The 57,671-nt window shown below is 33.5% G+C and carries 52 protein-coding genes and 6 pseudogenes (2 of these 58 running past the window's edge); 51 read left to right on the top strand and 7 right to left on the bottom strand.

What is annotated here, in order from left to right; all coding sequences use genetic code 11:
• From ACZZZT_RS10490 to ACZZZT_RS10440, 11 genes and pseudogenes are all read left to right on the top strand, one after another.
• A protein-coding gene (locus ACZZZT_RS10490; RefSeq protein WP_463460319.1) for a SusC/RagA family TonB-linked outer membrane protein crosses the window boundary here: on the top strand, window positions 1-1,760 show its 3' portion. It extends 1,366 nt beyond the left edge of the window; the window shows 1,760 of its 3,126 coding nt (coding positions 1,367-3,126); the start codon falls outside the window, past its left edge; it ends in the stop codon at window positions 1,758-1,760.
• A 15-nt stretch (window positions 1,761-1,775) separates the two neighbouring features.
• Entirely contained in the window at window positions 1,776-3,254 is a 1,479-nt protein-coding gene (locus tag ACZZZT_RS10485) for a RagB/SusD family nutrient uptake outer membrane protein (RefSeq protein ID WP_463460318.1), read from the top strand.
• A 24-nt stretch (window positions 3,255-3,278) separates the two neighbouring features.
• Window positions 3,279-4,570: pseudogene (locus ACZZZT_RS10480) on the top strand (arylsulfatase).
• Between the two features lie 56 nt (window positions 4,571-4,626).
• Window positions 4,627-4,845, top strand: a complete 219-nt coding sequence (locus tag ACZZZT_RS10475; protein WP_463460317.1) for a hypothetical protein — start codon at window positions 4,627-4,629, stop codon at window positions 4,843-4,845.
• Window positions 4,846-4,923: 78 nt separating this feature from the next.
• Window positions 4,924-6,858, top strand: a complete 1,935-nt coding sequence (locus ACZZZT_RS10470; protein ID WP_463460316.1) for an arylsulfatase — start codon at window positions 4,924-4,926, stop codon at window positions 6,856-6,858.
• A gap of 405 nt (window positions 6,859-7,263) precedes the next feature.
• Window positions 7,264-8,337 (top strand): sterol desaturase family protein, encoded by a 1,074-nt coding sequence (locus tag ACZZZT_RS10465; RefSeq protein ID WP_042563029.1) that lies wholly within the window; start codon window positions 7,264-7,266, stop codon window positions 8,335-8,337.
• A gap of 11 nt (window positions 8,338-8,348) precedes the next feature.
• Window positions 8,349-9,140 carry a rhodanese-like domain-containing protein gene (locus tag ACZZZT_RS10460; RefSeq protein WP_463460315.1) on the top strand — a complete coding sequence of 264 codons (792 nt, stop codon included), beginning with the start codon at window positions 8,349-8,351 and terminating at the stop codon, window positions 9,138-9,140.
• A 345-nt stretch (window positions 9,141-9,485) separates the two neighbouring features.
• Window positions 9,486-10,463 carry a sulfatase-like hydrolase/transferase gene (locus ACZZZT_RS10455; protein ID WP_463462410.1) on the top strand — a complete coding sequence of 326 codons (978 nt, stop codon included), beginning with the start codon at window positions 9,486-9,488 and terminating at the stop codon, window positions 10,461-10,463.
• Window positions 10,464-10,492: 29 nt separating this feature from the next.
• On the top strand, window positions 10,493-11,125 hold the full coding sequence (locus ACZZZT_RS10450; protein WP_463460314.1) for a sulfatase-like hydrolase/transferase: 633 nt from the start codon (window positions 10,493-10,495) through the stop codon (window positions 11,123-11,125).
• A 112-nt stretch (window positions 11,126-11,237) separates the two neighbouring features.
• Window positions 11,238-12,500, top strand: a complete 1,263-nt coding sequence (locus tag ACZZZT_RS10445; protein ID WP_463460313.1) for a YeiH family protein — start codon at window positions 11,238-11,240, stop codon at window positions 12,498-12,500.
• A gap of 81 nt (window positions 12,501-12,581) precedes the next feature.
• Window positions 12,582-14,222, top strand: a complete 1,641-nt coding sequence (locus ACZZZT_RS10440) for an arylsulfatase (RefSeq protein ID WP_463460312.1) — start codon at window positions 12,582-12,584, stop codon at window positions 14,220-14,222.
• Between the two features lie 275 nt (window positions 14,223-14,497).
• Here the strand turns inward: ACZZZT_RS10440 and rocD are convergent, their stop codons facing one another.
• Window positions 14,498-15,751, bottom strand: coding sequence for an ornithine--oxo-acid transaminase (gene rocD, locus ACZZZT_RS10435; RefSeq protein WP_463460311.1), 1,254 nt, complete (start codon window positions 15,749-15,751; stop codon window positions 14,498-14,500).
• A 202-nt stretch (window positions 15,752-15,953) separates the two neighbouring features.
• Between rocD and ACZZZT_RS10430 the strand changes: the two genes are divergently transcribed.
• From ACZZZT_RS10430 to ACZZZT_RS10415, 4 genes and pseudogenes are all read left to right on the top strand, one after another.
• Window positions 15,954-16,406 carry an Lrp/AsnC family transcriptional regulator gene (locus tag ACZZZT_RS10430; RefSeq protein WP_463460310.1) on the top strand — a complete coding sequence of 151 codons (453 nt, stop codon included), beginning with the start codon at window positions 15,954-15,956 and terminating at the stop codon, window positions 16,404-16,406.
• A 111-nt stretch (window positions 16,407-16,517) separates the two neighbouring features.
• Window positions 16,518-17,290 (top strand): annotated as a pseudogene (locus tag ACZZZT_RS10425) (dienelactone hydrolase family protein).
• Between the two features lie 222 nt (window positions 17,291-17,512).
• On the top strand, window positions 17,513-18,478 hold the full coding sequence (locus tag ACZZZT_RS10420; RefSeq protein WP_463460309.1) for a DUF3667 domain-containing protein: 966 nt from the start codon (window positions 17,513-17,515) through the stop codon (window positions 18,476-18,478).
• Between the two features lie 8 nt (window positions 18,479-18,486).
• The gene (locus tag ACZZZT_RS10415; RefSeq protein WP_042563037.1) at window positions 18,487-19,503 is read left to right on the top strand and encodes a M28 family peptidase; all 1,017 of its coding nucleotides are present in this window, start codon (window positions 18,487-18,489) and stop codon (window positions 19,501-19,503) included.
• 508 nt (window positions 19,504-20,011) lie between these two features.
• Here ACZZZT_RS10415 and rho read toward each other — a convergent pair.
• Window positions 20,012-21,844, bottom strand: a complete 1,833-nt coding sequence (rho, locus tag ACZZZT_RS10410) for a transcription termination factor Rho (protein WP_463460308.1) — start codon at window positions 21,842-21,844, stop codon at window positions 20,012-20,014.
• Between the two features lie 182 nt (window positions 21,845-22,026).
• Between rho and ACZZZT_RS10405 the strand changes: the two genes are divergently transcribed.
• The 3 genes from ACZZZT_RS10405 (at window position 22,027) to ACZZZT_RS10395 (ending at window position 24,227) form a co-directional block, all read left to right on the top strand.
• Window positions 22,027-22,443, top strand: coding sequence for a DUF4293 domain-containing protein (locus tag ACZZZT_RS10405; RefSeq protein WP_042563039.1), 417 nt, complete (start codon window positions 22,027-22,029; stop codon window positions 22,441-22,443).
• Between the two features lie 165 nt (window positions 22,444-22,608).
• On the top strand, window positions 22,609-23,271 hold the full coding sequence (locus ACZZZT_RS10400; RefSeq protein ID WP_302096957.1) for a response regulator: 663 nt from the start codon (window positions 22,609-22,611) through the stop codon (window positions 23,269-23,271).
• Window positions 23,272-23,291: 20 nt separating this feature from the next.
• Window positions 23,292-24,227, top strand: a complete 936-nt coding sequence (locus tag ACZZZT_RS10395; protein WP_463460307.1) for a sensor histidine kinase — start codon at window positions 23,292-23,294, stop codon at window positions 24,225-24,227.
• Window positions 24,228-24,243: 16 nt separating this feature from the next.
• Here the strand turns inward: ACZZZT_RS10395 and ACZZZT_RS10390 are convergent.
• Window positions 24,244-24,737 (bottom strand): annotated as a pseudogene (locus ACZZZT_RS10390) (metallophosphoesterase family protein).
• A 268-nt stretch (window positions 24,738-25,005) separates the two neighbouring features.
• Window positions 25,006-26,919 carry an SPFH domain-containing protein gene (locus ACZZZT_RS10385; protein ID WP_463460306.1) on the bottom strand — a complete coding sequence of 638 codons (1,914 nt, stop codon included), beginning with the start codon at window positions 26,917-26,919 and terminating at the stop codon, window positions 25,006-25,008.
• 409 nt (window positions 26,920-27,328) lie between these two features.
• Between ACZZZT_RS10385 and truA the strand changes: the two genes are divergently transcribed.
• From truA to ACZZZT_RS10220, 33 genes and pseudogenes are all read left to right on the top strand, one after another.
• The gene (truA, locus tag ACZZZT_RS10380) at window positions 27,329-28,063 is read left to right on the top strand and encodes a tRNA pseudouridine(38-40) synthase TruA (RefSeq protein ID WP_463460305.1); all 735 of its coding nucleotides are present in this window, start codon (window positions 27,329-27,331) and stop codon (window positions 28,061-28,063) included.
• An 88-nt stretch (window positions 28,064-28,151) separates the two neighbouring features.
• Entirely contained in the window at window positions 28,152-29,906 is a 1,755-nt protein-coding gene (locus tag ACZZZT_RS10375) for an ABC transporter ATP-binding protein (protein ID WP_073395214.1), read from the top strand.
• A 143-nt stretch (window positions 29,907-30,049) separates the two neighbouring features.
• Window positions 30,050-30,247: an NUMOD4 domain-containing protein gene (locus ACZZZT_RS10370; protein ID WP_463460304.1), complete on the top strand. Its 198-nt coding sequence runs from the start codon at window positions 30,050-30,052 to the stop codon at window positions 30,245-30,247.
• Complete coding sequence (locus tag ACZZZT_RS10365) at window positions 30,204-30,635, top strand: HNH endonuclease (protein WP_463460303.1); 432 nt, start codon at window positions 30,204-30,206, stop codon at window positions 30,633-30,635. The genes ACZZZT_RS10370 and ACZZZT_RS10365 overlap by 44 nt, the downstream gene beginning before the upstream one ends.
• Window positions 30,636-30,832: 197 nt before the next feature.
• Window positions 30,833-31,342, top strand: coding sequence for a hypothetical protein (locus tag ACZZZT_RS10360; RefSeq protein ID WP_463460302.1), 510 nt, complete (start codon window positions 30,833-30,835; stop codon window positions 31,340-31,342).
• Between the two features lie 29 nt (window positions 31,343-31,371).
• Window positions 31,372-37,089: a T9SS type A sorting domain-containing protein gene (locus ACZZZT_RS10355; protein ID WP_463460301.1), complete on the top strand. Its 5,718-nt coding sequence runs from the start codon at window positions 31,372-31,374 to the stop codon at window positions 37,087-37,089.
• A 310-nt stretch (window positions 37,090-37,399) separates the two neighbouring features.
• Window positions 37,400-38,787, top strand: a pseudogene (gene lpdA, locus ACZZZT_RS10350) (dihydrolipoyl dehydrogenase).
• A gap of 155 nt (window positions 38,788-38,942) precedes the next feature.
• Complete coding sequence (locus ACZZZT_RS10345; protein WP_463460300.1) at window positions 38,943-39,692, top strand: YegJ family protein; 750 nt, start codon at window positions 38,943-38,945, stop codon at window positions 39,690-39,692.
• Window positions 39,693-40,267: 575 nt separating this feature from the next.
• Window positions 40,268-40,657 (top strand): DUF1801 domain-containing protein, encoded by a 390-nt coding sequence (locus tag ACZZZT_RS10340; RefSeq protein WP_463460299.1) that lies wholly within the window; start codon window positions 40,268-40,270, stop codon window positions 40,655-40,657.
• Window positions 40,658-40,748: 91 nt separating this feature from the next.
• Window positions 40,749-41,657, top strand: a complete 909-nt coding sequence (locus ACZZZT_RS10335) for an arginase family protein (RefSeq protein ID WP_463460298.1) — start codon at window positions 40,749-40,751, stop codon at window positions 41,655-41,657.
• Between the two features lie 122 nt (window positions 41,658-41,779).
• A complete protein-coding gene (locus ACZZZT_RS10330) occupies window positions 41,780-42,289 on the top strand; it encodes a TPM domain-containing protein (protein WP_463460297.1) in 510 nt (169 codons plus the stop codon).
• A 209-nt stretch (window positions 42,290-42,498) separates the two neighbouring features.
• A complete protein-coding gene (locus ACZZZT_RS10325; RefSeq protein WP_463460296.1) occupies window positions 42,499-43,143 on the top strand; it encodes a suppressor of fused domain protein in 645 nt (214 codons plus the stop codon).
• 231 nt (window positions 43,144-43,374) lie between these two features.
• Window positions 43,375-44,049 (top strand): carbonic anhydrase, encoded by a 675-nt coding sequence (locus ACZZZT_RS10320; RefSeq protein WP_463460295.1) that lies wholly within the window; start codon window positions 43,375-43,377, stop codon window positions 44,047-44,049.
• A 171-nt stretch (window positions 44,050-44,220) separates the two neighbouring features.
• A complete protein-coding gene (locus ACZZZT_RS10315; RefSeq protein WP_042563051.1) occupies window positions 44,221-44,541 on the top strand; it encodes an ArsR/SmtB family transcription factor in 321 nt (106 codons plus the stop codon).
• A pseudogene (locus ACZZZT_RS10310) lies at window positions 44,538-45,037 on the top strand (SRPBCC family protein). The gene ACZZZT_RS10315 and the pseudogene ACZZZT_RS10310 overlap by 4 nt, the downstream one beginning before the upstream one ends.
• A gap of 101 nt (window positions 45,038-45,138) precedes the next feature.
• Window positions 45,139-45,678, top strand: coding sequence for a GNAT family N-acetyltransferase (locus ACZZZT_RS10305; RefSeq protein ID WP_463460294.1), 540 nt, complete (start codon window positions 45,139-45,141; stop codon window positions 45,676-45,678).
• Window positions 45,679-45,687: 9 nt separating this feature from the next.
• A complete protein-coding gene (locus tag ACZZZT_RS10300; protein WP_463460293.1) occupies window positions 45,688-46,284 on the top strand; it encodes an NAD(P)H-dependent oxidoreductase in 597 nt (198 codons plus the stop codon).
• A gap of 111 nt (window positions 46,285-46,395) precedes the next feature.
• Window positions 46,396-46,734 carry a nuclear transport factor 2 family protein gene (locus ACZZZT_RS10295; protein ID WP_463460292.1) on the top strand — a complete coding sequence of 113 codons (339 nt, stop codon included), beginning with the start codon at window positions 46,396-46,398 and terminating at the stop codon, window positions 46,732-46,734.
• 332 nt (window positions 46,735-47,066) lie between these two features.
• Window positions 47,067-47,555 carry an SRPBCC family protein gene (locus tag ACZZZT_RS10290; protein ID WP_463460291.1) on the top strand — a complete coding sequence of 163 codons (489 nt, stop codon included), beginning with the start codon at window positions 47,067-47,069 and terminating at the stop codon, window positions 47,553-47,555.
• 264 nt (window positions 47,556-47,819) lie between these two features.
• Window positions 47,820-48,002, top strand: coding sequence for a hypothetical protein (locus ACZZZT_RS10285; RefSeq protein ID WP_463460290.1), 183 nt, complete (start codon window positions 47,820-47,822; stop codon window positions 48,000-48,002).
• Window positions 47,930-48,499: an aspartate/glutamate racemase family protein gene (locus ACZZZT_RS10280; protein ID WP_463460289.1), complete on the top strand. Its 570-nt coding sequence runs from the start codon at window positions 47,930-47,932 to the stop codon at window positions 48,497-48,499. The genes ACZZZT_RS10285 and ACZZZT_RS10280 overlap by 73 nt, the downstream gene beginning before the upstream one ends.
• Before the next feature lie 83 nt (window positions 48,500-48,582).
• Window positions 48,583-48,951 (top strand): nuclear transport factor 2 family protein, encoded by a 369-nt coding sequence (locus ACZZZT_RS10275; protein ID WP_042563058.1) that lies wholly within the window; start codon window positions 48,583-48,585, stop codon window positions 48,949-48,951.
• Between the two features lie 248 nt (window positions 48,952-49,199).
• The gene (locus ACZZZT_RS10270) at window positions 49,200-50,075 is read left to right on the top strand and encodes a serine hydrolase domain-containing protein (protein ID WP_463460288.1); all 876 of its coding nucleotides are present in this window, start codon (window positions 49,200-49,202) and stop codon (window positions 50,073-50,075) included.
• Window positions 50,076-50,081: 6 nt separating this feature from the next.
• Window positions 50,082-50,456, top strand: coding sequence for a DUF1801 domain-containing protein (locus ACZZZT_RS10265; protein WP_463460287.1), 375 nt, complete (start codon window positions 50,082-50,084; stop codon window positions 50,454-50,456).
• Between the two features lie 342 nt (window positions 50,457-50,798).
• Entirely contained in the window at window positions 50,799-51,479 is a 681-nt protein-coding gene (locus tag ACZZZT_RS10260) for an MBL fold metallo-hydrolase (RefSeq protein WP_463460286.1), read from the top strand.
• Window positions 51,425-51,604, top strand: coding sequence for a hypothetical protein (locus ACZZZT_RS10255; protein ID WP_463460285.1), 180 nt, complete (start codon window positions 51,425-51,427; stop codon window positions 51,602-51,604). Before ACZZZT_RS10260 ends, ACZZZT_RS10255 begins: the two co-directional genes overlap by 55 nt.
• A 287-nt stretch (window positions 51,605-51,891) precedes the next feature.
• Window positions 51,892-52,509, top strand: a complete 618-nt coding sequence (locus ACZZZT_RS10250) for a lactonase family protein (protein WP_463460284.1) — start codon at window positions 51,892-51,894, stop codon at window positions 52,507-52,509.
• Between the two features lie 59 nt (window positions 52,510-52,568).
• Window positions 52,569-53,015: pseudogene (locus ACZZZT_RS10245) on the top strand (lactonase family protein); the annotation flags it as partial.
• A 233-nt stretch (window positions 53,016-53,248) separates the two neighbouring features.
• Window positions 53,249-53,767, top strand: coding sequence for a GNAT family N-acetyltransferase (locus ACZZZT_RS10240; RefSeq protein WP_463460283.1), 519 nt, complete (start codon window positions 53,249-53,251; stop codon window positions 53,765-53,767).
• 4 nt (window positions 53,768-53,771) lie between these two features.
• Window positions 53,772-54,353 (top strand): LOG family protein, encoded by a 582-nt coding sequence (locus tag ACZZZT_RS10235; protein ID WP_463460282.1) that lies wholly within the window; start codon window positions 53,772-53,774, stop codon window positions 54,351-54,353.
• 125 nt (window positions 54,354-54,478) lie between these two features.
• Window positions 54,479-54,946 (top strand): SRPBCC family protein, encoded by a 468-nt coding sequence (locus ACZZZT_RS10230; RefSeq protein ID WP_042563066.1) that lies wholly within the window; start codon window positions 54,479-54,481, stop codon window positions 54,944-54,946.
• A gap of 87 nt (window positions 54,947-55,033) precedes the next feature.
• Window positions 55,034-55,402 carry an iron chaperone gene (locus ACZZZT_RS10225; protein WP_463460281.1) on the top strand — a complete coding sequence of 123 codons (369 nt, stop codon included), beginning with the start codon at window positions 55,034-55,036 and terminating at the stop codon, window positions 55,400-55,402.
• A gap of 6 nt (window positions 55,403-55,408) precedes the next feature.
• Window positions 55,409-56,089, top strand: coding sequence for a 2'-5' RNA ligase family protein (locus ACZZZT_RS10220; RefSeq protein WP_463460280.1), 681 nt, complete (start codon window positions 55,409-55,411; stop codon window positions 56,087-56,089).
• A gap of 80 nt (window positions 56,090-56,169) precedes the next feature.
• On the opposite strand, the gene ACZZZT_RS10215 is transcribed toward ACZZZT_RS10220, so the two are convergent.
• The 3 genes in view from ACZZZT_RS10215 to ACZZZT_RS10205 are tightly spaced (at most 19 nt apart) and all read right to left on the bottom strand, a layout consistent with a single transcriptional unit that may run on beyond the window.
• Window positions 56,170-56,532, bottom strand: a complete 363-nt coding sequence (locus ACZZZT_RS10215; RefSeq protein WP_463460279.1) for a VOC family protein — start codon at window positions 56,530-56,532, stop codon at window positions 56,170-56,172.
• A gap of 18 nt (window positions 56,533-56,550) precedes the next feature.
• Complete coding sequence (locus ACZZZT_RS10210; protein ID WP_463460278.1) at window positions 56,551-57,294, bottom strand: DUF2625 domain-containing protein; 744 nt, start codon at window positions 57,292-57,294, stop codon at window positions 56,551-56,553.
• A gap of 19 nt (window positions 57,295-57,313) precedes the next feature.
• On the bottom strand, window positions 57,314-57,671 hold the 3' portion of the coding sequence (locus tag ACZZZT_RS10205; protein ID WP_302096992.1) for a cation:proton antiporter. Its footprint extends 1,790 nt past the window's final position; the window shows 358 of its 2,148 coding nt (coding positions 1,791-2,148); its start codon lies beyond the right edge, outside the window — the gene reads right to left on this strand; its stop codon occupies window positions 57,314-57,316.

The raw sequence follows: 57,671 nt of genomic DNA, 5'->3' as shown, positions 1-57,671 counted from the left end.
CTAAAATCAACAGAATTTTGACCAGTTTATTTGGTGAATATAAAATAACCAAAAAACTAACGGCTAAAGTTGCAGTGAGTGGCGACGTTATCAACACTAAACAAAACTACTATGCTCCTGCAAATACCACAAACGGTGCCGGAACTAAAGGACTGGCTTCTGTTGGAGACAGATTAGTAAGTTCTGTTTTGAATGAAAACACGCTGAACTACAATACTACTTTTGGTGAAAACCATAAATTCTCGGCTTTAGGCGGTTATACACTTCAATATACACAAGGAGAAACAGTTACAGCGGGAGCAAATACTTTTGTAAATGATGCGAATACGTACAATTCTTTGCAGGATGGTGTTCCTGTAAAACCTTACAGTGATGCATTCGAAAGTGTATTAAAATCATGGTTAACGAGAGTAAATTATTCATATAAAGGAAAATACAACTTCACATTATCTGCGCGTGCAGATGGATCTTCCAGATTTGGTGCAGAATCACTTTGGGGTTATTTTCCTTCTGCAGGATTTTCATGGAATATTACAGATGAAGAATTTGCTAATAATATTAAAGGCGTAACCGAAGCCAAACTTAGAATTACTGCGGGAACAACAGGAAATCAGGAAATTGGAAATTACCTTTCTCTGGCTTCAATGGGTTCTGTTAATTACTCTTTTGGAGGTACATTATATACAGGATTGGCTCCTACCCGATTGGCAAACCCGGATTTGAAATGGGAAAAAACCAATCAATATAATGTTGGTTTAGACTTATCATTATTAGACAGAAAAGTAAATTTTGTTTTTGATGTGTATTACAAAAAAACAAACGATTTGCTTATCAATGTTCCGGTTCCGTTGACTTCAGGATACGCGACTGTTCTTCAAAATATTGGCGGCGTTGAAAACAAAGGGATTGAAATTGGTTTGACAACAGAAAACGTGAGAACAAAAAACTTCTCCTGGAATTCAAACATTGTTTTTTCTGCAAACAAAAACAAAGTAGTTTCTATAGGAAACGGTGTTGATCAGTTTTTTCCGGTAGTACCAAACGGATCTTTATTGCAGCAACAGCCTGTAACAGTAAAAGTTGGCTTGCCTTTAGGAACTTTCTGGGGATACAGAACAAACGGGATTTTCCAGACTCAGGAAGAAGTAAATACGCAGCCTAAAATAAACAGTCTTGCGAATACAAGAGTGGGAGACAGAAAATATGTTGATACTAACGGCGATGGCGTAATTACGGCACTTGACAAAGGAAATCTTGGCAGTTCACAGCCAAAATTTGTTGGAAGTTTCAGCAACACTATTTCATACAATGATTTTGATTTGAATTTTTCTTTCCAGGGATCTTATGGTGCTAAAATATTCAATGCATTGAATCAACAATTAGAAATTTCAACTTTGGGAACCAACGCTGCGGCAACTCTTGAAGACAGATGGACACCAACAAACCCGAGTAATGAAATTCCGAGAGCATCAAGTTCTCCGGTTGGAATAGTTTCAGAACGTTATGTGGAAGATGCTTCATTCCTGAGATTGAAACTGATCACTTTAGGATATACTTTACCTAAAAGCGTTTCTTCAAAATTAGGGGCAAAAAGTGTCAAGTTTTATGTGTCTGCAGAAAACCTGATTACATGGACAAAATACACAGGTTATGATCCTGAAGTAAGTTCATACGAACAAAATAATTTATATCCGGGAATCGATTTTGGTTCTTATCCAAATTCAAGAACTTTCATTTCAGGACTGAACGTAACTTTTTAAGTAAAAAAATATACAATGAAAAAGATATTCATAACAACAATATTAAGTGTCACGCTGCTTGTATCGTGCGCTGATCTGGAGGTAACTCCAACCTCTTTTGTAACCGAAGACAATTACTTTAAAACACAAGACGATGCTGTGGCAAGTGTAACAGCCGTATATGCCTCTTTAAGTCTTGATCCGGGAGAGCAGAGTTTATTTGGAAGAAATTTATACTTCCTTACCGATATGGCAACAGATTATGCATCGGCAGGAGTTTCTGCTACAAACCCACAGGTAAGAGCATTGAGCAGTTTAACGCATGATGCCACTTCAGACCGTGTTCAGGTAGCGTGGAGACAAATTTATGCAGGAATCAACAGAGCCAATGTTGCTATTGATAATATTCCGAAAGTTTCTGGTTCTGAGGTTGTAAAAACAAGACTAATCAATGAAGCGAAGTTCATCAGAGGTTTATTGTACTTTCAGGCAGTTCGTCTTTGGGGTGGTGTTCCAATTGTTTTGCACGAACCAACTTCTATTCAGTTAGAAAGTTTAAAATCAAGAAGAGCGACGGTTGATGAAGTGTACAATCAGATTATTTTAGATTTAAAAGATGCTGAAAGCCTGCCTGCAACTTATACCGCTGCAGATGCCGGACGTGCCACATCAGGAGCTGCAAAAGCTATTTTGACAAAAGTATATCTTACCAGAAAAGATTGGCCAAACGCAATTGCAAAAGCCAATGAAGTAATTAATGGCGGATACGGATATGCGCTTTTTGAAGATTTTCAGGACATTTTTACCAAAACAAAAAAGAACGGAAAAGAACATATTTTTTCTGTTCAGTTTGAGCCAAATCAGGCAGGAAACGGATCTAGCGGAAGTACTTTTCAAGGAACATCTTTTACAGGATTTACAGCAACAGAACCGGCAGATATTATCTCTGATGTAGCGTTGTTTTATGATATTTATGCGGCAGGCGATAAAAGAAGAGATGTAAGTTATGCAAAACAATTGCTAAACCCAACTACAGGAACTTTGTACACTTTTCCGAAACCACTCTTTAAAAAATATCTGGATTTAAGCAATTTGGCAACTCCGGGAAATGTGGCTATTAATTTTCCTGTAATTCGTTATGCGGATATCCTTTTGTCTTTGGCAGAAGCCATAAATGAGCAAGGAGCACCAACACCGGAAGCTTACGAATTAATCAATCAGGTGAGAAGAAGAGCTTTTGGAAAACCAATTACTACGCCAGACCCAACGGTTGATTTATCGGGCTTGACCCAAGACACTTTTAGAGCGGCAATTCAGGAAGAACGCAAAAAAGAATTTGTACAGGAAGGTCAGCGTTGGTTTGATTTAGTTCGCTGGGGAACTTTGGTTACAGAAGTGAAAAAAGTAACAGCTAAAAACTCGGTTTCAGAAAAAAATAATTTATACCCGATTCCGCAAAGCGAAAGAAATATCGATCCTGTTGGATTGCCACAAAATCCGGGTTACGGAAATTAATAAAGGCTTACACAAGTAAATAAAATGATTAAAAAACTGTTCCTACTTGCCCTATTGGTTGTTGTACAATTTCAGCTGTTTGCACAGAAAAAGCAACCTAATATCATCGTCATTTTGGCAGATGATTTAGGTTTCTCAGATATTGGTGCTTTTGGCTCAGAAATTAAAACGCCAAACCTGAATAAACTCGCAAAAAACGGGCTTATTCTAAATCAGTTTTACAATGCAGGGCGTTGCTGTCCTTCCCGCGCCTCATTACTCACGGGTCTGTATTCACATCAGGCAGGTATTGGAGACATGGTGCAGGACAAGGGGTTTCCAGCCTATCAGGGCTATTTAAACGAGCATTGTATTACGATTGGGCAAGCACTCAAACAGGCAGGATACAACACGATTGTTTCCGGAAAATGGCACGTTGGTTTAGTACCATCAGCCTGGGCGGTGAATCGGGGGTTTGATGATTCTTTTACTTTACAAAATAATGGAAGCAGTTATTTCAACTCAGAACCTTTGTATAACGACGGTAGAAAAGTTACTTTTTTAAAAGGAGATCAGGAAATTATTCGCAAGGATACATCTACTTATCTAACTCAGGAAATTACCAATTTTGCTATTAATTCTTTAGAAAAACAGCGAAATCAGCAAAAGCCTTTTTTCTTTATGTTGCTTATAATGCTCCGCACTGGCCCATTCAGGCATTGCCCGAAGATATTGCAAAATACAAAGGTAAATACTTAGAAGGCTGGGATAAATTGAGAGCAAGCCGTTTTAAAAAATTAAAAGAACAAGGCATCATTGATAAAAATTGGGACTTATCAAATCGTTTTGAAAAAGTGCCGGATTGGGAAAAATTAACTGCCGAAGAAAAAGACAAATGGGATACAAGAATGGCAATTTACGCTGCTATGATTGACCGAATGGATTCCGGAATTGGAGAAATTCTGCAAAAAGTGAAGTCTTTGGGAGAAGAAGATAATACTCTTATTCTCTTTCTTTCGGATAATGGCGGAAGTGCCGATGATGTAAAAAATTGGAATTACGTGACTCAAAAAAATGGAACACCAGGTTCGGTTGCGTCGATTGATAGTTACGAAAGCCCGTGGGGAAATGTGAGCAACACACCTTTTCAATTATTTAAAAAGAACACTCACGAAGGCGGTATAGCTTCTCCTTTTATTGCTTATTACCCAAAGCATATTAAGGCAGGCACAATAAGCAACAGGGTAAGCCATTTGATTGATATTTTTCCAACTTTTCTGGAGTACGCGGGTTTTCAATATCCAGATTCTTTTCAGGAAAAAAACTTACAGCTCTAGAAGGCATTAGCTTAAAAAAAGAATTTGAAGGAAAACAATCTAAGACACATGAAGCTTTGTTTTGGGAACATGAAGGCAGCAAAGCAGTAAGAAAAGGGAAATGGAAAGCAGTAGCCGAAAACAATCAGCCCTGGGAATTATACAATCTTGCAAATGACAGAACAGAGACAAAAAACCTGGCAAAATCAGAACCAAAATTGCTACAGAATCTGATTGAATTACATCAGCAATGGTCAGCAAAAGTAGGTGTCGAAGATTGGAATAAAATAAAATAGTATAGTAAAATACAGATTACATGATTATAAGTTTAAACAACTAAAATTATTACTTAATCAACCATAAAACTATTTAAAATGAAAAAAATTAATCATAACAGCACAATCAAAAATCCTAAAAAAGGGCTTTTGATTACTGCCCTTCTTGTAACACAATTAGGAGCGGTACAAGGATTTGCACAATCAAATCCCGATCAGGAATTTAAAGGTACAATTGGAAAAACCACAGCCGATTCTAAAGAATATTGGCCTGATCCCGTTACAGCACCAAAAGGTGCACCAAACGTAGTCTGGATATTATTGGACGATGTTGGTTTTGGAGCTTCAAGTTCTTTTGGAGGTTTGATCCAGACGCCAACATTTGACGAACTGGCTAATAACGGTTTGCGCTACACCAATTTCCATACAACAGCTATTTGTGCTCCTACCCGCGCCGCTTTATTAACCGGAAGAAATTCTGGAAGAGTGCACGTTAGCGGTTTCTCTCACACGGTTTTATCCGCAGGTTTTCCGGGTTGGGATGGCAGAATTCCATCTGATAAAGGAACAATCGCAGAGATTTTACGCGATAAAGGGTACAACACTTTTGCCGTTGGTAAATACGGTTTAACGCCAGATGAAGAAGCTTCAGACGCGGGACCGTTTGACAGATGGCCAACAGGAAAAGGATTTGAACACTTTTTTGGTTTCTTAGGATCACAAACAGATCAGTACAAACCTGATTTAGTAGAAGATAACACGCATATTGTTCCTGACGGAAGACACTTAACAGAACAAATTACAGACAAAGCGATTACGTACATTAAAAACCAGCATAAAGCCGCGCCAAACAAACCTTTCTTTTTATACTATGCGCCGGGAGCGGTTCATGCACCTCATCAGGTGGAGGAAAAATGGAGCGATCCATACAAAGGGAAATTTGATGATGGCTGGGATGCTTACCGCGAAAAAGTATTGGCAAACCAAAAGAAATTGGGTGTAATTCCAGCCAATGCCGTTTTACCGGAACGTAACCCGTTGATTGCTGACTGGAAAAAATTAACGCCGGATCAGAAAAAAGTGTACGCTCGTTTTATGGAAGTTTACGCCGGATATCTTACCTATACCGATTATGAAATTGGAAGAGTTGTTAATTATTTAAAAGAAACCAATCAGCTTGAAAATACTTTGATCTTTGTTGCGATTGGCGATAACGGAGCAAGTAAAGAAGGGACAACACAAGGTGTAATCAATCAAAATCTTTTTGCCGGAGGTGTATCTGACGATAAAAATCTTCAGGATAATTTAAATAATATTGGCGAAATTGGAACTGCAAAAGGTTTGAATACCAATTTTCCTTTAGGTTGGGCACAGGCTACAAATTCACCTTTCAAAAACTGGAAACAAGACGCACATTCTGAAGGTGGAACACGTAATCCGCTGATTGTTTATTATCCAAAAGGAATTAAAGAAAAAGGCGGGATCAGAAATCAATACAGCCACGTAACAGATTTATTGCCAACAACATTGGAGATTGTCGGAATTAAAGCGCCGGAAACGATTCGCGAAATCAAACAGGATAAAATTCAGGGTTCTACTTTTTACGCTTCTTTAAATGATGCAAAAGCAGAATCACTTCACAAAGTACAATACTATTACATTTTTGGAAACAGAGCAATTTACAAAGATGGATGGAAAGCAGCTGCGGCACATCTTCCGGATTCTTTTGCTTTGAAAAATAATCTTGGCAAAAACGAAAAACCGGCACCAAGCAATTTTGATGCTGATGTTTGGGAATTGTACAACTTAAACGAAGATTTTAACGAACGTAATAATCTTGCTAAAAAATATCCTGAAAAACTGGCTGAATTAAAGCAACTGTTTGAAGAGCAGGCAAAAGAAAACAATCTTTACCCGCTAATTGACTGGCAGGATGTTTTTAGCAGAAGAATTCACAATAACGGAACTGATAAAGGCAAAAATCTTCAGGAGTTAATTCGTCAGGCTAACAAACCGGCTGGAACAACTAATTAACTTATAATAGAGCTAACCTGCAAGGTTTTCCAAACCTTGTAGGTTTAAATCATATTTCTTTGCCATTTTCAAATCATACCTACAAGGTTTTGAAAACCTTGCAGGATTAAGTAAAAAAATAATGTAACAAAATTTCAAAAAAACAATTAATTAATTCTACTAAATCCATAGAATTAAAATAATTTATTTTTTATTTTTGTCAAACAAGCTAATCCACTGAATTTCAAATACAAAGTTTGAGGTTCAAATCAAATAAATAATAACACAAAACACAAGATAATGAAACGAGTAGACTATGAAATTATCGGAAAAAAAATTATCGTGGGTATAATTTTATTTTTAGTTCCGCTGGCGATTCTGGCCGGAGGTTTAACCTTAATAAATCAATTTTTAAAATAAAAAATTATGGCAGCAACACAAAATTCAAACAGTAAATTGACAAGAGATTTGAGTATTAGTCTTTTGATATATTCATTGCCGGTTGTGGCAATTTTCCTTTACTTTAAATTAAGCAACGGACTTGTAGCAGAATCTCATGTTACGATACCATCATTTTTAGAATTTGCAAAACCTGCTTTTCAAAATATACGCACCTGGGGATTAACTGTTTTCATGCTGGTTTTGGGGGCAATAGAATTTGGCGCTGGTTTATACGACGATCAATGGACGGGCGAAGAGCGTAAGATTGATATTGTAAGTTTTCTGGCCCCAAAATTAATCCTGCCTCCTATTATTGCATTTTTTAGCTTAACGGCTTTGCCATATTTAATTCCAAATTTAGCTAATACACTATCATGGGTTCCGTTTTGGGGAGGTTTTTTCCTTATTGCTATTGCCGATGATTTAACCCAATATTGGTACCACAGACTTCATCACCAGGTTCCGTTTTTATGGCGTTTCCACAGAACACATCATTCGGCTCCATACATGGGAATGGCGATGGCTTCGAGACAAAACTTCATTTATACAGTTTTCTTTTCTCAAATTTATTTGACAGCCACTTTAACCTATTTAGGTTTAGGTTTACCGGCTCTTTTTGTTTTGGTTATCAAAAGTTTCATCACTTTGGGCGCACACTCGAGCATTGCATGGGACAAACCTTTCTACAAATACAAAGTTTTACATCCAATTGCATGGGTTTTAGAACGTTTGATTTCGACTCCGGCAACGCACCACGCACACCACGCAGATACAAGCGGTGACGGTGTTGGACACTTTAAAGGCAACTTCGGAAATATGTTTTTCATTTGGGATATGATCTTCGGAACGGGTTTAATTACACGTAAATTCCCAAAATCATACGGAATGAAATCATACAAACAAGAAGAATGGTACGCGCAGTTTTTGTGGCCAATATTCAAATCTAAAAAAGAAGGAAGTGCTTTGGCAGAAGGCGTTCTGGCAGTTCCGTTAAAACCAAAAGCAGAAGAAAATCTGGCACCAAGTCCGGTTTATTACGACGAGCCTGCTCAGGTATAAAACCAGAAAAAATGAATCAAATAAGAATTGGCAGTGTATTCGAAAATAATCCCGAATACACTGCCAAACTTATGCAAAAACCAAAATTTATGACAAATAAAACACTCAAAAACAGCATTATAACCTTTATGCTGCTTTTTACAATTGCGGGTTTTTCACAAGGAAACAGTGCCAATATATTGTTGGATGCTTTTTATTCGAAAATTAAAAGTCAAAAAAATCCACAGATTGTTGATGCCAGAGGAAGCGACGAATTTGCCTTAAATCATATAGAAGGTGCAGTAAATTTTAACCTGAAATCTGAAGATTATGAAAAGCATGTTGCAGCCTTAAATCCGTCGCAACCGGTATTTATTTATTCAATCGCTGCTTACAGAAGCGGACTTTTATCTACCGATTTAGCTAAAAGAGGTTTCAATGAAGTCTATATTCTCGAAGGCGGAATCGCAAGCTGGATTGGTGGCGGAAAACCTTTTTACAGTAATTTAAAAAGCAAATTATCAATAGCCGAATACAAAAAAATCCTTGCTGATAACCAATATGTTTTGGTAGATATTGGTTCTAAATATTGCGCCACCTGCAAAACCGTAAAACCCATTTTAGAAAACATCAGAACTCAATATGGTGAAAAACTCAAAATTATCGAAATTGAATTAGAAGAAAGTCCGCAGGTTATTGCCGATCTAAAAACAGTAAAGGTCTTCCCTACTTTGATTTTATATCAAAATGGAAAAATCATTTTCAAAAAAGATGGTTTGGGAAATCTTAAAAGTGATGTTGATGTGGCTTTGGCACAAAATTAATGTTTTCAATCCTCCTGCAAGGTTTTCAAAACCTTGTAGGTATCTCTAAAACATGAAATACTTCAAATCTTAGCGTAATTTAAACCTACAAGGTTTTGAAAACCTTGCAGGAAACGGAAACATAGAGTTATTTCTTTTTGGAATTTACACATCAATTTTTAAACACATAGAAATATAGATCATTAGACGTAAAGCTTTGTCAAAGTTTTAAACTTTGATAAAGCTCTTCAAACACAAAAATCTTGTTTTTTCGCAAAAGCCTATGAGATTTATTTTAAAGTGAAACGTCTTTTTCGCATCATAAAAATCTATGTTTCTGTGTGTTAAAATTATACTCTAAAACTTATACCAAAACAAATTCAAAAACATGGCATCATTCAAAAGAATAAAAAAATCCTTATTCCAATTCTGCTTGTACTTTTTATTGCGGTACTATTTTTATTCTGGCCTATTAATACAAACGGAAAATTAATTGAACCTGATAAAAAATTAGTCGAAGGAAAAAAGGAATTTCTGGCACAAAAAGACACATCAAAATCATCAGAAAAGAAACCAAATATTATCATTCTTCTTGCTGACGATTTAGGCAAATACGATATTTCATTATACGGAGGAAAATCGACGCCAACGCCACAAATTGATTCTTTGGCGGCTTCTGGCGTGACTTTTACAGACGGTTATGTTTCGTCTTCGATTTGTTCGCCTTCGCGTGCGGGTTTGTTGACGGGTCGTTATCAGGAACGTTTTGGACATGAATATCAGCCCGGAGACCGATATCCAAAAAATAACCTGGAATATTATGCTTTCAAATATTTGATTAATACGAATAGCTGGCGATTAAATCAAAAAATAGAATATCCAAATGAAGCTTCGATTGCTACTCAGGGTTTGCCTCAATCTGAAATTACGTTTGCCGATTTAGCCAAAAAACAAGGATACGCAACAGCCATAATCGGGAAATGGCATTTGGGACATAACAAAGGATTTTTCCCGCTGGACAGAGGTTTCGATTACCATTACGGGTTTTATCAGGCGTTTTCGCTTTACACGCCCGAAGATGATAATCCGGATATTATCAACCATCATCACAAAGATTTTACAGATAAAATGATTTGGGGAAATGGCCGTGTCGGAATCGGGCAAATTCGTCGCGATACAACCATCATAAAAGACAAAGCTTATTTAACCGAAACATTTGCTGACGAAGCCGAAGCTTTTATCGATAAAAATAAAACCAAACCTTTTTTACTTTATGTTCCGTTTAATGCGCCACACACGCCTTTTCAGGTTCGAAAAAATATTACGATCGTTTTCCGAATGTAAAAGACGAAAACAAACGCGTTTATTTTGCCATGATCAGCGCGCTTGATGACGCTATTGGAAGAATCGTTGCCAAAGTAAAAAAAGAAGGTCTTGAAGAAAACACCTTAATCATTTTTGCCAGCGATAACGGTGGTGCCGATTATACTTTCGCCACAACAAATGCCCCTTTAAAAGGTGGTAAATTTTCGCATTTTGAAGGCGGTATCAATGTTCCGTTTGCACTTACGTGGAAGGGAAAAATCAAACCGCATACGGTCTACAAAACTCCTGTAAGTTCACTGGATATTTTTAGCACAATTGCTGCTGTTACGCATTCCGGTTTGCCAAAAGACAGGGTTTACGATGGTGTCGATTTGATCTCGACAGTTAACAATAATACAGAAGCACACAAAAATTTATACTGGCGTTCCGGCGATGCAAAAGCGATTCGAAGCGGTGACTGGAAATTAATCATCAGCGGAAAAACGCACGAAGAATGGCTTTATAATCTGGCAAACGATAAATCTGAAACGACAGATTTGGCTCAAAAAAATCCGGCAAAAGTAAAAGAGCTTCACGCTGCTTTGCAAAACTGGGAAAAAGGTCTTGTAAAACCTTTATGGCCTAATTTAACCTATTATGAATTTGACTTTGGTAAACAGAAATACTTTGTCGATTTGTAAAAGTTACAGAAGTCCTGCAAGGTTTTCAAAACCTTGTAGGTCTATAATTCACTCGCTATATTAATAACTATACCTACAAGGTTTTGAAAACCTTGCAGGAAATAAACATAAAATGTCAACTACCTCAAAACAATTTAACCTTCACGAAGACTGGACAGTCGTTATTCTCGGTTTTTTAATCATCGGGATTTCACTATTTGTTTTTCTTCCTGAAGTTCCGGTTTTCAAATGGTCAAACGGAGTCGAATTAAGCAATGCTGTTTTTGCTTTGTCTAATTTGAAACTCATCATAACCCAATTTATTTATCTAATCATTATTGGAACACTCGGTGCTTTTTTAATTGGAAAATCGGTAAAATATTTTCTATTCGTTTTTCCGATAGTTTATATTTTAACGGTCATTGCACTTATTCTTGCAGGAAATTCAGAAATAAAAGCACTCAATTTAGAAGCCGTTATTTTCAGTTTAATTATCGGATTACTGATAGGCAACTTTTTCAAACTTCCCGAATGGTTTCGATCTGCACTTTCCACAGAAGTATTTGTGAAAATCGGATTGGTTTTATTAGGCACGAGCGTTATTTTTTCAGACATTCTAAAGGCGGGTTCTTTAGGATTAATTCAGGCTTTGGTCGTGGTATTATCCGTTTGGTATTTTGCTTTTTGGCTTTGCCGAAAATTAAAAGTCGATGATGAATTAACCATGATGATTTCTAGTGCGGTTTCTATCTGCGGTGTTTCTGCTGCTATTGCCACTTCGGGTGCGATTAAAGGCGATTCAAAAAAACTGTCTTATGTAATTTCGATGGTTTTGGTAACGGCAATTCCCATGATGATTTTTATGCCGATCATTGCCCGATATTTCAATTTTCCTGAAGAAGTTACCGGAGCCTGGCTTGGTGGAAGCATCGATACATCGGGCGCAGTTGTCGCTTCCGGAACTTTGGTTGGTGAAACGGCCTTAAAAATTAGTACGATTGTAAAATTCTCACAGAATGTTTTATTAGGATTAGCCGCTTTTGCAATTTCCGTTTATTGGACTTATACACATAATAAATCAGATGAAGCTGTGGCATCAAAACCAACTTTGGGCGTTATCTGGGAACGTTTTCCGAAATTTGTTATTGGCTTCATTGTAGCTTCACTGGTTTTTTCTTTTTTAATTACTCCGGAAGTTCGTGATGAAGTAAAAGACAGTTTAAAAAACCTGCAAGGCATTTGGTTTGCACTTGCTTTTACAAGTATTGGACTCGAAACAAATTTTAAAGATTTACTCAGTAATAATAGCAAAAAGCCTTTGTATGCTTTTTTAATCGCGCAATTATTCAATGTAATTATTACGCTGATTATTGCCTTTTTGCTGTTTGGTAAATAATCTACACCCACAACTTTGTCAAAGTTTAAAACTTTGACAAAGTTAACCCCACAGATTTCGAAAATAAAAATATCCATTATAATGAAAAAAACACTTATTACACTAAACCTTTTATTGGCTTTCAGCTTTTCAATCCATTCTCAAAATAACTCAAAACCAAACATCATTTTGATTATGGTCGACGATATGGGTTATTCTGATTTGGGAAATTACGGCTCGGAAATTAAGACACCCAATCTAGATAAACTGGCACATGAAGGTTTGCGCCTGCGCGAATTTTACAACAACTCAATTTGTGCGCCAACGAGAGCTTCTTTATTAACGGGACAATATCAGCATAAAGCAGGAGTTGGATTTTTTGATGTTAATTTAGGATTGCCGGCATATCAGGGATATTTAAACAAAGAATCTTTGACTTTAGGCGAAGTTTTTCGTTCTGGCGGATATAGCACCATTTTATCCGGAAAATGGCATGTAGGTTCTGAAGATCAGGCGCAATGGCCAAATCAAAGAGGTTTCGATAAATTTTACGGGATTTTAAAAGGAGCTTCTAATTATTTTGATACTAAACCTTTGCCTTTTGGGAAAACGCCTTATCCGGTAAAACTGCTTCGTAATAATGAAGAACTGCATCCAAAAGATGACTCGTATTATTTTACAGATGAAATTGGAAATAATGCGGTTACTTTTTTGGAGGAACAAAACAAAGAAAACAAACCTTTCTTTTTGTATCTCGCTTTTACCGCACCGCATTGGCCGTTGCAGGCAAAACCGGTTGATATTGCAAAATACAGAGGGAAGTTTGATGAAGGCTGGGATATTTTAAGAGAAAAAAGAATTCAGAAATTAAAAGAAAACGGCATTTTACCAGCCGACCAAACCATTTCTGCAAGAGACCCCGAAGTTCCGGAATGGAATAAATTGACTTATGACGAAAAGCAATTCTGGAAAGCAAAAATGGAAGTTTACGCCGCAATGGTCGACAATATGGATCAGAACGTTGGGAAAGTTTTAGAGAAAATAAAAGCGTTAAAAAAAGATAAAAACACCTTGATTATTTTCATTTCAGATAATGGGGCTCAGGGCGGTTTTAATACTTACAATCCGCTTGGAAGAGGTTTGGTTCGAAACGAAGGACCTGTTGGAACTTCAGGATCATTTGATTATCAGGAACAAAACTGGGCTTATTTGTCTAATACACCGCTTCAGCAATATAAAAACAATATGCACGAAGGCGGGTTTAGTTCGCCGTTTATTGCGTGGTTTCCATCAAAAATAAAAGCGAATCGTATCGATAAAGGAACCGGACATATTATTGACCTTGCTCCTACTTTTTACGAATTGGCCGGAATTGAATATCCTAAAGAATATAATGGTGCGCTCACAAATCCTTTGGTTGGAAAGAGTTTATTGCCTGTTTTATTTGATAATGTTTCGCAGGTTGATAGAGGCGCACCATTATTTTGGGAAAGAGCAGGAAACAGAGCTGTTCGTGACGGGAAATGGAAATTAGTTTCGACTTATCCTTCGTATGAATGGGAGCTTTATAATATTGAAACTGACAGAGGTGAAACAACCAATGTTGCCAAACAAAATCTTGCAGTTGTAAACCAACTTTCTGCCAAATATTTTGATTGGGCAAACCAAACAGGAGTTGTAGAATATAGTAAATTCAACGCTAAACCTGAGCAAATGCCAGGCGGTGCGGCTCTAAAGAAATAATTACTTTTTTTGATATTTTAAGTAATTATAAACAAAAAGCGATTGTCATAGAACAATCGCTTTTTTATGTAATAAAGTAAGCTGAATTAATATGTAACGTGTAATTTAATTAAACACATAGAAACATAGATTTTACTTCACATTGAAAAGATTAATTTTAAAGAAACTAGTTTCTCACACATAGTAGCTATGTTTGTTAATGTAAGTCAAACGCCTTTTAACACACCAATAAGCTATTTTTCTATGTGTTTAAAAAATACTTTTCAATTGATTATTTAATCTCTAAAATCATTCAAAGATTTTTCAATAATTTCAAGACATTCTGCAATTTGAGTTTCTGTCATTACCAATGGCGGTGCTAATCTAATTTTATTTCCGTGAGTTGGCTTTGCTAATAATCCGTTGTCTCTAAATTTCAGGCAGATTTCCCAAGCCAAATCAGAATCTTCACCGCAATTAATTACAATGGCGTTTAGTAAACCTTTACCTCTAACTAAAGTAATTAAATCGTTACGCTCTGCAATTTCGTTTAATCCTTTTCTTAAAATGATTCCTAAACGTTCTGCGTTTTCGGCTAGTTTTTCTTCTTTTACCACTTCAAGAGCTGCGATTGCAACGGCTGCTGCAACAGGATTTCCTCCAAAAGTAGAACCGTGTTGACCCGGTTTGATCACATTCATGATTTCATTATTCGCCAAAACTGCCGAAACCGGATAAACTCCGCCAGAAATTGCTTTTCCTAAAATCAGAATATCCGGCTGTACATTTTCATGATGTACAGCCAATAATTTTCCGGTACGCGCAATTCCCGTTTGAACCTCATCTGCAATGAATAAAACATTGTGTTTTTCGCAAAGTGCTTTTGCTTTCGCCAAATATCCTTCTGATGGAACATAAACTCCGGCTTCACCCTGAATTGGTTCTACTAAAAATCCGGCAATATTTTTTGATGATTCCAAAGCTTTTTCAAGAGCTTCAAGATTATCATATTCAATTTTTATAAATCCGTCTGTAAAAGGTCCAAAGTTTTTACGGGCGCTTTCATCATTCGAAAATGAAATAATCGTCGTCGTTCTTCCGTGAAAATTATTTTCGCAAACAATAATCTGCGCCTGATTTTCGTGAATTCCTTTTACTTCGTATGCCCATTTTCTACATAGTTTCAAAGCTGTTTCAACCGCTTCGGCACCTGTATTCATTGGTAAAACTTTATCAAAGCCAAAATAATTGGTTACAAATTCTTCGTAGTTTCCTAATTTATCATTGTAAAAAGCTCTTGAAGTCAAGGTCAGTTTTTGAGCCTGATCGACCATTGCTTGTACAATTTTAGGATGGCAATGTCCTTGATTTACTGCAGAATAAGCTGATAGAAAATCATAGTATTTTTTACCGTCAACATCCCACACATATACACCTTCTCCTCTTTCTAAAACTACCGGAAGCGGATGGTAATTATGAGCTCCGTATTTATTCTCTTTTTCGATTAAAACTTCCGATTTAGACGAAAGAATTTCTTGTGTATGTGCCATAATATTTCTTTTTATTGAAACAAAAATATAAAAATTATTTATTTTTAACGAATAAAACACATATTTTAACTCATTAATTAGCAACAAAAAAGAAAAGTGACTTATTTATCCCTGATAAAAAGTCATTTTAGTATTTGAATGTAAACATCTAATCAGACTTATTTTTATCTTTACCATAAATTAGAACGAAAAAAATAGATGCATGGATATTTTAGATGAGTTTGACATAAAGATTATCAAAGAATTAGAGAAAGATGGAAGAATTGCGTATTCGACTATTGCTACTAATTTAAAAATCTCAAATACAATGGTGCATCAACGCATTAACCGTTTATTTGAACAAGGCATAATTACCGGCATCAAACCTATTTTAAACGAAAAACAAATCGGATACGACTGGGCTTCGTTTACGGGAATTACGCTTAATAAAGATTCTGATTCTGAACGTATTATTGCGGCTTTAAAAGAAATTCCGGAAATTACAGAATGCTATTTTGTAACGGGTTCGTTTACGCTTTATTTAAAAATTACGGCAAAAAACCACGAACACATGCGTAAAATATTATATGAAAAAATCGATAATATTCCCGGAATTGCCAAAACGGATTCTATGGTAGAATTGGGATGTGCATTTAAAAGGAATATTTCTTTATAAAATATAAATAATTTCTCCATTTTATTTCAAAAATACAAACCTCAAAAGAAAATTCTTCTGAGGTTTTTTTGTAGCATTTTATTTCTGATATTTGTTTAAAATTGTAAGATCATGAAAAATACCACTATTCTAATTTTAACTATTATACTGTCTTCTAGCACTATAAATGCACAGTTAAAACCAGTAAAATATTCAGAAGGAAAACAAACCTTAAACGGTTTATTTATAAAATCTGCTAAAAAAGCAGTAACAATCCGGGCATTTTACTTTTGCCGGCGTGGCTGGGAATCGACAATGCATCTAAAGGAATTGCCGAAGAATTATCAAAACTAGGCTATCATGTTTTTATCGCTGATATTTATGGCGAAGGAAATTATCCAACTAATACAGCCGAAGCTGGAAAACAAGCGGGTTATTACAAAACAAATTTTGCTGATTATCAAAAAAGAATCAATGCGGCTTTGCAGGAATTAATCAAATCCGGAGCAAATGCAGATAATATTGTCGCTATTGGATATTGCTTTGGCGGAACAGGAGTTCTTGAAGCCGCCCGCGGACATTTGAATTTAAAAGGTGTTGCTTCATTTCATGGTGGTTTAGGTAAAGATGCAGCGCGTGCCGTTGAACCAATTACGACGAAAGTCTTAGTTTGTCATGGTGCTGATGATCCTTTTGTTTCGAAAGAAGAAATTACAGCTTTTCAACAGGAAATGCGTGATTCAAAAGCCGATTGGCAAATGATTTATTATGCAAATTCTGTGCATTCGTTTACAAATCCAGAGGCCGGAAATGACAATTCAAAAGGTGCTGCTTATAATGCTGTTGCCGCAAAACGATCTTTTGAGCATTTACAGCTGTTTTTAAATGAAGTGCTTAAAAAATAAAATAGCACGCGGATGACGCTGATTAAACGGATTTACACTAATTTTTTATTAAAATCATTCTAATCATTTAATCTGTGGCAAAAAACAAGAACACTGATAACGCGGATTGAACGGATTTACGCAGATAATTATTTACTTACAGGAAAAAAACCAGCGTAAATCCGTAACATCCGCGGGCAAGAAAAAAACTAAAACCAAAACCAAAAACCAACCAAATTACCAATGTCACACAGTCCTATTAGAAAAGACAAAACCTGCCTGAATTGCAGGCACGTTGTCGAACAAAGATTTTGTCCCAATTGCGGACAGGAAAACACAGACAGCCGAAAAACGTTTCATCATTTATTTATTCATTTTTTTGAAGATTTAACGCATTATGAAAATGCCTTTTGGAAAACCATTCGGAATTTACTTTTTAAACCCGCGACTTTAACTAAAGAATATCTTTCAGGAAAAAGATTGTCTTATCTGGCACCGGTTCGTCTTTATATTTTTATCAGTTTCATCACCTTTCTTTTAATTGCATTGTTTCCTTCTCACGTAACGGAGAACCTGCAAAAAAGTGAAAAAGATATTACCACAAACCTTATCAAACAGGATAAAAAAGGAATTAAGAATTTTCAGCAAAATACACATTTCAAATTGAGGACGATGAAAGAAATCGACTCGATTCAGAAATATGGAAAACCAAGTGAAAAGTATACTGATTTTGAATATTGGCTTTATGAAAAAGTAATACACGTTACTGAAAAAAATACTAAGGGAGAAATTATAGAAAAATTCATCGAATCATTCGTACATAATATTCCTAAAATATTATTTATCATAATGCCTTTCTTTGCTTTCTTTTTATGGATTTTTCACAATAAAAAGAAATGGTATTACTTTGATCACGGAATATTTACGCTGCATTATTTTTCGTTTTTGCTTTTGATATTTCTCATACTCTTTATTATTCAGAAGATTACTGATTTGCTCGGAAGCGGTTTTGGCTTTATAGCCGATATTACAAATTTTGCGGGTATCCTTTGGATGTCTTATTATTTTTATCCTGCACATCACCGTTTTTATGGAGAAAGCAGAATTGTCTCTTTTATTAAAAGTGTATTCTTATTCTTTATAAACTTCTTTTTTATTGTATTTTTACTAACTTTTTATGTTTTTTACATATTCATTAATTTACACTAAACCCCGCAATGAAAAAAATTGTAATTCTATTATTGATTGCCTCAGCATTTTCATGTAAAAATGCGCAGTCTGTTGTATCGAAAGATAACTCAGACCCAACCAAATACGTGAAAGCTATTACCCAAAAAGATTTAAAAAAGATGTTATATGTGGTTGCTTCTGATGAAATGGAAGGCCGTGAAACTGGTTCAAAAGGTCAGAAAAAAGCGGGACTTTACATGATCGAGCAATACAAAAAAAATAATATTTCGTTTCCTAAAGGTGCAAAAGATTATTATCAACCAGTTCCTGCAGCCTTTTTAAATGCACGACGCAATGAGAATTTACCTGATTCTGAAAATATCTGGGCTTATATTGAAGGTTCTGAAAAACCGGATGAAGTTTTAGTGATTTCAGCTCATTATGACCACGTTGGAATTAAAGATGGCGAAGTTTATAACGGTGCCGATGATGACGGTTCCGGAACTGTTGCTGTAATGGAAATGGCAAAGGCATTTGCAAAAGCAAAGAAAGACGGACACGGACCAAAACGTTCTATTTTATTCCTGCATGTAACGGGTGAAGAACACGGTTTGCACGGTTCTCGTTACTATTCTGAAAATCCATTGTTTCCAATTGCCAACACTATTACAGACATCAATATTGATATGATTGGCCGTCGCGATGTTGAACATGCAAATACAAACAATTATGTTTACGTAATTGGTGCCGATAGATTATCAACCGACTTACATAATATTGTAGTTGCTCAAAATGAAAAATTTACTAAAGTTGATTTAGATTTTAAATTCAACGATCCTAAAGATCCAAATCATTTCTACGAGCGTTCTGATCATTACAACTTTGCAAAACATGGTATTCCTGCAGTTTTCTTCTTTAACGGAGTTCACGAAGATTACCACGGAAAAGGTGACGAACCTGAAAAAATTGAATATGACGCTTTAACCAAAAGAACACAATTAGCGTTTGTTGTTGCCTGGGAATTGGCAAATAGAGAAAACAGACCGGTAGTGGATAAGAAATAGTTTTTTTAAAGTCGCTAAGATTCTGAGATGCTAAGGTTCTAAGTTTTTTTTTAAACGCTAAGAATTGAATTTGTTATTTTAGCTATCATTATGGAAACATAGCCCCCGGTTTCAACCGTGGGAAACATAATAATTATCACAATACATTATTACAAAACGTTATTACAAAACGTCTCCCACGGTTGAAACCGTGGGCTATGTTTGAAATTTGAAATCGTAGGTGTTTTAATAGAATTCATTGCATTTCTAAAATAAAACCAAAAAGGGATGATTTTTTAACTCATCCCTTTTATATATATAATCTCAAAGTTATTGCAATACGTTTCCCACGGTTGAAACCGCGGGCTATATTTGAAATGTGAAATCATAGATGTTTTAATAGAATTCATTACATTTCTAGATAAAAACCAAAAAGGGATGAGTTTAAAAACTCATCCCTTTTTATGTATATATATAATCTCAAAGTAAAACCTCAGAACCTTTGTAGCTTTGAGCCTTTGTCCCTTTTTTAGTCATTCATAGAAATCAAAAACTCTTCATTATTCTTCGTTTTCTTGAAGCGTTCGTTTACAAAATCCATAGATTCTACAGGGTTCATATCGGATAGATATTTACGCATGATCCACATTCTTTGTAATGTTTTTTCGTCTAATAATAAATCGTCGCGACGTGTGCTTGAAGATGTAAGATCGATAGCAGGGAAAATACGTTTGTTTGCAATTTTACGATCTAATTGAAGCTCCATGTTACCGGTACCTTTAAATTCTTCAAAGATTACCTCATCCATTTTGGAACCTGTTTCAGTTAATGCAGTTGCGATGATACTCAATGATCCACCATTTTCTACATTTCTTGCAGCTCCAAAGAAACGTTTTGGTTTTTGTAATGCATTGGCATCCACACCTCCACTTAAAACTTTACCAGAAGCCGGCTGAACTGTATTATAAGCTCTTGCCAAACGTGTAATCGAATCTAAAAGAATCACTACATCGTGTCCGCATTCTACCAAACGTTTTGCTTTTTCAAGTACAATGTTGGCAATTTTTACGTGTTCTTGCGGTTCTCTGTCAAAAGTCGAAGCGATAACTTCACCACGAACACTTCTTTGCATATCTGTAACCTCCTCTGGACGCTCATCGATCAAAAGTACGATTAGATAAACTTCAGGATGATTGGCTGCAATCGCATTGGCAATGTCTTTTAACAACATTGTTTTACCGGTTTTCGGTTGTGCGACTATCATACCACGCTGTCCTTTTCCTATTGGAGAAAATAAATCTATAATACGGGTTGAAACTGAACTGCCTTTTTCGGCTAATTTGAATTTTTCTGAAGGAAAAACTGGTGTCAGGTGTTCGAAAGAAACTCTGTCGCGAACTACCTGCGGATCGTGACCATTGATTTTCAGTACACGAACAAGAGGGAAAAATTTCTCGCCTTCTTTAGGAGGACGAACTACTCCTTTTACTGTATCTCCGGTTTTAAGACCGAATAATCTGATTTGTGAAGTTGATAAATAAATATCATCAGGAGAGGCTAAATAATTATAATCTGATGAACGTAAAAATCCGTATCCGTCAGGCATCATTTCAAGAACACCTTCACTTTCAATAATTCCGTCAAATTCAAAATCTGAATCCCTGAAATTACTTTTTTTATTTTTATGATTTGGGTTTTGATTCTGGTTTCCGTTATTTCCGTTTCCATTCCCATTTTGATTCTGATTTGGGTTTTGATTAGGATTCGGATTCTGGTTAGGATTTTGCTTTTTAAGCTGATTCGGATTTATCTTTTTTACCGGAGTAATTCCTTCTGCTTTTTCAGCGACAGGAGCTGCATCAACATTTTCATTTTCGGCAACTTCTTCAGAACCAACTTCTTTTACAGCTTCTTTTTCCTTTTGTAAAGCAACTTTTTTCTCGTAAGCTGATTTATTAAATTTTACGATTTTTGGTCCCTTTTTTTCTACTTCTCCTTCTCCATTTTCAGCAGTTTCTTCAACTTCCGGAGTTTCCTGAACCTTTTGATTTTGTTTTGAAATCGCCGGAGCCTTAACCTTTTCAGGAGCTTCTTCTACTTTATCAAATTCAAGAATAGGAGCATTTTTGCTAATTGCTGCTTTTTTTACAGGAACAATTCTGGCTCTTTTGGGTTTGTCATCAGCTACTTCTGCTTCAGCAACAGCAGATACAGGCGGCGCTACAGTCGCTTCTTGATGTGCTAAAATCTGACTAATTAAAGTCTCTTTTTTAACACCATTAAACTTTATAGTTTTAGCTAACTTAGCTATTTCTTGAAGCTCAGAAAGCTTCATTTCTTTTAATGCAGAAATATCAAACATGAATATTCTATGAATTTAATTATTTTAAAGGAAATACTGTAAAAAGATAGGTAGATAATTGTTTTCAATTGACCGCAGTATGAAGTGCTTACGGTATTATGATGCAATAATACGAATAAAATTTAATCATACAATAGTATTTTAAAAAAAGAAAATATATTTTTGTAAAACAATTATTGATCATGATACAACGAATTCAAACCGTATATTTAATTCTTACCTTTTTAGTAACAGGAGTGCTGATGTTTTTTATTCCGCTTTGGACATTAAATACCGGAAAAGCATTTTATTTTATGCAGGACCAGGTTTATACTATTTTATTAGGTTTAAGCACAATGCTTACGATTATTAGTATTATTTCATACAAAAAAAGACAAAATCAGTTTGTAATGGGCAGACTGAACATAATATTAAATTTAATTTTATTAGGATTATTTGTATACCGATCACTAAATTTATCTGGAGAGACAGTTAACGCTGTTTCAGAGAAAGGTATTGGGATGTTTCTTCCTATTGTTGCTATCGTATTATTAGTGTTAGCTAATAAGGCCATCAAGAAAGACGAAGATCTCGTAAAATCTGTAGATCGTTTGAGGTAAACCTATAAACTTTATTTATGTGCGAAGAGAACCCGAATTTTATATTCGGGTTTTTTTGTGCCTGAAATTTTCTTCAATTTTAATAAGACTTTCAAAAACAAAGAACTAAAACCTATTTTGTAAGATAAATTTCATAAATTTGATGTTTTGAGATTCAAATCAATCATGACACATAAAACAAGGATACATCTTGCTGATGATCATCAAGTACTTATCGATGGACTTACTAATTTATTACGCACTGTTTCTGACTTTGAGGTTGTAGGCAATTCATTAGACGGAATATCTATCTATGAAGATGTTATAAAAAACAATACCGACATCTTGTTACTCGACATTAGTATGCCTAAAAAGGATGGAATCGAAGTTTTAAAAGAGTTTAATGAAAAAGGATTTCCCTGCAAAGTAATTATTCTTTCGAGTTATGATGATTTAAAAATCGTAAAAGAAGTAATGAAATTAGGTGCTAAAGGATATCTGACTAAGAAAAGTGCCGGAGAAAACATTATCGAAGCAATCGAAGCTGTAAATAAGGATGAAGAATATTTTGACAAACATATAAGGGAAAAAATCTTCACTAATTTTACTCAAAATAATCCTAAATTAAACAAACCTGCTTTTAGTGAAAATCAGTTTTTGAGCGAAAGAGAAATTGAAATTATCACTTTAATATCTCTCGAATATAGCGCAAAAGAAATAAGCGAAGAGTTATTTATTAGTGTCAACACGGTCGAAACCCATCGAAAGAATATAATGAAAAAACTAAAAACCAAAAACGTTATTGGAGTGGTAAAATATGCCCTTAAAAATAATTTAATAAATCCATAGTCTTTACTAACTGATAATCTATGTTTACTTTTAGAATATTTATTTTATTTGTTTTTTTATCCGCATTTAGCAGTGCTTCGGTATTTAATCAATATGATGTATCTTCAAAAGTAGATGGTTCTAAGGAACCTAAAAAGGAAATCAATTCTGATAATTCAATAGTGAAAAAAGAACAGTTTCTGGAACTTGAAAAATCTACAAATAAAAAAATAGTGAGTTTCTACATTGTGCTCACTATAGTGCTAATGGTTTTGTTATATTTTGTTTATCAGAATGATAAATTAAAACGAAAGAATAAACAAAAAGATATTCAGCAAAAAATACAGCTTAACATTATCAACGCCGGAATCGACGGGCAAGAGAATGAAAGAAAGAAAATTGCATCGTTTTTACATGATAATATCAATTCTCTATTGTCTTCTGTTGGTTTGCATTTAAATACTTTTACGGTTCAAAATGCTATAAAATCAGAAGAACTTCTTAAAGCAAAAACTATTCTTGAAGAAGCTCACGATCGTTTACGAGACATGTCACACGATTTAATCCCAACTCTTTTGGTTCGTTTTGGTTTGGTTTATGCCTTAGAAGATTTATGCGAAAAAAATTCTAATTCTGGTCTGCTGTTTAAATTCACAAGTTCTGTACCCACAACAAAAAGATACAATGAGAAATTTGAAATTAAATTATACTTTATTGTAAGCGAATTATTTAGCAACATTATAAAACATAGTGCTGCCAAAAATGCCCAAATCTCATTGCACGAAAAACAAAATCGGTTAATTATTATTATTCATGATGACGGGAAAGGTTTTAATGCCGAAAAACTCCATCAGGAAGGTTTTGGACTGAACAGAATTAGAGCAAGAATTAAAAAACTAAAGGGTAGTTTTAATATTATTTCCAGAGTGAATGAAAGCACAGGAACTTCAATAAAAATAAAAGTGCCAACTTCATAACCTTACTTCTAGCTTCTTACTTCTTACCTATTTCTATAATTTCAAGATCTTTTATTTTATCATCATCAATTACGAATCGCAGCATGGTTCGCATTTGGTGAAATCCGCTTTTTCCTGCAGCACCGGGATTCATGTGCAACAAGTTATTTTTTTATCAAACATCACTTTTAATATATGAGAATGTCCACAAATAAATAATTTAGGTGGATTTGCCGTCATTTCTTCTCTGATAGCTGGATTATATTTGCCGGGATAACCACCAATATGTGTAATCCAGACAGAAACATTTTCACATAAAAATCTATTGTGCAATGGAAATTCTAATCGTGCTTTTGCATCATCGATATTACCATAAACACAACGTAATGGTTTTAGTTTTTTTATGGTGTCTGTAACATGCAAATCTCCAATATCTCCGGCGTGCCAAACTTCATCGGCCAGAGCCACATATTTTAAAATAGTATCATCAATATGGCTGTGAGTATCGGAAAGGAGGAGGATTTTTTTCATTTTTTAAGGGGCAAAGGCTCAGAGTTGCAAAGGTACAAAGGTTTTTTTGTAGAGGCATACTGCAGTGCGTCTTTTGTATCATTTTCATTTATTATAAACATAAAAATCCGATTTGCTTTCGCAAATCGGATTTCTTAAACTTGATGTTAGACGCACTGCTGTGCATCTCTACGAATAATCGAATTTATCCTGATGTTAAACCTGACAGGTTTTAAAAACCTGTCAGGTCTGTTGAATGTCAAATACTATTTGCATTTTACAATAACTACTATTTCTTCGGATTTTTACCATCTTTCGAATCTTTGGTATCCATCATTTCCATTAATTTTAATCCTAACAAACCACTGATAGAACCATCAGATCCACCGTTTCCTGAAATTAAAACATCTGGTATTACTTTGATATTTCCTTTACCAATTTCTTCGGTAACTTTATATCTCGTAAAATTGTCACCGCCCATTGCACTAACCTGAAGTTGGTATGATTCTGCCGTAGATTTACCAATTGCCATAATTTTCTCTGCTTCGGCTAAACCTGTTTTTGAGATTCTTTCTGCTTCGGCACTTGCGTTCAGTTTCGTTGCCTCGGCTTGCGCTCCTGCCCTTGCTTTTGTTGCTTCAGCTTCTGCATTCGCTCTCATTTTTGTGGCTTCCGCTTCTGCGTTTACATTTAGTTTTAAACTTGTCGCATCTCCTTCTGCTTTCTTTACTGTTGCATCTGCAGTTCTCTGAGCGATTTCAACACTTTGTGAAGCGCGAACGATCTCTTTTTGCATATCGGCAATTGCCGTTTCTTTCTCCATTCCCTGACGTTGTTCCTGCGCCATTCTTTGGGTTTGATATGTTTTTTGCTCTTCTTCGGCCAATTTTCTATCGGTCAACGTTTTCATCAATGAATCTGGCGGAACGATATCTCCAATCAAAGTATCAACAGCATTTACATTATATTCGTCAAGAACTAATTTAATATGATTTTTAGCTGATTCCTGACGCTCTTTTCTGGTTGACAAAAACGAAATCACGTCGCTATCCTGAGCCGAGTTTCTAAAATAGTTACCAATTGTAGGTTCTAAAACCTGAGAAACCAAGTTGTTCATACTTCCAAAACGGGCAATTACTTTTGGTGCTTCGGCTGCCGGAACGTGAATAATTTGCGCCACATCTAAATTAAATGGGAAACCATCTTTGGAACGAACGGTAATCGTAGAAAGATTTTTATCTAAATCGTGTGATTCGCTTCTTGCATTTGCCCAGTTTAAAACCAAGTTTGTTGTTGGAACTGCTTCTAATTTAGTTGTGTATTTGTTCAACGCATATTTTCCAGGACCAAGAGGCTCCATCCAAACCCCGCGTTGTCCTTTTGAAACGATATTTCCGTGTTTAAAAGTATCTCCGGTAACGTCTTGACCATCTTCTCCAATATACGAAATTACAACTCCTACATATCCAATAGGCACATCTGTCATTGGGTTTTGTTCGATTAAAATTCCCCACGTATTAATATAGTAAGATCCGGCTAACATAACCTGAGGCTGTAAACCACGATTACCACCAGTATCTAAAAACTTGTCAAAATCCTGAAAGTTATTATGCCCCTCAACAAATTTACCTGCAATTTGTCCTTGCGGAATCGGTTCTCCGTCAAGTGCCGTTACGATACCAATCATATTCTCGTAAATCTTGATTTGATCTGCAATTACAATTTCGAATAGAAATGTATTAATACGATACGAACCTGTTGTAATAAAAGCGGTCTGACGCCCTTTTTGTCCGCCATTGTCTAAGAAATAAGTAGCGTCCTGAAAGTTATCGCTATCTACTTTTCGGGCTAAGATTCGTCCAGTTGGAATTTCTTTTCCGTCCTTACTCAAAACCAATCCAATTTTACCTTCAGGAATAACCGTAAATCCGGTCATATCGATTGAATACTGCCAGATCCACATTCCCCAATATAAACCCGGAGCAAGCGTTTTTGCCTGATAACCAGCTTCGCCTTTTGTCGCAATAATACGCCCATCCGGCAATGATTTGTCCGTTCCGAATAAAACGAACTTTTTGGTTACCAAACCAATTTTATCCTCAGGAACCATCACCATTCCGAAGAAAACACGTAAAATAAATTTGTAAAAAAGAATGGAGAATAAGATTAAAATTATCCACCAATAAGAAGTAATTTCATTCATAGTTTTTGATTATTTAGGATGCAAACATAGGCGAAATACTTCCTGTTAAAATGAAATATTTTAAAAATTAACTTTTGCAGATTTTTTAAATAAATGTTAAAAAATACTTTCAATTAAATCGTTGGAATTGTCAATTTCTGACACGATTTTTTGCTGTGTAAACTATGATTGGTATTTTGGGTTTTAACAGTTTTTGGAGAAGGTGCAAAGGTTCAGAGTGGCAAAGGTTCAAAGGTTTACTGTTGACGAATGCAAAACAGGTATGATTTAATAATTTATACATTATAGATTAGATGCAATACAGTAAATCTCTAAAGAAAAACCTTTGAACCTCTGTACCTTTGCGACTTTGAACCTTATAAAGAAAAAAACTTTGTACCTTTGCACCTCAGAACCTCTGCACCTTAAAATGAGATATTTTATTCAATTTGCTTATAACGGAACACATTATCACGGCTGGCAATTTCAGCCGAATGCCTCTTCTGTTCAGGAAACTTTAAATAAGGCTTTTTCTGTTTTGCTGAATGCTCCTATAAATATAATGGGTGCCGGAAGAACAGATACTGGCGTTCATGCAACTGAAATGTATGGTCATTTTGATTTTGATGCTTCAATTGATACTCAAAATTTAGTACATAAACTCAATTCTTATTTACCGAAAGACATTGCCCTTTTTGATATTATTTTAGTTCATGATGATGCGCATTGCCGATTTGACGCCAGAAAAAGAACCTATGAATATCATATCAATACTGTTAAAAATCCGTTTTTGGAAGAATTGAGTTGGTATTTTAACCAAAAATTAGATGTAGCTTTGATGAATGAAGCTGCAAAGATTTTACTGAATCATACCGATTTTCAGTGTTTTTCTAAAGTAAATACAGATGTAAATACTTTTGATTGCACGATTTTTGAGGCATATTGGAAACAGGAAAACAACAAATTGGTTTTTACGATTTCGGCCAATCGTTTTTTACGAAATATGGTTCGCGCTATTGTAGGGACTTTAATAAATGTGGGACTGCATAAAATTTCTTTGTCTGATGTCGAAAGTATTATTGCCAGCAAAAGCAGAGAAAAAGCCGGATTTTCAGTTCCGGCACATGGTTTATATTTAACCAAAATTGATTACGATTATTTATAGCTGTAGGCTATAGGCTTTAAGCAGTAAGCTTTTAGCACTTTATTAAAGCCTACCGCCTAAAGCTTATAGCTTAAAGCAACAACAAAAAATGAAAGCAAAAGCATTTGATACCGGATTATTCAAACGGATTTTAAAATATACAAAACCTTATAAATGGCGTTATTATGGCGTTATTATTTTTGCAATTTCACTGTCGATTTTTGCGGCACTTCGCCCCTATTTATTAAAACAAACGGTTGACGGCTATATTAAAACGCAGGATAAACAAGGTTTATTGATGTATATTGTTTTAATGGGCATTGTACTTTTATGTGAAGTTTTCTCTCAGTTTTATTTTGTTTATTGGGCTAACTGGCTGGGGCAGGATATTGTAAAAGATATTCGAACAAAACTCTTCAAACATATTTTAAGTTTTAGAATGAAGTATTTTGATTTGGTTCCGGTTGGGCAATTGGTAACCCGATCAGTATCTGATATTGAATCGATTGCACGTATTTTCAGTCAGGGACTTTTCATGATTATCAGTGATTTAATGAAAATGCTGGTGGTTTTAATTTTTATGTTTTACATGAATTGGGAACTAACCTGGATTGTAGTTATTGCAATGCCAATTTTGGTTTACATTACCCGAATTTTTCAGCGCAAAATGCAGGTTGCCTTTGAAGAAGTTCGTACGCAAATCGCAAACATGAACTCATTTGTACAGGAACGCGTTACGGGAATGAAGATCGTTCAGCTTTTTAATCGTGAAAAAATTGAAGCCGAAAACTTCAAAGAAATCAATAATAAACATCGTGTTGCGTGGATAAAAACCATTTTATACAACTCGATATTTTTCCCAATTGCCGATATTATTTCGTCAATAACTTTGGGATTGGTTGTGGTTTATGGCGGATTTAAAATTTTAAACGGAGATCATTTTACCACTTTCGGAGATTTATTTTCTTATACAATGTTCATTGGAATGTTGTTTAACCCTTTACGTCAAATTGCGGATAAATTTAATGAGATGCAATTAGGAATGATTGCGGCCAATCGTGTTTTTGATATTATTGACACACAGGATCATATTCAGGATACGGGAACTCTTGAAGCGCCAATTTTTAATGGAAGTATCGAATTTGCAGCAGTTCGTTTTAGTTATATTCCCGAAGAAGAAGTTATTAAAGGTATTGATTTATCTGTTGCTGCCGGACAAACTGTTGCAATTGTTGGTTCGACCGGAGCCGGAAAATCGACAATTATTAATTTATTGAATCGCTTTTACGAAATAAACAGCGGAACGATTTTTATTGACGGTCACAATATTGAGAATTATACTCTGGCTTCTTTACGAAAACAAATTGCCGTGGTTCTACAAGATGTGTTTTTATTTGCTGATACTATATACAATAATATTACTTTACACAATCCCGAAATTACGCGCGAAAAAGTTCTGGACGCAGCCAAAAAAATTGGTGTACATGATTTCATTATGAGCTTGCCGGATAATTATGATTTTGATGTAAAAGAGCGTGGTGTTATGCTTTCATCCGGACAACGTCAGTTAATTGCTTTTTTACGTTCGTATGTGAGCAATCCAAGTATTTTGATTTTGGATGAAGCTACTTCTTCTATCGATAGCTATTCTGAAGAATTAATCCAGCGTGCTACAGAAACAATTACAAAAGGCAGAACCTCTATCATTATCGCGCACCGATTGGCTACAATTGTAAACGCAGATAAAATTGTAGTAATGGATAAAGGATTAATTGTAGAACAGGGAACACATCAGGAATTACTCAATAAAACCGATGGTTACTACAAAAATCTGTACGATTCTCAATTCTCGGTTGCAAACTAGGATTTGTAATGCTAAAAAAGTTCTTAAAAAAGTTAAAATAGCGTTATAGGAATCATAAATGTAACATCTGATGGAAATTATGTAACTTCATTGGTTTTTGAATTTTTTATATTTGAGAATATATAAATCAAATGTAAAAGAATATGCCACAAAACAGATTTTATCCAGACGAACAGTTTAAAGAAATAGAAATAAACGCCTCATTACAACTTCGATATGCCATTTCAAACAGAGGCCGTCTAATCAGTTTTTCTGACGAAATAGAAAACGGAAGAATCTTAAAAGGAGGATTAAGCGATGGCTATCCAACTTTTAGATTTAAGATTAAAAAAAGACGATAAAATTGTCAACAAGTACCTGTTTTTATACAAATTAGTTGCTCAATATTTTATTCCAAAACAATCAGAAGATCAAACATATGTTTTGCATCTTGATTACAACCGAAGTAATGATGATGTAAAAAATTTACGCTGGGCAACAAAAGCCGAAATGATGGCACACAGCCGTAAAAGTCCGCGCGTTATTCAGGCAAAAAAGAACCTGATCGAACACAATCTAAAAGCCGACGGAAGAAAATTAACCACCACAAAAGTGATGTTAATTAAAAAAATCCTTGCCAGACCAGAACAAAAAACACGCCTTAAAATGATCGCAAAACAATTCGGCGTAAGCGAAATGCAAATACGACGTATTGCGAGTGGAGAAAATTGGGGACATGTTAAGGTTTAAAATTAATTTTTAATTAAAATTAATTTATTATAGGAGTTTCCAGTCGGAAGCTCTTTTTTTATATTAATAAAACCAACCTTAACTTAAAACATTAATCTTCTCTCAAAAAATTATAAAATCTAAATTTAAAAAAGCAGAATTTTATGATTAATAAATTTATTAATTGTAAACTTGTACACGATTTAAATCTAAATTTTATGAAGAGAAAACTACTTATTTTATTACTATTATTTAATTTATGCACATATGCCCAATACACTTTAATTCCGGACATAAACTTTGAAAAAAAACTTATTCAGTTAGGTTATGATTCAGGAGCTGTAGACGGAAAAGTGCTAACTTCAAATATATCTTCAATTACTTCTTTAAATGTAGGATATAGTTCTATTAGCGATCTAATGGGAATACAAGATTTTACATCATTAGAAAATTTAAATTGCTCAAATAACAATTTGATAAGCTTAGATGTCTCTAAAAATATAAAATTACTTTCTTTATCCTGTAATGCAAATCAAATAACAGCATTAGATCTTACAAAAAATACTTCTTTATTTGATTTGACAATCTTAACTAATAGATTAACAGCTCTTGATGTTACTGCAAATCCTCATTTACGCTCCTTGTATTGTTCTGAAAACTTAATTTCTGTTTTGGATATTTCTAAAAATCCTGAACTTTTTTTATTAATTGTTCAGATAATACTTTAACGACTCTGGATGTTTCTACAAATACAGAATTGATACACATATTTTGCGAGAACAATCAAATAACCTCATTAGATATTTCTAAAAACGCAGAGGTATTAAATTTAGATTTCTCCTCAAACAAGCTTACAAGTGTTAACTTAAAAAACAATTATAATACACGTTTCAACAATGGTAATATTGATTTTAGAAATAATACGGATTTAAGTTGTATTCAGGTTGATAATGTAACTTATTCTAATACAAACTGGTCAAGTGTAAAAGATGCAACAGCAAATTACTCTGCAATTTGTCAAATTTACACTCTTATTCCTGATATTAATTTCGAAAATAAACTAATTGAACTTGGAATAGATTCAGGTACTCCTGATGGAAAAGTTCTAACTTCTAAAGTTGTGAACGTAACTACTTTGGATTTTGGAACTACAACTGCCATTTCTGACTTAACAGGAATACAGGATTTTACTGCCTTAAAAATATTAATCTGTCATGGAAATTCAGGGCGTGCCGGAGATGGAGGGAATGGAAAATTAACTTTTCTTGATGTTTCTAAAAATATCAATTTAACGGTTCTTGACTGTGGTTTTAACCAAATTACAAGTTTAGATGTTTCTAAAAACACTTCTTTAATTTCTTTCAATTGTAATGTAAATAAACTGACTTCTATTGACGTTTCTAAAAATATCCTTTTAGATAATCTAAATTGTGGTAGCAATAATATTACAGCCCTTGATGTTTCAGCAATTAAAACATTGCGTTATTTGAGCTGCGACTATAGTCAAATAACAAGTCTTGATGTGTCAAAGAATCCAAAATTAGTAGGATTAGATTGTAGTAATAGCAAACTAGGCAGTTTGAACTTAAAAAACGGATACAATGGTTTGTTTGTTCCACAAAGTTTAAACTTCAAAGCAAACCCGGCTTTAACTTGTATTTTGGTTGATAATGCTACAACCTCTACTACAAACTGGGCAACTGCAAAAGATGCCAGCGCGAGCTATTCAATAGATTGTCTTCCTTATACTCTTATTCCTGACATTAATTTTGAAAATAAGTTAATTGCACTTGGTATAGATTCAGGTGTTGCAGATGGAAAAGTACTAACTTCTAAAGTTGCTACTGTTACTACTTTAGATTTTGGAACGACAACTAACATTTTAAGCTTAACAGGAATTCAGGATTTTGTTGCTTTAACAAAATTAGTATGCAGGGGAAACACAGGTAGAGCGGGTGATGGAGGAAACGGAAAATTAACTTCATTAGATGTTTCTAAAAACATTAAACTAACGGTTCTTGATTGTAGTTTTAACCAAATTACAAGTTTGGATGTTTCTAAAAATATTGCGTTGATTTCTCTAAATTGCCATGTAAATAAACTTACTAGTATTGATGTTTCTAAAAACACAACACTTGATAATTTAGATTGTGGCAGCAACTATATTACAGAACTTAATGTTTCGAAAATTCCAACATTACGTTACCTTTTCTGCAATTCTTCTAAAATAACAACCCTAGATCTATCAAACAATCCAATATTAGTTGGTGTATATACCGAAAACAGCAAATTAACCTCTATAAACTTGAAAAACGGACATAATAATTTAATTGTTCCGCAAAGTATAAATTTTAAGGGAAATCCAGATTTAACATGCATAGAGGTAGATGACGCTTCGTATTCTAATACAAACTGGAGTAGTGCAAAAGATGCTTTTGTAAATTATGCTACGTATTGTCAGCCAAGCGATTTATACACTCTTATTCCTGATGTTAATTTCGAAAATAAATTAATTGAACTTGGAATAGATTCAGGCATTGCCGATGGTAAAGTTCTAACTTCTAAAGTTGTGAACGTAACCACTTTGGATTTTGGAACAACAACTGTCATTTCTGATTTAACAGGAATTCAGGATTTTACTGCCTTAAAAATATTAATCTGTCATGGAAATTCAGGTCGTGTTGGTGATGGAGGAAACGGAAAATTAACTTCATTAGATGTTTCAAAAAACATTCAACTAACTGTTCTTGACTGTAGTTTTAACCAAATTACAAGTTTGGATGTTTCTAAAAATATTGCGTTGATTTCTCTAAATTGCCATGTAAATAAACTGACTTCTATTGACGTTTCTAAAAATGTACTTTTAGACAATCTAAATTGTGGTAGTAATAATATTGCAAGTCTTGATGTATCAACAATTAAAACAATGCGTTATTTAAACTGTAACTATAGCCAAATAGCAAGTCTTGATGTCTCCAATAATCCAAAATTAGTCGGCTTAGATTGCAGCAACAGTAAACTAAGCAGTTTAAACTTAAAAAACGGATACAATGGTTTGTTTGTTCCGCAAAGTTTAAATTTCAAAGCAAATTCAGATTTAACATGCATACTGGTAGATGACGCTTCTTATTCTAATACAAATTGGAGTAGTGCAAAAGACACATTGGTAAATTATGCTACATATTGTCAGCCAAACGGTTTATACACTCTTATTCCAGATGTTAATTTTGAAAATAAACTAATTACACTAGGAATCGATTCAGGAACTGCTGACGGTAAAGTTTTAACTTCAGCAATTAATACCGTAACAACTCTTGATGTTTCATCATCGAACATATCAAATCTTACAGGAATTGAAGGTTTTGTTGCCCTGAAAAAACTAGATTGTTACCTAAATCAATTAACGACCCTAGACCTGTCACAAAATATTGCATTAGAAACATTGACTTGTCAGTTAAACAAATTGTCAACTATCAATATCTCTAAAAATATTGCCTTAACAGATTTAACATGTAATAGAAATTCACTAACAACTTTAGATATTTCTAACAATACAAATTTAAGAATGCTGGATTGTGGTGAAAATAAAATCACCAATCTAAATGTCAGCAAAAACAGTTCTTTAGCAATTGTATACTGCCTTAAAAATGAATTGACAAGTTTAGACTTTTCTAACAACCCAAATTTAATTACTTTAAATTGCGATTATAACTTTTTAAAAACGCTTAATGTAACTGCAAATACTAATTTAGGATACTTATCTTGTCACACAAATCAATTAGCGACTTTAGATATCTCAAAAAATACGGCATTAAAAACATTATACAGTGGCGAAAATTTATTGAAAACCATAGATGTTTCTAAAAATTTAAATTTAGAATATTTAGGATGTGATAAAAATCAATTAACCAATATTGATATTTCAAATAATGTTGCATTAGGATATATTAACTGTTCTTACAATCAACTGACAAATCTGGATTTAACTAAAAATCCGGAAATATCTTCGATACATTGTTATTTTAATCAATTAAAAACTGTTGATGTTTCTAAGAATACTGATTTAAGATATTTTCATTGCTATTCAAATCAAATAACAAATCTTGACTTGTCAAAAAATCTAAAATTGATGGAGCTGTTTTGTAATTCTAATAAATTAGAAAATTTAGATCTCTCAAATAATATTGGTCTGACTTATTTAAATTGTTCTTCTAATGAGTTAACGGCTTTAAATATGAAGAACGGGAAAAATAACATTATCAGCAATTATAATTTTGATCTGAAAAACAACCCAAATCTTAATTGTATCCAAGTTGATAATGCAGTATATTCTACTACTAATTGGAGTAATGCAAAAGACGCTTTTGTAAATTACGCTACAGATTGTCCAGCAAGCAGCTTGTATACACTTATTCCAGATCTTAACTTTGAAAAAAAGCTAATTACCTTAGGAATTGATTCCGGAACTGCAGATGGAAAAGTTTTAACATCAAGTATCGACAAGTTAACTTCATTAGATGTTTCATATGCGTCAATTACAGATTTAACTGGATTGGAAAACTTCACTTCTTTAACATCATTAAAATGTAACGGAAATTATACCTTAAAAAGTTTAGATGTTACTAAAAATACTGCTTTAACATTATTAGATAATGGTAATAACTATCTTGTTAGCAGTTTAGATGTTTCTAAAAATACTGCTTTAACTTCATTAAACTGCTATGCCAATAAATTAAACAGTTTAGATTTAAGCAATAATAAAAATTTAACTGCTGTACAATTATCATCTAACAAATTAACTACTTTGGATGTTTCTAAAAACACAGCTTTGAAAACATTAGATGTAGGTTTTAACTCAATTACTAATCTTGATGTTTCACTAAATATTAATTTAACGTCATTAACTTGTAGTTCGAATCAAATTTCAAATTTAGATATTACCAAAAACACAAAACTACTTGAATTGTCAGCGGGAAATAATCAATTTTCAAATTTAGACGTTTCTAAAAATACGGTTATAACTTCGTTAATATGTAATACAAATCAGTTAACAGTCTTAGACGTTTCTAAAAACACTGCGCTAACGAGGTTATTGGTTTACCAGAACAAAATAACAAACATCGATATTTCTCAGAATGTTTTATTGACATCATTTGACTGTAATTCAAACCAAATTACCAATCTTGATCTTTCAAAAAATACAGAATTGTATTTTTTATATTGTGACATTAATAAATTAAAAACTTTAGACGTTTCTAAAAATACCAAACTAGGTTTAATAGATTGTGCAAATAATCTTTTAACAGATTTAGATGTTTCTAAAAATACTAATTTAAATTCATTGGAATGTGATTCAAATAAACTTATTAGTCTGAATTTAAAAAATGGAAATAATACCCTGTTTGATCGTTTTCAGAGTCCTGATCCAAATTTTATTATTTACAGTATCGATTTTAGAAATAATCCTGATTTAACTTGTATACAAGTAGATGATGTGGAATATTCTAACACTAACTGGTCTACCAGAAAAGATGAATCGGCTAACTTTAGTACGGCTTGTAATACTTATACTTTGGTTACAGATCCTAATTTTGAAGATTTCCTTATAGCTACAGGCATTGATAAAGATGGTAAAAATGGAAAAGTTTTAACTTCAAACATTTCAAATATTAAAACTTTAGATATTTCAAATTCTAATATTTCAAATTTAAAAGGAATTGAAAATTTTACAGCTTTAGAAAAATTTATTGCAAAAGGAAATTTAATTTCTATTATAGATATGTCTTCTAATACTCAGTTAACTTATTTAGATATTTCTAACAATCCGCTTACAAGCATAAACGTTTCAAATAATACATTACTACGAGAATTATATTGTAACGGCATGCAAATTATCCTTAGAAAATCAACAGTTTCACCAGACAGATTAACCACCTTAGATGTTTCAAATAATACTTTGCTAACAAAATTAAGTTGCTCAAACAATCAGTTAACAAGTCTTGATTTATCAAAAAACACATTGCTTACAGATATTAATTGTTCAAATAATGATTTATCAGATTTGAATTTACAAAACGGAAATAATGCAGTATTTACAAATTTAAATTTTAAAAATAATGCCAAATTAACTTGTATTAATGTTGACAATGGTAATTATTCTACCACAAACTGGTCGGATGCAAAAGACAATACAGCAAGCTACTCTTCTACTTGTAAAGCATTAGGAAGTGAAGAATCTATTCTTGAAAAAGTCAATATATATCCAAATCCTACCAAGGGAGAATTAAATATTAATAATATTGTATTAGAGAAAATAATGATTTACAATACTATCGGGCAATTAGTAAAAACATTAACTTTTACTTCAGGCAGTAACAATAATACTCTTGATCTGAAAGGTTTGCCATCTGGAATTTATTACCTTTTTATTGAGACAGATGGTGCACATACGACCAGAAAAATAATTATACAGTAAAAAATTAGTACAGCATTTTTGACAACAGCCACATTTTAATCTTTTAATTTGTGGCTGTTATTTTTTTGCAATCAAATGAAATCTGCATTTTTGCTAAAAAAAGTTAGAAAACAAACTACATTTTACTTTTTTATATCACTTTTGTCAGAATCTCTGTGAAAAGGTTAGAATCAGTATGTCTAAAAATAAAATTTAAAGGCTATTTTAAAATAAATCCTTAAATTCGCAATCACAAATAACAAGAGAAATCGAAAAATGAGTTTCGGAATTATAAACTTCATTTTCGGTAGTAATACTAAAAACAAAAAAAATGAAATACGACGTTATTGTTTTAGGAAGTGGTCCTGGCGGATATGTAACAGCAATTAGAGCTTCACAATTAGGCTTTAAAGTAGCTGTAGTTGAAAAAGAAAGCCTTGGTGGTGTATGTTTAAACTGGGGATGTATCCCAACAAAAGCATTATTAAAATCAGCTCAGGTTTTTGATTACTTAAAACACGCTTCTGATTACGGATTAAAAGTTTCTGAATTCGATAAAGATTTCCCTGCAGTTGTACAACGTAGCCGTGGTGTTGCTGACGGAATGAGTAAAGGAGTTCAATTTTTGATGAAAAAAATAAAATTGACGTTATCGAAGGTTTCGGAAAACTAAAACCAGGTAAAAAACTTGACGTTACAGATAAAGACAATAAAGTAACTGAATACAGCGCTGATCACATCATCATCGCAACCGGAGCTCGCTCTCGTGAGTTACCAAACTTACCACAAGACGGTGTAAAAGTAATTGGTTACCGTCAGGCAATGACATTACCAACGCAACCAAAATCTATGATTATTGTAGGTTCTGGGGCTATTGGAGTAGAATTTGCTCACTTTTACAACTCAATGGGAACTGATGTAACTATTGTAGAATTTATGCCAAACATTGTACCAGTTGAAGACGAAGACATTTCGAAACAAATGGAGCGTTCAATGAAAAAAGCTGGTGTAAAAATCATGACCAATTCATCTGTAGAGAAAATTGATACTACAGGAACTGGCGTAAAAGCAACTGTAAAAACAGCAAAAGGAGAAGAAATTCTTGAAGCTGACATAGTACTTTCGGCAGTTGGAATCAAAACAAACATTGAAAATATTGGTTTAGAAGAAGTTGGAATCGCTGTTGACAGAGATAAAATCTTAGTAAATGCTTACAACGCAACTAATATTCCAGGATACTACGCAATTGGAGACGTTACTCCGGGTCAGGCTTTGGCTCACGTAGCTTCTGCAGAAGGAATCAACTGTGTTGAAAAAATTGCTGGTTTACACGTAGACCCAATCGATTACGGAAACGTACCTGGTTGTACTTACGCAACTCCAGAAATCGCTTCTGTAGGTTTAACCGAAAAACAAGCTAAAGAAAAAGGATACGAATTAAAAATTGGTAAATTCCCATTCTCAGCTTCAGGAAAAGCAAAAGCGGCTGGTGCTGCAGACGGATTCGTAAAAGTAATCTTCGATGCAAAATACGGAGAATGGTTAGGATGTCACATGATTGGTGCCGGAGTTACAGATATGATTGCTGAAGCAGTTGTAGCTCGTAAACTAGAAACTACAGGTCATGAAATCCTTAAATCTATTCACCCTCACCCAACAATGAGTGAGGCAGTTATGGAAGCTGTTGCAGATGCTTACGGCGAAGTAATACACTTGTAATATTAAACCGTTTTACGGTTATATATAATTTTCAATTTAAAAGTCCGATTTGTGAAAACAAGTCGGATTTTTTATTGTTAAAATCCAGACCATTTATACAAATTATTTTATCTTGTAGTTAAAATAGATTTACAACTAAAATTCTAAATTATATTATGGAAGAAACACCAGTATTCTTTGCCGATGGAGAAAACCCAAAAATGATCGAAGCCTTTAAAAAAGCACAAGAAACCTTTAAATATTTCTGGAGAGAACTCTCTTGGGAATATCGCCGAATAGTGCCGGGACTTGATGTTGCCTGCGTAAAATTGGCCTTCACACAAGAAATAGATAATGAAACTGTAGTCGAACACATGTGGATTAACGATATTAATTTTGATGGCGAAAAAATATACGGCATTTTAGTCAACGATCCCAATGAACTAACCAATGTAGAGAACGGAGATGAAGTAGAAATTCCGATAAATCAAATTAGCGACTGGCTGTTTGCTTCTCAGGGAAAAACATACGGAGGTTTTACGATACAAGCCATGCGATCTGAAATGAGTGAAACCGAAAAAGCAGAACATGATGAGGCCTGGGGTATGGATTTTGGCGATTATGATGACATTCTTGTTGCTTTTGAGCAAAAGGAAAAACCTGAAAACCTTATAGAACATCCTATGAGCATAAACATGAAAGAAAGTCTTTTAGAGTTTATAAAAAATAATCCAAATGAAGTAATCAGCAAAGATGATCTGGGATATACTTTTTTACACCGCGAAACAATTGCAGGAAATAGTACTTCGGTTGAAGTTTTAATAGAGTCCGGAGCCGATATTAATGCAAAAACTATCCATGGCAAAACCCCATTAGATTTTGCAAAGCAACTCAACTGGCAGCATTTAATTCCACTTTTATCATAACTTTAAAATCCGATTTGCGAAACAAGTCGGATTTTTTATTAAAAACGCACTATTAAGAAATCTAAGAATATTAGAATCTACAAACTTAGTAACTCAGAATCTTAGTAACTTAGAATCTTTATCAGGGCATGTCCCTCCGGGTCGGGCTATTCACTACAAGTCCTCGCACTTCCTTCGTCAGGCTGTGGGCTTTTCGCTGCTATCCCTCACGCAAACCCGTTTTCATAACAACATTCATTTTCAATTGTTTTTTATAATAAAATTTGATTATTTTAGCTTGTATATTAAACTCATAAACAACTGTAAATTAATCAAATAAACAACATATTGAAAAGATGTAATCCCTACGGGATAATTGTATATGGAAATATGATTTTGCTACCAATATGTAAATCCTAACGGATTATCTCAAATTGATTTATTATTTTTTTGTTTTTTGTTTTATTTTAAACAGGCAAATCTTCAATATATATGACTGATTATTTATAATTGATTAATTTATTATTTTAAAAAAATCTTCAACATATCTCTCGGAGAGATTACATATTGGCAGTAGAAACCAGAATCAATTAACCATGAACACAACCATACAGGATTACAATAATTCGCAAAATAGTTCAGACAAGGAAATCTGCAATCAATTAGCAAATATTATCGATAAAAATTTACCCGATGCCGAAAACAAAATCTGGCATGCACATCCGGTTTGGTTTCTTGACGGAAATCCAATTGTGGGATACAGTAAATTAAAAGATTCTGTTCGTTTACTCTTCTGGAGCGGTCAATCTTTTGGCGAAGAAAAATTATCAAACGAAGGTTCTTTTAAAGCAGCAGAATTTCGCTATACCTCATCGGAACAAATTATTGAAGAAGATGTAAAACGCTGGCTCGAAAAAGCAAGAGAAATTCAATGGGATTATAAAAATATAGTCAAGCGTAAAGGAGTTTTAATACGGCTAAAATAAAAAAAGACTGTCATTTTTATTTCGAATTTCAATTCAATCAAGCGATACAAAAGCATATATTTTAATAACTTTATAACCAAATCGCAAAGTTATGAGAGAAATATATATTGTCGAATTCCCATCAAATTTAGGCTTAAAAGAACCTCAACCAGGAAAAGAACCCGGTGTAAAACGTTTGCCGGATTGGTTTCAAAGACATAATTTGCATAAAATACTCAATCCTGAAAATACCCTTAGACTCGATCCTCCAAAATATAACAATACAAAAGATTCTGAAACGCAAATTCTAAACGCAAATTCATTAATAGAATACGCTCGTGAACAAGCTTATCTCGTAAATAATCTACTCACCCGAAATAAATTTCCTTTTATACTTGGCGGTGATTGCAGCATTCTATTAGGATCTGCAATTGCATTGAAACAAAAAGGCAATTATGCTCTATTTTATCTTGACGGACATACTGATTTTATGGATATTTCCTTATCAGGAACTGGTGGCGTTGGCGGAATGGCAGCGTCTATTGTAACAGGAAACGGACATGAAAAACTAACTAATATTTTAAACTTATCCCCTTATATAAAAGAAGAAAACCTTTGGTGTGTAGGCAACCGAGAATATGACGATGAATATGAAAATGAAATACGAAATTCGTCTGCAACTTATATTAGCCTAAAAGATTTGCGAGAAAAAGGAATTTCAAATTGTACAACAGCATTTCTTTCAGAAGTTGAAAACAAGAATCTGGATGGCTTTTGGCTTCATATAGATGTGGATGTTCTCAATGATACTATCATGCCTTGTGTTGACAGCCGCACGCCGGATGGTTTAACTTATGATGAGTTTAATGAACTTACCTCCTATTTATTTCAAAGTAAAAAACTTTGCGGACTCGAAATAACCATTCTGGATCCTGATTTAGATACCACTGGAAAATACACCAAAGATTTTGTAGATAATATTACACATACCTTCAACTTGTCTCAAAAAAACCAATTCTAAATACAAATTTGATTGCCATTAATTGTTCATCTGAAATATTAACGCTTTAGTATAAAATTACTGAATATTTTATAACAATAAAGTGGTAATTTTGCGGCACCAAATCTAAATCTTAGCCTAAGATGAAAAAAATAATACTCCTTGTTACAATTGCATTGCTGTTGCCCGTCAGCTTTTTTGCCCAAACAAAAAAAGAAGCACAATCGAGTTCAGAAACACAAAACATTTTTGCAAAATCATACGATAACGTTAATGATTTTGAGAAAATATTAACTCCAGCTCAAATAACTGCTTTAAACACCACTCTTAAAACATTTGAGAAAAGGAGACTTTATAAATTTATCATTGTAACTACTTCTTCTATAAAACCTTATACAGATTTATATGAGTATTCTCAAAATTTAGATAAATACCTCAACAGTAGTTTAAAAATGCAGCCTACTATCTTAATACTTTTAAGTAAAGAATTAAGACAGATTCAAATTTTAGGAGAAGATTCTATACGCTACAAACTAAGTGACGATCAGACAAAAGAAATAATTAGCAGTTTTGCCGTACCGGAATTTAAAAAAGGAGATTATTATAAAGGTTTAGAAAGCGCTGTAAGTGAATTAATAAAAAAGCTGGAATAATATTCTAATTTTTAAATCAAATATCAAATCCGATTTGCGAGAGCAAGTCGGATTTTTTTACCTATTATTTCAGGAAATCCGATCCTTATATGATAAAATTTACATTTCAAAAATGACAAAATAATTACAGCAAAAATCAAATAAAAAATATAATTTTTTATTTCAAAAAACTATATATTGTCATTCATTAATGATAAAAACAGATAGGCATGACATTAGAAGAGTACAAAAAAGAATTTTCAGATGACGACGCTGTTGGGTGGTTATCAATAGATAAAGAATTTGAAACTCTTTATCCTGGTCAGGAACCGAAACATTTTGCTCCCGCAATCAGCTATATGCTTGGAGGAGAACATCCGCTTGACGGAGTAAGTTTTTATGAAAGCAAAAAACAAACTGATCACTATCATTTTGTAACTTATGGTTTCTCTGAATTATATTATAACGAAGAAAAATTAGACAGCGAGTTTAGCAAATGGGGATTTGAAATTACGTTTAGGCTAAAGCCATTTGAAGAAGATAATGGAAACCCAGGCTGGGTAATTGCGTTGTTGCAAAATATTGCCAAATATGTATTTGACAGTGGTAATTGGTTTGAAGAATATCATTATATGCCTGCAAATGGTCCTATCAGACTAGATACAGAAACTGATATTACTGCATTATTATTTGTATCAGATCCTGAAATTCCAAAAAAGCAAACACCACATGGTGAGGTTTCATTTTTACAAATAGTCGGAATAACTTCTGCAGAATATGAAAACTTAAAAGAACATCCGGAAAAAGTGGAAGAATTAGTTGCCAAATTAAAAGAAAACAATCCTTTACTGATTACTGATCTAACCAGAAAGTAATTCAGTCCTTAAAAATAAGTCAAATCCTGTTTGTTTAACAAACAGGATTTTTTTATATTATTTAATCATCTTATGTTATTTGAGATTAAATTATCCTTCAGATTAAAAACATTTAACTAGAAAAAACAGTTAAATAATATTCAAAAGATATTGTGGCTTTATTATAAAAATTATCTTTGCTAAATAAATTTTAACAAGTATTGTATTTCAAATTATAAAGAAAAAGAAAAAATGAAAACAAAAATTTTAGCACTGGCCTTTCTTGTACTTTCGATAGCAGGATGCAAGAAAAATGATCTAAACACTGAATCTATTGAAAGTAACAAAAATTTAGAACCTTTAGAAAGATTAACTCAGGGAAATCAAAGATTTTTAGACGAAAAATCAATTCATCCACATCAAAACAAACAATCTGTTTTAGATAATCAAGATGGGCAAAAGCCATTTGCGGTTGTTATAACTTGTTCAGACAGCAGAGTTTCGCCAGAAATTGTATTTGATCAGGGAATTGGAGACTTATTTGTTATAAGAAATGCAGGAAATCTAATTTCTGATATTGATATGGGCAGTATTGAATATGCCATAGAACATCTGGACACAAAAATGGTTGTTATATTAGGTCATACAGAATGTGGAGCAATTAAGGCTTATATTAATGACAAAGATGGTTCATATAAAAAGCACTTTAATCACATTGATAATATTGTAGAAACTATTTCTCAGGAAAATGAAGAAATTGAGGCTGATAAAACAAAACCTAAGGCAACTAATTATCTTGGAGCAATTGATGCCAATATCAAACATTCGACAAAATTGATACAGGATAATACAATTGTAAAAGAACATAATATTAAAATTGTATCAATGCGATATGATGTTCATACAGGAAAAGTTTCCCAATTGTAAAAAAGTACATCGCTAATAAATCTGCCGAAAAACCTAAATAATAGTGTTACTTTATTTAAGTTTTTCGGCTATTTTATTTATTAAAATTAAAAAAGTTATAAAATACTTTCTCGAAACCAAAAGGTTGCTTATATTTGCAACCTAATGATTGCGTAATTAACTTCCTTTTCCATGAAACGAGATATATTCCAGGCCATTGCCGACCCGACACGCAGAGCTATTTTAGTTTTAGTTACTAGTCAGGCTCTTACGCCAAATGCAATTGCAGAACAATTTGATACTACACGGCAGGCGGTTTCTAAACATATTAAAATTCTTAATGAATGTGAATTATTAGAACAGCACAAGGCCGGAAGAGAAATTTATTACCAATTAAAAATTGACAAAATGAAAGAAATTGATAAATGGCTCGAACAATTTAAAGAACATTGGGAAAACCGTTTTAATCAATTAGATCAAGTATTAATTAATCTAAAATCTTTAAAAAAATGAAATCAAATCTTTTAATGAACTTTTCTGTAGATAAGGAAAATAGCACGGTTAATGTAAAACGAGAATTTAATGCGCCAATTTCTGATGTTTGGTCTGCATGGACAGAACCTGAAATTCTGGATCAATGGTGGGCTCCTGCCCCATGGAAATCCAGAACAAAAAAATGAATTTTAAAGAAGGCGGACAAAGATTATATGCCATGGTTGGACCTGAAGGTGAAGAACATTGGGCTTTGGCAGATTTTACTTCGATAACGCCTAAAACAAATTTTAAATATCTGGATGCATTTTGCGATAGCGGAGGTAATTTAAATGTAGATTTTCCACGTTCTGACTGGGATGTAAGTTTCGACGAGCAAAATGGCTCTACCTTTGTTAACATTGCTATCAAACATGAAAACCTTTCAGATTTAGAAAAAATCATCGAAATGGGCTTCAAAGAAGGATTTACAATCGCAATGGAAGGATTGGATAAAATATTCGAAGCCAAAAAATAACAAGAAAAACAATCACTTTTATTTGTATTTTCGTTTTAAATAATAGCGCCTAAATTTGAATTCAAAATTAGGCGCTATTTTAATAACTAATCGAAAACCAAATGCATCTAAATAGTAATAGAATCTGTATTCGAAATTTAAAAGATTCAGATTTAAATGATTTCTTTTCCTACCGATCAAATCCGAAAATTACCAAATATCAGGGTTTTGACATCATGACAATCGGGCAATGCAAAGATTTTATAGATTCTCAAAAAGATATGCAATTTGGCAAAGCCGGCGAATGGGTTCAATACGCAATAGAAGATCTCAAAACTAACAGATTAATTGGCGATTGCGCTATTAAACTTGACGATTATGATGTTAGAATTGCTCAGATCGGGATTACAATTTCGCATGAATTTCAACAAAAAGGATATGCAAAAGAAACGATGAAAACGATTCTCGATTTTCTTTTTTCTATTGAAGATTTTCATCGTGTTGTAGAAATTGTAGATGCTGAAAATAAAGCTTCGATAAAACTTCTGGAAAGTTTGGGTTTTAAAAAAGAAGGCCATTTTGTCGAAAATATTTTCTTTAAAGGAAAATGGGGAAGCGAATTTCAGTACGCCATGCTAAAATCAGAATACAATAACGAATGAAAATCAACTATGAATATTCTAATTGTTTACAGCCATCCAAGTGAAAAATCATATACATTTCAGATTCTGCAAAAATTGAAAGAGGAAATAAACAAGCAAAACTGGAATCTCCAAGTTTCAGATTTATATGCTATGAATTTTCAAAGCGATATGTCGGCAGAAGAATATGAAAGAGAAGGATTTGCAAAAACCAATCTTCCCATTTCTGCTGATGTTGTTTCAGAACATGAAAAGATTGAAAAGGCAGATTGTATTATTTTCCTGTATCCGGTTTGGTGGAGCGATTGTCCGGCAAAATTAAAAGGCTGGTTCGACCGCGTTTACTCGGTTGGATATGCTTACGGACAAAATGAAACTTCAAAAAAAATGAAAACAATTCCGCTTGGACTTGTGATTTGTACCGCCGGACATCCCAATAAATTTCTTGAAGAAATAAATATGGCGCAAAGTATGCAAACCATAATGCTCGACGATCGTTTAGGAAAAAGATTCGCAAACAAAGAAATGTTGATTTTGGGCGGAACTCTTGAATTGGAAAAAGTTATGGAAAAACATTTTATACAAATTGAAGATGTTGTAGAGAGGATTAAACAAATTGTGATTTAACCGCAAAGATCTTTTGTCATTTCGATCCCGAAGCTTCGGGATCGAAATGACAAGATTGCAACAAACACTAGACAATCTAAATCTGAACTCTAAAATTTAAAATCATATTAAATGACAATACAAGAAATCATCGACCTGCAGATGTTAGCTTTTAACAACAGAGATATAAAAAGCATGATAGCTTTATATACAGACGATACCAAAATTTACAATTTTTCAGATCATTCATTAGCGATAAACAACAAAAAAGAATGTGAAGAAATGTTTATCAAACTATTCGAACAATCTCCTGATTTGAATGCCGAAATTATAAAAACCATCTTTTTTGGTAATAAAGCTATAATTCATGAATATGTTTCCGGACGAAATGGAAACAATGAAAAAAAAGAGCAAGTGGTTATTTTTGAAATAGAAGGTCAAAAAATAAGCAGAATGGATATTATAAGATAGTAAACTTTATTTCTTATAAAAACAAAACCTCTAATATAGCCCCGATGGGAGCGGTATCCTTTTTCCTGCTCCTTTAGCAGGGAAAAGATATAGCGGACAGCGGGACGGGTGGTTCTGATGAAAATGATATTTCTGCTCCTGAAAAGTTAAACTCAAATTCCAAAATTTAAATTCCAAATTCCAAATTCCAAAAATCTAGAATCTACAATCTGAACTCTAAAATCTAAAATTACAAATCTGTCTTAAATCGCCCTTTAACTTGTCTCATAACAACCCTAAGTTATTGATTTTTAGAAAGTATATTTGTTATATAACTTTCTAAACTACACAAAATGAGTGCACAAGATTTTACCACAAGCATAATAGTAGATCAATCTCCCGAAGAAGTTTTTAATGCCGTTACCAACGTTCGCGGATGGTGGTCTGAACAAATTGAGGGAAATACAGCGAAACAAAATGATGAATTTAAGTATCATTATGAAGATATTCATCGCTGTAAAGTCAAACTGATTGAAGTGATTCCGAACCAGAAAATTGTCTGGCTGATAGAAGATAACTATTTCAAGTTTACAGAAGATGAAACGGAGTGGACGAATACAAAACCAACTTTTGAAATTTCAGCAAAAGACGGTAAAACACAGCTTCGTTTTACCCATTTTGGTTTGGTTCCTGATTATGAATGTTTTGACATTTGCAAAGATTCCTGGACAAATTACATTCAGAATAGTTTAAAAAAATTAATTACTACAGGAAAAGGCGAGCCAAATGGCAAAGACAAACCCAGAACCGAGAATGAGAGAAAACTGAGTGCAAATAACTAACTCTAAATCAACTAAAAAAAATCAGATCTACATTAAATGTCGTAGAGAAGTATGATATTTTTTATATTTACTAATGATTTTTACCACAGAGAACGCTAAGTTTTTATCTAATAGTATTTTTAGAAAACACAGAGTTCGCAAAGCTAAATGAATACAAAGCTTTGCGAACTCTGTGTTTTTTTATAAACCTAATAACAAAAAGAATTTGAAAAATTAGGCGTTGCTATCGGTAAAATCAAACCTGAAGATGTATAACTTTACTAAATGAAAAAAGTTGGACTTGTAGGCGGAATCAGTTGGGTTTCGACAATTGATTATTACAAATTAATAAATGAAGGCGTAAACAAAAAACTGGGCGGATTGCAATTTGCAGAATGCCTGATTTATTCTTTGAACTTTGGCGATATTCAGAAAAAACCTGGTCGAACTCGTATGAACTTTTACTAAATGCCTGCTTAAGTTTACAAAAAAGCGGTGTTGATGCCATTGTACTTTGCGCGAATACAGCACATCTGTATGCCAATGAAATTGAAAAAGAAATTAAATTGCCATTAATTCATATTGGCACTGAAACGGCAAAAGCTATAACAAAAGAAAAAATTACTACAGTTGGACTTTTAGGAACTTCATTTTCTATGGAAATGGATTTTTATAAAGACCGTCTAAAAAGCTTTGGCCTAAATGTACTTATACCAGAAAAACAAGAGACGAGAGATTATATACAACATGTTCTAAAGGAAGAATTAGGAAGAGGAATTATAAATCCTGATTCTAAACAAAACTATATCAAAATAGCCAATGAACTCATTGCTCGTGGCGCAGAAGGTATTATTCTGGGCTGTACCGAAATTCCTTTATTAATAGACCAATCTCATTTTTCGGTTCCTGTTTTTGATACTACAAAAATACATTCTGAAGCTATCGTGAACTTTATTATATCGTAAATTAAGAGGCTAATAAATCTGCCTCTTTTTATAATTCAAAAAGGTTAATTTCATAACTTAGTTAGCTTTTAAATTGACAAGTCATGACTAAGAAATATATTGCACGGGAGTTTTTAAAACTCGCTGCAAAAGGGCATTCCCACGAGGCATTCCGACTTTATGTTGGCAAAAATTTTAAACATCACAACGCCTATTTTAAAGGCAATGCCGATACTTTAATGCTGGCGATGGAAGAATCTGCCAGAACAAACCCAAATAAGATTTTTACAATTCATCATATTCTAAGAGACGAAAATCTGGTTGCCGTACATTCGCATGTCAAACAAAATTCATCAGATTTAGGCGCGGCGGTTGTTCATATTTTTAGATTTGAATCGGATAAAATAGTCGAACTTTGGGATTTAGGACAGCCTATTCCAAAAGAAACGATTAACGAAAACGGAATGTTCTAGCTTTTTCTATTTTTTTCACACAGATTTAACTCAAAACTCATAATTCATAATTCATAAATTATAACTCCTAACTTAAAAATGAACTCTATTTCCAGAATTTTATCTTTATTATTTTTCGCTTTTTTACTTTCCAACTGCAATTCGTTTGCACAAAAAAAGATGATTATTCTACTAAAATAGACAGTTTCATTAAAGTTGCTGACCCTAAATTTAATGGTGTAATTCTTATTTCTAAAAATGGAAAAACGTTGTACAATAAAGCACATGGTTTTACTAATTTTGAAACTAAAAAACCTATAACGATCAACAGCCAATTCGAAATTATGTCGAACAGCAAACTAATTGCCGCTGTTTTGGTTTTATTAGAAGTTGAGAAAGGAAAAATTAATTTACAGGATCCAATCAAAAAATACCTTCCTGAACTTACCCAAACCTGGGCAGATTCTGTTACAGTTCATCAACTTTTAAATCATACACACGGAATTGTGGACATCAATAAACCTCTGGAATTTAAGCCCGGAACTAATTTTCATTACGGAAATGCAAGCTACAGTCTTCTTGGTCAAATTGTTGAGCATACATCAAACAAAAGTTACAGCGAAGTGGTCAATGCACTTTTTAAAAAACTTGAAATGAAGAATACTTTTGCTTATAGTCCAGACAAAATTCAAAATCTGACTACCGGATACATTAATGATAAAAACACATATGAATCTGTCAAAAAATCATTAATAACACCTGAAAATCTGGGTGCTGATGGAATTGTTTCGACCGTGAACGATTTAGCAATCTGGAACAATAATCTTCATAAAGGAAAAATTCTAAAACCAGAATCCTATCAATTGCTCATAAAACCGACCGCACAATCACAACATAATTTCTTTGGAAAAGAAAAAGAAGGTTACGGTTACAGCATTCGAATTATCGAAAAAGAACCTGTAAAATATATTGGACATACCGGACTTGGCGATGGATTTTCTTCTGTAAATTTGTATTTTCCGGAAAGTGATGTGAGCCTGATCGTTATGGAAAACCAGATGAATGAAAGTTCAGATTTGTTTTATGCTTCTGAATTTAAGATCAAAAACCTATTACTTAAAAGCGATTTATTGCGTCAAAAATAAAACGTTATGGCAAAAAATAAAACTACACAAACAGAAACCAGCGTTAACGATTTTATAAACGCTGTTGAAGATGATACAAAAAGAAACGACTCTTTTGAACTCATTACAATAATGCAAAAACAAACAGGTTTCGACGCCAAAATGTGGGGGCCAAGTATTATTGGTTTCGGTAGTTATCATTATAAATATGCCAGCGGACATGAAGGCGACGCACCGCTTGTTGGTTTTTCGCCAAGAAAAGATGCTTTTTCCTTTTATGCCTGTTTAACAGATGAAAATAAACAAGAACTGCTCCCTAATTTTGGTAAACACAAAGTAGCCAAAGCTTGTGTTTATTTTAAAAAACTAGCAGATATTGATCCTGAAATTCTAAAAAAATGATTTCACTTTCGGTTAAAAACTTAAATACATTATACCCCTCAAATTAAAAATCATGGTCATTACGCTATTAATTATTTTACTTTCTGTTCTTATGTATTTTTTATTACATCCAAGGTTTGGAAAAAACCTTCCGGTGAAAGACTGGCTATAATACAAAAGTCGCCTCAATATAAAAACGGAAAATTTGAAAATAACTCTTTTACGCCTGAACTTGCCGAAGGTTATGGTTATTTTGATATTTTAAAACAATTCTTCTTTAAAAAAGTAGACCGAAAAATTCCGACTGATATCATTCCTTCTGTAAAAACCAATTTACATGAAATTTCGTTAGATCAGGATATTATGGTTTGGTTTGGGCATTCGTCTTATTACATTCAGCTTTCAGGAAAACGTTTTTTAATTGATCCTGTTTTCAGCGGCAACGCCTCGCCTATTTACGGCACTACAAAAGCGTTTCAGGGAACTGATATTTACACCGTTGATGATATTCCGGAAATTGATTATTTGTTGATAACGCATGATCATTATGATCATTTAGATTATAAAACGATTATGCAATTGAAACCGAAAATCAAAAAAATAATCACTGCGCTTGGTGTTGGTTCACATCTTGAATTTTGGAAATTTCCTGTCGAAAATATTATCGAAAAAGACTGGCATGAAAAAATAACATTAGATGAGAATTTAACGCTATATACCACACCGTCAAGACATTTTTCTGGCAGAAGCATTAAGCGTTGTAATACACTTTGGACTTCTTTTGTTTTAGAAACCAAAGACTTTAAAATGTATTTGGGCGGCGACAGCGGTTACGATTCTCACTTTAAACAAATTGGAGATCAATTTGGCCCGTTTGATATTGCACTTATCGACAACGGTCAATATAATCCGGCGTGGAAATACATTCATAATCTGCCTGAAGATGTAATAAAAGCCATGAAAGATCTGAACGCAAAAGAGTATTTCCGGTGCATTCATCGAAATTTGCACTGGCATTACATCCTTGGGATGAACCGCTTATAAAAGTAACAGAATTAAATGCCAATTCAGAAAATCCAATTCCGTTAATTACACCAAGGATTGGAGAATTAGTTGAATTGAAAAATGAAGAACAGGAATTTAAACAATGGTGGAAGGGAGTTAATTAAAATTTTAGATTGCAGATTTTAGCTTGAAAAACTAAAACAACTTTTAAATTATATCAAATTTCATTGCGAAAGACGGATTAAAATCCATCCCTACAATATGATACGTTCCTCCGGAACTCTTTATAAAATTCCGTAGGAATGATTTATTTTGTAGCTAGGGATTTTAATCCCTTGAAACGCAAAGTTGTCACAATTTTTATCATTCTGAGGAACAAGGAATCTTGACAAATAACCCGACAAAGATGGAGTTTTCTTAAACAGAATAACAAATATTATAATTAAAGAATATGAAACTAAAATTTCTCTTTTTCGCAATATCCTTTCTCACAGCAATTCATGTTTTTTCCCAAAACACCTACGTTTTTCTGGGATCATACAATAAAGACAAAGAAGCAGAATCGATACAAGTATTTCAATTAGATACTTTAAACGGAAAATTGACGAAGATAACTTCAGCAAAAAACGTTATTAATCCATCCTATTTAACGGTTTCTCCAAACGGAAAATACGTTTATGCCTGTACGGAAACCAAAACGCCAAATGACGGGAATGTGAGCAGTTTTGAATTTAATCCTGAAAATAAATCCCTGACATTTTTAAACAAACAAAAAAGCGGCGGAGAAAACCCAGTTTATGTTTCGGTTCATAAAAGTGGGAAATGGCTCGTAAATGCCAATTATACAGAAGGAAGTGTTTCGGTTCATCCATTATTAGAAAATGGAAAAATCGATTCGCTTGCGCAGAATTTTCAATATAGCGACGGAAGCGTTCATAAAGAAAGACAAACCAGATCGCACGTGCATTCGGCTGTGTTTTCTCCGCAATTTGATTATCTCTTTTTACCTGATTTAGGTGCCGATAAAATTCGTTGTTACGGTTTTGATGAAACCCAAAAAAGCCTTTAACCGAAACTAAAAATCCGTTTACAAAAACTGATTTAGAAGCCGGGCCAAGACATTTTACTTTTCACCCAAATCAAAAATTTGGTTATTGTATTGAAGAAATGGCTGGCGCAATCAGCGTTTATCAATATGAAAACGGAGCTTTACAAAAAATACAGCGCATCAACACGCATCCTGATAAAATCAAAGAAGGTTTTGAAAGTTCTGATATTCATATTTCGCCAGACGGAAAATTTCTGTATGCCACAAATCGCGGTCAGGAAAACAATATTGCTATTTTTTCTATTGATGAAAACGGACTTTTAACAAACATTGGTTATCAATCGACTTTAGGAAAACATCCCAGAATTTTTGCCATTGATGAAAGCGGAAAATTTCTGATTGCGACAAATGTTATTTCAGGAAACGTGATTGTTTTTAAAAGAAATTCAATAACAGGATTACTTAAAAAAGTAGGCAAAGAAGTTAAAATGGAGAACGTTTCCTGTGTGCAGATAAAAAGGATTTAACCTTTATTTTGTGTAGCTGTTCATCTTTGTCAAAGTTTTAAACTTTGACAAAGATTTGCACAATTTTGTCATCCTGACGAAGAAAGGATCTCCGTAAGAAACTCCACAAAATATGTCGCCAATCTTTGTCGATTTCCGAGTGTGATTTCTCCTTTCGTCGAAATGACAAACTTTGTAAAAAAACTTTTAATTCGAGCAAATTAGTGCAATTCGTGGCAAAAAAAACAAAAAATATGACAACATTCAATTTACAACCGGAAGTTTTAGAAAACGACATTATAAAATTAATTCCGCTACAGGAAAATCATTTTAAAGAACTTCATGAGGCAGCTTCAGATCCTTTAATCTGGGAACAATATCCTATAAAAGACAGATATAAAATTGAAGTTTTTAAACCGTTTTTTGAAGGAGCAATAAACTCAAAAGGTGCTTTTTTAATCTTAGATAAAGTAACCAACGAAGTTATGGGAACAACCCGATTTTACGATTACAATGCCGAAAAATCAAGTGTGGGAATTGGATTTACTTTTATTACCCGAAAATTTTGGGGCGGGCCTTATAATAAAGCTGTAAAAAAATTAATGATCGATTATGCTTTTGAGCATTTAAACTCGGTGATTTTTCATGTTGCAGAACAAAATTTCCGTTCGCAAAAAGCAGTTTTAAAGCTTGGAGCCGAAAAAATAAATGAAGTCAATTTTAATATGAATGGAGTTGATGTAATCCATTATGAATACGAATTAAAAAAATAATTAAATGAAAAGCATAACAGTTTTTTGCGGATCCAGTTTTGGAACCGAAGAAATTTATAAAGACCAAGCCGTTTTACTCGGACAAACTCTGGCAAAACAAAATATTAAATTAATTTACGGCGGTGCAAACGTAGGTTTAATGGGTGCTGTAGCCGATGGCGTTTTAAATGCCGGCGGAGAAGCAATTGGTGTTCTTCCTGATTTTTTAAGATCTAAAGAAATAGCACATTTGGGTCTTACTGAATTAATTTTGGTTGAAAGCATGCACGAAAGAAAAACCAAAATGAACGACTTATGCGAAGGCGTTATTGCGCTTCCGGGTGGTTTTGGAACTCTGGAGGAACTTTTTGAAATGCTGACCTGGGCACAATTGGGTTTACACAAAAAACCTATCGCCATTTTAAACATCAACGGATTTTATGATTCTCTTATTCAATTAACCCAAACAATGGTTGAAAAAGGTTTATTGAAAGATGTTAATCAAAAAATGCTTTTGGTAAGTGATAATATTGATGATTTATTAAATCAAATGAAAAATTATGTCGCGCCAACTGTTGGAAAATGGATTGAGAAAAAGGAGTTGTAGTTATGATTTTTGAGTTATGAGTGATTTGCTTTGCTTTTAAAATTAAACAATTAGCCTTATATTTACATTTCAACTTTTACTCATTAACATATAACTTCTCACAAATAACATCTAACTTCCAAAAGATGAAAACAGAAAATAATAAATTCGCAAAAGCCGAAATGCTGATTAGAAAACCTGTTTCAGAAGTTTTTCAGGCTTTTATTGATCCCGAAATCACCAGTAAATTTTGGTTTACAAAAGGTTCCGGAAAACTGAAACAAGATGAAAAAACAGAATGGACATGGGAAATGTATGGCTTTTCATTAATGGTTACGACACATGTTTTGCAGGAAAATAAAAAAATTGTGGTCGAATGGGGAAATCCTGATGAAAGCACTATTGTCGAATGGGTTTTTACGCCATTAAACGAAAATGAAACTTTTGTAAGCATTACCAATTCTGGTTTTAAAGGAGATACGGACAAAATAATCGATCAGGTTCGAAATTCTACCGAAGGTTTCACTTTGGTTTTAGCCGGAGCAAAAGCTTACTTAGAACACCATATTTTATTGAATCTTGTTTTAGACAGATTCCCGAAAGGTCTGGCATAAAAAGTTTCAAGTTTATTTTGTTTCAAGTTTCAAGTTCTCGCAGAACCTGAAACTTGAAACCTGAAACTAAAACAACAAAATATAAAAATGGATACGAAGAAACCCAAAAATATCGACGAATATATAGGCGGATTTCCAAATGAGGTTCAGGAAATTCTGGAGAAAATAAGAGAGACAATTCAGAAAGCAGCGCCGGATGCTAAAGAAAAAATCAGCTATTCGATGCCGGCTTTTGAGCAAAACGGAATTGTAGTTTATTTTGCCGCTTTTAAAAATCACATTGGCTTGTATGCGTTGCCAAGCGGTCATGAAGAATTTAAAGAAGAACTTTCTAAATACAAGTCCGGAAAAGGTTCTGTCCAATTTCCTTTGGATAAACCGATGCCGTTTGATTTGATTACCAAAATTGTAAAATTCAGAGTGAAAGAAAATCTGGAAAAAGCGAAAAAGAAATAACTTTCAATGGATTTAAGCGAACATTACAATCAACTTTACAAAAAATCTGCAGCATCTATTTTAGCCGAAAATTATAAATTAGATTTTCAAATCAATAATCCCTCAGATTCTCGTTTTGGTATTACGTTACTCATCCGCCCAAGCGAAAAAATCAAAACCAATATTCAGTTGTTTTTAAACGAATTAAAGGCAATTGAACCCAGACAATATTATTATCCTGATGCTGATATTCATATTACGCTAATGTCGATTATTTCGTGTTATGAAGGTTTTACTTTAGATAAAATTTCAATTGAGGATTACATCAAAGTCATACAGGAAAGTTTAATTAATTTAGGCAAAATTAAAATTGAATTTCGAGGCGTAACAGCTTCGCCTTCTGCGCTAATGATTCAGGGTTTTCCTGCCGATGAAAGCTTGAATAATTTACGAAACAAACTTCGTGAGAATTTTAAAAAATCTACTTTGCAGCAAAGTATTGATAGTCGTTATGCAATTTCAACCGCGCATTCGACTGTAATGCGTTTTCAGGAAAAACTTCAAAATCCGGAGAAATTAATTGCGGTTGCAGAGAAATTCCGAGATTATAATTTTGGGAAATTTACAGTTGATAAAGTAGAATTTGTTTATAATGATTGGTATCAGAGAGAAAATAACACGGTTCATTTATACGATTTTGATATATAAATTTTTTCGCCACGAATTCACGAATTATTATTAATTATTCATAGAAAATAATTCGTGAATTCGTGGCTATTTTATCTACGCTATTTAAATTCCCCAAAATGCCATAAAACACCCGACGGATCGTGCAGAAAACATTCTCTTCCCCAATCTAAATTACGAATTGGAGTAAGTTTTACACCTTCATATTTTTCAGGAAGATTTAAGGCCAAAAGTTCGTTGTAATAACGATCGACATCATCAACTTCAAGAAAAATCATCGTGTTTTCGATCCAGTCTTTTGTATAATAATCCTGAAGATAAAAAGCTGTTTCTTCACTTTTAAAAACAGAAAAATTACTTTCTAAAACTGTTTCTTCAAAACCTAAATCACGATAGAAGCTTCTTGAGATTTCGAAATCCTTGGCGCCGATAAAAGGCCGTATTGATTTGATTTTGTGATTCATTTTTATAGTTTTTCAAAATTACTTTTCGAAACCAATTTGTTTTCGTAAATCTAAATTTAAGCTATATTGTTCCTGAATTGGAATTATCTTTCTCGAACTTTTATTAATATCACTTCCTTCTGCTGTCCAGAGAAAAGGGTAAAAATTAAAAACTTCATCACCTTTTAATTTTGAAACTTCTTCCCTCCATCCATTCCATCTGTTACCTTCATAAAATTTATCTAAATTGTTATTAAAACAAAATTCTAAAAATTCAGAATATGTAATATCAAGTTGTTCATATTCGAGATTATCAGGAGAAAAATAATAAATTTTACCTACATCCGTTCCTAATCCACCTCCATTCAAAAGATAAAAACCACCAATTGCATCATCTGCTATTAATAAAAAAGGTGGCGTTTCACCAAACTCATTAAATGATTTTCCTTTATTCCAATCCGGAAGTGTTCGATTAAATCTTGAATTTCCTGAACCTAAAATTCTAATCCAGCCATCATCAATTAAAAGACCTCCTGTCATAAAAACAATTGCTCCCATCGGAGAACGAGTTGTAACCTGAGTATGAAATAATGCTTCTTTTGCCTTCAATTCATCGGCCGGTAAAATCTCAACTTTATTTTTTGCAGTTTTAATCCAGCCTTGAACAATTACCCAGCCTGGATCTTTTTTATCTATAAGTTCTTCAGCCTTTTTCATTTTATTTTGTCCGGTTGTCACAAAAGTTATTAATATCAACGAAATTAACAGCAATTTTCTTTTCATTTATTCTATCCTAAAAAAATTATCCCTTCTTCAAAATACTTCCTAAACCTCTACCAATCTGCTCAATAGCTTCAAGACCTTTTGTTAATGGTGTTGCGGTAAAATCTTCGTAAGCATCCATAGAAGTTACTTTATTATCGTCTTGCGGATAAACCAAAATCAGATTGTTTTCTTCAAATGATTTTTCGAATTTCTGTGGCAATTTATCAAAAATAGATTGGTACGAAACAGAACCTTTTCTTGATAAATTAAAAGCAATTAAATCTGTTGGTTTAATTTCATCTGAAATGGCTTCAAAATCTTCCCAATCTAAAATACTTTTGAACCCTAATTTTGCGCTAAGTTTCAAATTAGCCGCAATCTGCATAATAGACTGA

This window comes from Flavobacterium sp. AC274 (genome assembly GCF_979258275.1).
This window is presented reverse-complemented; position numbering and strand designations above follow the sequence as displayed.

Excerpts from the sequence above, each read along its gene's own strand:
- ACZZZT_RS10295 (WP_463460292.1), top strand. The coding sequence starts at position 46,396 with ATGACAATACAAGAAATCATCGACCTGCAGATGTTAGCTTTTAACAAC.
- ACZZZT_RS10405 (WP_042563039.1), top strand. The coding sequence starts at position 22,027 with ATGATACAACGAATTCAAACCGTATATTTAATTCTTACCTTTTTAGTA.
- ACZZZT_RS10280 (WP_463460289.1), top strand. The coding sequence starts at position 47,930 with ATGCCTGATTTATTCTTTGAACTTTGGCGATATTCAGAAAAAACCTGG.
- ACZZZT_RS10265 (WP_463460287.1), top strand. The coding sequence starts at position 50,082 with ATGGCAAAAAATAAAACTACACAAACAGAAACCAGCGTTAACGATTTT.
- ACZZZT_RS10305 (WP_463460294.1), top strand. The coding sequence starts at position 45,139 with ATGCATCTAAATAGTAATAGAATCTGTATTCGAAATTTAAAAGATTCA.
- ACZZZT_RS10330 (WP_463460297.1), top strand. The coding sequence starts at position 41,780 with ATGAAAAAAATAATACTCCTTGTTACAATTGCATTGCTGTTGCCCGTC.
- ACZZZT_RS10460 (WP_463460315.1), top strand. The coding sequence starts at position 8,349 with ATGAATCAAATAAGAATTGGCAGTGTATTCGAAAATAATCCCGAATAC.
- ACZZZT_RS10325 (WP_463460296.1), top strand. The coding sequence starts at position 42,499 with ATGACATTAGAAGAGTACAAAAAAGAATTTTCAGATGACGACGCTGTT.
- ACZZZT_RS10225 (WP_463460281.1), top strand. The coding sequence starts at position 55,034 with ATGGATACGAAGAAACCCAAAAATATCGACGAATATATAGGCGGATTT.
- ACZZZT_RS10440 (WP_463460312.1), top strand. The coding sequence starts at position 12,582 with ATGAAAAAAACACTTATTACACTAAACCTTTTATTGGCTTTCAGCTTT.
- ACZZZT_RS10275 (WP_042563058.1), top strand. The coding sequence starts at position 48,583 with ATGACTAAGAAATATATTGCACGGGAGTTTTTAAAACTCGCTGCAAAA.
- ACZZZT_RS10250 (WP_463460284.1), top strand. The coding sequence starts at position 51,892 with ATGAAACTAAAATTTCTCTTTTTCGCAATATCCTTTCTCACAGCAATT.
- ACZZZT_RS10300 (WP_463460293.1), top strand. The coding sequence starts at position 45,688 with ATGAATATTCTAATTGTTTACAGCCATCCAAGTGAAAAATCATATACA.
- ACZZZT_RS10385 (WP_463460306.1), bottom strand. The coding sequence starts at position 26,919 with ATGAATGAAATTACTTCTTATTGGTGGATAATTTTAATCTTATTCTCC.
- ACZZZT_RS10220 (WP_463460280.1), top strand. The coding sequence starts at position 55,409 with ATGGATTTAAGCGAACATTACAATCAACTTTACAAAAAATCTGCAGCA.
- ACZZZT_RS10465 (WP_042563029.1), top strand. The coding sequence starts at position 7,264 with ATGGCAGCAACACAAAATTCAAACAGTAAATTGACAAGAGATTTGAGT.
- ACZZZT_RS10340 (WP_463460299.1), top strand. The coding sequence starts at position 40,268 with ATGAACACAACCATACAGGATTACAATAATTCGCAAAATAGTTCAGAC.
- ACZZZT_RS10420 (WP_463460309.1), top strand. The coding sequence starts at position 17,513 with ATGTCACACAGTCCTATTAGAAAAGACAAAACCTGCCTGAATTGCAGG.
- ACZZZT_RS10360 (WP_463460302.1), top strand. The coding sequence starts at position 30,833 with ATGAAGAGAAAACTACTTATTTTATTACTATTATTTAATTTATGCACA.
- ACZZZT_RS10335 (WP_463460298.1), top strand. The coding sequence starts at position 40,749 with ATGAGAGAAATATATATTGTCGAATTCCCATCAAATTTAGGCTTAAAA.
- ACZZZT_RS10445 (WP_463460313.1), top strand. The coding sequence starts at position 11,238 with ATGTCAACTACCTCAAAACAATTTAACCTTCACGAAGACTGGACAGTC.
- ACZZZT_RS10395 (WP_463460307.1), top strand. The coding sequence starts at position 23,292 with ATGTTTACTTTTAGAATATTTATTTTATTTGTTTTTTTATCCGCATTT.
- ACZZZT_RS10230 (WP_042563066.1), top strand. The coding sequence starts at position 54,479 with ATGAAAACAGAAAATAATAAATTCGCAAAAGCCGAAATGCTGATTAGA.
- ACZZZT_RS10430 (WP_463460310.1), top strand. The coding sequence starts at position 15,954 with ATGGATATTTTAGATGAGTTTGACATAAAGATTATCAAAGAATTAGAG.
- rocD (WP_463460311.1), bottom strand. The coding sequence starts at position 15,751 with ATGGCACATACACAAGAAATTCTTTCGTCTAAATCGGAAGTTTTAATC.
- ACZZZT_RS10470 (WP_463460316.1), top strand. The coding sequence starts at position 4,924 with ATGAAAAAAATTAATCATAACAGCACAATCAAAAATCCTAAAAAAGGG.
- ACZZZT_RS10235 (WP_463460282.1), top strand. The coding sequence starts at position 53,772 with ATGAAAAGCATAACAGTTTTTTGCGGATCCAGTTTTGGAACCGAAGAA.
- ACZZZT_RS10210 (WP_463460278.1), bottom strand. The coding sequence starts at position 57,294 with ATGAAAAGAAAATTGCTGTTAATTTCGTTGATATTAATAACTTTTGTG.
- rho (WP_463460308.1), bottom strand. The coding sequence starts at position 21,844 with ATGTTTGATATTTCTGCATTAAAAGAAATGAAGCTTTCTGAGCTTCAA.
- ACZZZT_RS10365 (WP_463460303.1), top strand. The coding sequence starts at position 30,204 with ATGGCTATCCAACTTTTAGATTTAAGATTAAAAAAAGACGATAAAATT.
- ACZZZT_RS10370 (WP_463460304.1), top strand. The coding sequence starts at position 30,050 with ATGCCACAAAACAGATTTTATCCAGACGAACAGTTTAAAGAAATAGAA.
- ACZZZT_RS10345 (WP_463460300.1), top strand. The coding sequence starts at position 38,943 with ATGGAAGAAACACCAGTATTCTTTGCCGATGGAGAAAACCCAAAAATG.
- ACZZZT_RS10375 (WP_073395214.1), top strand. The coding sequence starts at position 28,152 with ATGAAAGCAAAAGCATTTGATACCGGATTATTCAAACGGATTTTAAAA.
- ACZZZT_RS10215 (WP_463460279.1), bottom strand. The coding sequence starts at position 56,532 with ATGAATCACAAAATCAAATCAATACGGCCTTTTATCGGCGCCAAGGAT.
- ACZZZT_RS10320 (WP_463460295.1), top strand. The coding sequence starts at position 43,375 with ATGAAAACAAAAATTTTAGCACTGGCCTTTCTTGTACTTTCGATAGCA.
- ACZZZT_RS10315 (WP_042563051.1), top strand. The coding sequence starts at position 44,221 with ATGAAACGAGATATATTCCAGGCCATTGCCGACCCGACACGCAGAGCT.
- ACZZZT_RS10240 (WP_463460283.1), top strand. The coding sequence starts at position 53,249 with ATGACAACATTCAATTTACAACCGGAAGTTTTAGAAAACGACATTATA.
- ACZZZT_RS10290 (WP_463460291.1), top strand. The coding sequence starts at position 47,067 with ATGAGTGCACAAGATTTTACCACAAGCATAATAGTAGATCAATCTCCC.
- ACZZZT_RS10400 (WP_302096957.1), top strand. The coding sequence starts at position 22,609 with ATGACACATAAAACAAGGATACATCTTGCTGATGATCATCAAGTACTT.
- ACZZZT_RS10415 (WP_042563037.1), top strand. The coding sequence starts at position 18,487 with ATGAAAAAAATTGTAATTCTATTATTGATTGCCTCAGCATTTTCATGT.
- ACZZZT_RS10485 (WP_463460318.1), top strand. The coding sequence starts at position 1,776 with ATGAAAAAGATATTCATAACAACAATATTAAGTGTCACGCTGCTTGTA.
- truA (WP_463460305.1), top strand. The coding sequence starts at position 27,329 with ATGAGATATTTTATTCAATTTGCTTATAACGGAACACATTATCACGGC.
- ACZZZT_RS10260 (WP_463460286.1), top strand. The coding sequence starts at position 50,799 with ATGGTTTGGTTTGGGCATTCGTCTTATTACATTCAGCTTTCAGGAAAA.
- ACZZZT_RS10285 (WP_463460290.1), top strand. The coding sequence starts at position 47,820 with ATGAAAAAAGTTGGACTTGTAGGCGGAATCAGTTGGGTTTCGACAATT.
- ACZZZT_RS10450 (WP_463460314.1), top strand. The coding sequence starts at position 10,493 with ATGATCAGCGCGCTTGATGACGCTATTGGAAGAATCGTTGCCAAAGTA.